At 66.4% G+C, this 49,434-nt stretch carries 44 protein-coding genes and 1 pseudogene; 21 read left to right on the top strand and 24 right to left on the bottom strand.

From position 1 onward, the window contains the following. The first annotated feature begins 210 nt into the window (after positions 1 to 210). Positions 211 to 438 (top strand): hypothetical protein, encoded by a 228-nt coding sequence (locus tag ARC23_RS05820; RefSeq protein ID WP_160321652.1) that lies wholly within the window; start codon positions 211 to 213, stop codon positions 436 to 438. A gap of 414 nt (positions 439 to 852) precedes the next feature. Further along, on the top strand, positions 853 to 1,641 hold the full coding sequence (locus ARC23_RS05815) for a DUF5694 domain-containing protein (RefSeq protein WP_152985210.1): 789 nt from the start codon (positions 853 to 855) through the stop codon (positions 1,639 to 1,641). Between the two features lie 1,047 nt (positions 1,642 to 2,688). On the opposite strand, the gene ARC23_RS05810 is transcribed toward ARC23_RS05815, so the two are convergent. Together ARC23_RS05810 and ARC23_RS05805 are read right to left on the bottom strand one after the other, a co-directional pair. After that, the gene (locus tag ARC23_RS05810) at positions 2,689 to 3,168 is read right to left on the bottom strand and encodes a GNAT family N-acetyltransferase (protein ID WP_057496367.1); all 480 of its coding nucleotides are present in this window, start codon (positions 3,166 to 3,168) and stop codon (positions 2,689 to 2,691) included. Between the two features lie 82 nt (positions 3,169 to 3,250). Next, positions 3,251 to 4,297 (bottom strand): hypothetical protein, encoded by a 1,047-nt coding sequence (locus tag ARC23_RS05805; RefSeq protein WP_057496363.1) that lies wholly within the window; start codon positions 4,295 to 4,297, stop codon positions 3,251 to 3,253. A gap of 285 nt (positions 4,298 to 4,582) precedes the next feature. Here ARC23_RS05805 and ARC23_RS05800 point away from each other — a divergent pair, with 285 nt between their 5' ends. Then, positions 4,583 to 5,212: a response regulator gene (locus ARC23_RS05800; protein ID WP_057496362.1), complete on the top strand. Its 630-nt coding sequence runs from the start codon at positions 4,583 to 4,585 to the stop codon at positions 5,210 to 5,212. After that, positions 5,209 to 7,533, top strand: a complete 2,325-nt coding sequence (locus ARC23_RS05795) for an ATP-binding protein (protein WP_080393029.1) — start codon at positions 5,209 to 5,211, stop codon at positions 7,531 to 7,533. The genes ARC23_RS05800 and ARC23_RS05795 overlap by 4 nt, the downstream gene beginning before the upstream one ends. On the opposite strand, the gene ARC23_RS05790 is transcribed toward ARC23_RS05795, so the two are convergent. The 9 genes from ARC23_RS05790 to ARC23_RS05750 form a co-directional block, all read right to left on the bottom strand. Then, a complete protein-coding gene (locus ARC23_RS05790) occupies positions 7,534 to 8,289 on the bottom strand; it encodes a SapC family protein (protein ID WP_057496361.1) in 756 nt (251 codons plus the stop codon). It lies immediately after the preceding gene. A gap of 110 nt (positions 8,290 to 8,399) precedes the next feature. Beyond that, positions 8,400 to 8,672 carry a hypothetical protein gene (locus tag ARC23_RS05785; protein WP_005409616.1) on the bottom strand — a complete coding sequence of 91 codons (273 nt, stop codon included), beginning with the start codon at positions 8,670 to 8,672 and terminating at the stop codon, positions 8,400 to 8,402. A gap of 176 nt (positions 8,673 to 8,848) precedes the next feature. Beyond that, on the bottom strand, positions 8,849 to 10,885 hold the full coding sequence (gene fusA / locus ARC23_RS05780; RefSeq protein WP_057496360.1) for an elongation factor G: 2,037 nt from the start codon (positions 10,883 to 10,885) through the stop codon (positions 8,849 to 8,851). Between the two features lie 435 nt (positions 10,886 to 11,320). Next, positions 11,321 to 12,070, bottom strand: coding sequence for a hypothetical protein (locus ARC23_RS05775; RefSeq protein ID WP_057496359.1), 750 nt, complete (start codon positions 12,068 to 12,070; stop codon positions 11,321 to 11,323). Positions 12,071 to 12,132: 62 nt separating this feature from the next. Beyond that, positions 12,133 to 12,894, bottom strand: coding sequence for a heme ABC transporter ATP-binding protein (locus tag ARC23_RS05770; protein ID WP_057496358.1), 762 nt, complete (start codon positions 12,892 to 12,894; stop codon positions 12,133 to 12,135). Further along, entirely contained in the window at positions 12,891 to 13,934 is a 1,044-nt protein-coding gene (locus tag ARC23_RS05765) for a FecCD family ABC transporter permease (RefSeq protein ID WP_057496357.1), read from the bottom strand. Before ARC23_RS05765 ends, ARC23_RS05770 begins: the two co-directional genes overlap by 4 nt. Continuing rightward, the gene (locus tag ARC23_RS05760; RefSeq protein WP_057496356.1) at positions 13,931 to 14,977 is read right to left on the bottom strand and encodes a heme/hemin ABC transporter substrate-binding protein; all 1,047 of its coding nucleotides are present in this window, start codon (positions 14,975 to 14,977) and stop codon (positions 13,931 to 13,933) included. Before ARC23_RS05760 ends, ARC23_RS05765 begins: the two co-directional genes overlap by 4 nt. A gap of 51 nt (positions 14,978 to 15,028) precedes the next feature. Continuing rightward, entirely contained in the window at positions 15,029 to 16,405 is a 1,377-nt protein-coding gene (locus tag ARC23_RS05755; protein WP_057496355.1) for a YncE family protein, read from the bottom strand. 122 nt (positions 16,406 to 16,527) lie between these two features. Continuing rightward, positions 16,528 to 17,556: an alpha/beta hydrolase gene (locus ARC23_RS05750; RefSeq protein ID WP_057496354.1), complete on the bottom strand. Its 1,029-nt coding sequence runs from the start codon at positions 17,554 to 17,556 to the stop codon at positions 16,528 to 16,530. Positions 17,557 to 17,836: 280 nt separating this feature from the next. Here ARC23_RS05750 and ARC23_RS05745 point away from each other — a divergent pair, with 280 nt between their 5' ends. Next, positions 17,837 to 18,211, top strand: a complete 375-nt coding sequence (locus ARC23_RS05745) for a hypothetical protein (RefSeq protein WP_057496353.1) — start codon at positions 17,837 to 17,839, stop codon at positions 18,209 to 18,211. Between the two features lie 74 nt (positions 18,212 to 18,285). On the opposite strand, the gene ARC23_RS05740 is transcribed toward ARC23_RS05745, so the two are convergent. The 5 genes from ARC23_RS05740 to ARC23_RS05720 form a co-directional block, all read right to left on the bottom strand. Further along, complete coding sequence (locus ARC23_RS05740) at positions 18,286 to 18,657, bottom strand: DUF805 domain-containing protein (RefSeq protein WP_057496352.1); 372 nt, start codon at positions 18,655 to 18,657, stop codon at positions 18,286 to 18,288. A 190-nt stretch (positions 18,658 to 18,847) separates the two neighbouring features. Further along, on the bottom strand, positions 18,848 to 20,125 hold the full coding sequence (locus tag ARC23_RS05735; RefSeq protein WP_238985200.1) for a replication-associated recombination protein A: 1,278 nt from the start codon (positions 20,123 to 20,125) through the stop codon (positions 18,848 to 18,850). A 354-nt stretch (positions 20,126 to 20,479) separates the two neighbouring features. Continuing rightward, positions 20,480 to 21,118 (bottom strand): outer membrane lipoprotein chaperone LolA, encoded by a 639-nt coding sequence (gene lolA, locus ARC23_RS05730; RefSeq protein WP_057496350.1) that lies wholly within the window; start codon positions 21,116 to 21,118, stop codon positions 20,480 to 20,482. Positions 21,119 to 21,229: 111 nt separating this feature from the next. After that, complete coding sequence (locus ARC23_RS05725; protein ID WP_057496349.1) at positions 21,230 to 23,173, bottom strand: DUF3857 domain-containing protein; 1,944 nt, start codon at positions 23,171 to 23,173, stop codon at positions 21,230 to 21,232. 38 nt (positions 23,174 to 23,211) lie between these two features. Next, positions 23,212 to 25,572 (bottom strand): DNA translocase FtsK, encoded by a 2,361-nt coding sequence (locus tag ARC23_RS05720; protein WP_057496348.1) that lies wholly within the window; start codon positions 25,570 to 25,572, stop codon positions 23,212 to 23,214. A 233-nt stretch (positions 25,573 to 25,805) separates the two neighbouring features. Between ARC23_RS05720 and trxB the strand changes: the two genes are divergently transcribed. From trxB to ARC23_RS05695, 5 genes are all read left to right on the top strand, one after another. Further along, the gene (trxB, locus tag ARC23_RS05715) at positions 25,806 to 26,777 is read left to right on the top strand and encodes a thioredoxin-disulfide reductase (RefSeq protein ID WP_057496347.1); all 972 of its coding nucleotides are present in this window, start codon (positions 25,806 to 25,808) and stop codon (positions 26,775 to 26,777) included. Positions 26,778 to 26,878: 101 nt separating this feature from the next. Then, a complete protein-coding gene (locus tag ARC23_RS05710) occupies positions 26,879 to 28,000 on the top strand; it encodes a GNAT family N-acetyltransferase (protein ID WP_057496346.1) in 1,122 nt (373 codons plus the stop codon). A gap of 63 nt (positions 28,001 to 28,063) precedes the next feature. Then, the gene (aat, locus tag ARC23_RS05705) at positions 28,064 to 28,804 is read left to right on the top strand and encodes a leucyl/phenylalanyl-tRNA--protein transferase (protein ID WP_057496345.1); all 741 of its coding nucleotides are present in this window, start codon (positions 28,064 to 28,066) and stop codon (positions 28,802 to 28,804) included. 86 nt (positions 28,805 to 28,890) lie between these two features. Then, positions 28,891 to 29,109 (top strand): translation initiation factor IF-1, encoded by a 219-nt coding sequence (infA, locus tag ARC23_RS05700; protein ID WP_005409596.1) that lies wholly within the window; start codon positions 28,891 to 28,893, stop codon positions 29,107 to 29,109. A 171-nt stretch (positions 29,110 to 29,280) separates the two neighbouring features. Next, positions 29,281 to 29,553 (top strand): hypothetical protein, encoded by a 273-nt coding sequence (locus ARC23_RS05695; protein ID WP_057496344.1) that lies wholly within the window; start codon positions 29,281 to 29,283, stop codon positions 29,551 to 29,553. Between the two features lie 152 nt (positions 29,554 to 29,705). On the opposite strand, the gene clpA is transcribed toward ARC23_RS05695, so the two are convergent. After that, positions 29,706 to 31,991 (bottom strand): ATP-dependent Clp protease ATP-binding subunit ClpA, encoded by a 2,286-nt coding sequence (gene clpA / locus ARC23_RS05690; RefSeq protein WP_057496343.1) that lies wholly within the window; start codon positions 31,989 to 31,991, stop codon positions 29,706 to 29,708. Positions 31,992 to 32,129: 138 nt separating this feature from the next. Here clpA and ARC23_RS05685 point away from each other — a divergent pair, with 138 nt between their 5' ends. Next, entirely contained in the window at positions 32,130 to 32,942 is an 813-nt protein-coding gene (locus ARC23_RS05685; protein WP_057496342.1) for an APH(6) family putative aminoglycoside O-phosphotransferase, read from the top strand. A gap of 99 nt (positions 32,943 to 33,041) precedes the next feature. Here the strand turns inward: ARC23_RS05685 and clpS are convergent, their stop codons facing one another. Further along, entirely contained in the window at positions 33,042 to 33,368 is a 327-nt protein-coding gene (gene clpS / locus ARC23_RS05680) for an ATP-dependent Clp protease adapter ClpS (RefSeq protein WP_057496341.1), read from the bottom strand. A 112-nt stretch (positions 33,369 to 33,480) separates the two neighbouring features. Between clpS and ARC23_RS05675 the strand changes: the two genes are divergently transcribed. The 7 genes from ARC23_RS05675 (at position 33,481) to ARC23_RS05645 (ending at position 38,407) form a co-directional block, all read left to right on the top strand. Further along, positions 33,481 to 33,954 (top strand): hypothetical protein, encoded by a 474-nt coding sequence (locus ARC23_RS05675; protein WP_057496340.1) that lies wholly within the window; start codon positions 33,481 to 33,483, stop codon positions 33,952 to 33,954. Position 33,955: 1 nt separating this feature from the next. Continuing rightward, positions 33,956 to 34,417 (top strand): NUDIX hydrolase, encoded by a 462-nt coding sequence (locus ARC23_RS05670; RefSeq protein ID WP_057496339.1) that lies wholly within the window; start codon positions 33,956 to 33,958, stop codon positions 34,415 to 34,417. Then, entirely contained in the window at positions 34,414 to 35,556 is a 1,143-nt protein-coding gene (gene mnmA / locus ARC23_RS05665; RefSeq protein ID WP_057496338.1) for a tRNA 2-thiouridine(34) synthase MnmA, read from the top strand. The genes ARC23_RS05670 and mnmA overlap by 4 nt, the downstream gene beginning before the upstream one ends. After that, a complete protein-coding gene (gene hflD / locus ARC23_RS05660; protein ID WP_057496337.1) occupies positions 35,553 to 36,167 on the top strand; it encodes a high frequency lysogenization protein HflD in 615 nt (204 codons plus the stop codon). Before mnmA ends, hflD begins: the two co-directional genes overlap by 4 nt. Positions 36,168 to 36,328: 161 nt before the next feature. Beyond that, on the top strand, positions 36,329 to 37,519 hold the full coding sequence (locus tag ARC23_RS05655; protein ID WP_057496336.1) for a methyl-accepting chemotaxis protein: 1,191 nt from the start codon (positions 36,329 to 36,331) through the stop codon (positions 37,517 to 37,519). A 98-nt stretch (positions 37,520 to 37,617) separates the two neighbouring features. Continuing rightward, positions 37,618 to 37,833, top strand: coding sequence for a hypothetical protein (locus ARC23_RS05650; protein ID WP_057496335.1), 216 nt, complete (start codon positions 37,618 to 37,620; stop codon positions 37,831 to 37,833). Positions 37,834 to 37,900: 67 nt separating this feature from the next. Next, positions 37,901 to 38,407, top strand: a complete 507-nt coding sequence (locus ARC23_RS05645) for a hypothetical protein (protein WP_057496334.1) — start codon at positions 37,901 to 37,903, stop codon at positions 38,405 to 38,407. Between the two features lie 76 nt (positions 38,408 to 38,483). Here the strand turns inward: ARC23_RS05645 and ARC23_RS05640 are convergent, their stop codons facing one another. Next, entirely contained in the window at positions 38,484 to 40,535 is a 2,052-nt protein-coding gene (locus tag ARC23_RS05640) for a putative bifunctional diguanylate cyclase/phosphodiesterase (RefSeq protein ID WP_411847890.1), read from the bottom strand. Next, a pseudogene (locus ARC23_RS21375) lies at positions 40,514 to 41,243 on the bottom strand (PAS domain-containing protein); the annotation flags it as partial. The pseudogene ARC23_RS21375 and the gene ARC23_RS05640, both read right to left, overlap by 22 nt. Positions 41,244 to 41,373: 130 nt before the next feature. Between ARC23_RS21375 and ARC23_RS05635 the strand changes: the two are divergent. Both ARC23_RS05635 and ARC23_RS05630 read left to right on the top strand, forming a co-directional pair. Then, positions 41,374 to 43,476 (top strand): sensor histidine kinase, encoded by a 2,103-nt coding sequence (locus tag ARC23_RS05635; RefSeq protein ID WP_057496332.1) that lies wholly within the window; start codon positions 41,374 to 41,376, stop codon positions 43,474 to 43,476. A 4-nt stretch (positions 43,477 to 43,480) separates the two neighbouring features. Next, complete coding sequence (locus tag ARC23_RS05630) at positions 43,481 to 45,253, top strand: EAL domain-containing protein (RefSeq protein WP_057496331.1); 1,773 nt, start codon at positions 43,481 to 43,483, stop codon at positions 45,251 to 45,253. A 74-nt stretch (positions 45,254 to 45,327) separates the two neighbouring features. Here the strand turns inward: ARC23_RS05630 and ARC23_RS05625 are convergent, their stop codons facing one another. The 4 genes from ARC23_RS05625 to flgA all read right to left on the bottom strand — a co-directional run bounded on the left by ARC23_RS05625 (position 45,328) and on the right by flgA (position 48,005). After that, positions 45,328 to 46,548 carry an ATP-binding protein gene (locus ARC23_RS05625; protein ID WP_057496330.1) on the bottom strand — a complete coding sequence of 407 codons (1,221 nt, stop codon included), beginning with the start codon at positions 46,546 to 46,548 and terminating at the stop codon, positions 45,328 to 45,330. 84 nt (positions 46,549 to 46,632) lie between these two features. Further along, positions 46,633 to 46,971 carry a flagella protein gene (locus ARC23_RS05620; RefSeq protein ID WP_057496329.1) on the bottom strand — a complete coding sequence of 113 codons (339 nt, stop codon included), beginning with the start codon at positions 46,969 to 46,971 and terminating at the stop codon, positions 46,633 to 46,635. Then, on the bottom strand, positions 46,968 to 47,273 hold the full coding sequence (flgM, locus tag ARC23_RS05615; protein ID WP_057496328.1) for a flagellar biosynthesis anti-sigma factor FlgM: 306 nt from the start codon (positions 47,271 to 47,273) through the stop codon (positions 46,968 to 46,970). The genes ARC23_RS05620 and flgM overlap by 4 nt, the downstream gene beginning before the upstream one ends. Positions 47,274 to 47,348: 75 nt before the next feature. Next, positions 47,349 to 48,005: a flagellar basal body P-ring formation chaperone FlgA gene (flgA, locus tag ARC23_RS05610; protein ID WP_057496327.1), complete on the bottom strand. Its 657-nt coding sequence runs from the start codon at positions 48,003 to 48,005 to the stop codon at positions 47,349 to 47,351. 233 nt (positions 48,006 to 48,238) lie between these two features. Here flgA and ARC23_RS05605 point away from each other — a divergent pair, with 233 nt between their 5' ends. Next, complete coding sequence (locus ARC23_RS05605; RefSeq protein WP_057496326.1) at positions 48,239 to 49,183, top strand: chemotaxis protein; 945 nt, start codon at positions 48,239 to 48,241, stop codon at positions 49,181 to 49,183. Positions 49,184 to 49,434: the final 251 nt, after the last annotated feature.

Here is a 49,434-nt window from a genome sequence, read left to right as displayed (position 1 = left end):
GTGCCAATGGGTGGGCGGCGATTCGGCGTGACGCGTCACGTTAATGGGGCGAGTCCTACAGAGTGCGTCGCAGAGCGGCGCATCCAGACTGCCCACCAATTCCCTCGACTTGATTGACCATTATTCGGACATGATCAGATGAGGTCTTACAACATCGCTCGTTCTGCGGTTGAGGCCTTCTACTCAATTGAGACCGGTGACTGGCCTGGAATGATCGAATTGTTCGAAGAGCGGCTCGAACAGATACCGGCCTACAGGGAGGGAGTTAGGCGCGAGCTCCACGAGAGCTTGAGCGATTCCGAATTTTCGTGGAAATCGGCACTCTGGAATGACGATACCCATGTGGAAGAGTTTGATACGGAGGAAGATGCGCGATCTTTTATCAAGAACGTTGTAGCGCCTCTGGTCGATCGCGTCTTCACGAAGATGCAGACCTAGCCGAATGTCTGTGGCTTGAAGGCGCCAGCGCTCGCTTGCCCTGGCTTGGGCTGTCTCAAGGGCGGCCGTCAAGCATGGCGAATGTCTGGTCGCTGGGCACGAGAGGAAGGGGAAAACCCTATTTGCGATCTACCTGATTCCACGTGTAGGCATGGGATTGACGCTTCTCTGGAAGCTGTACATCCCATTTGCGCTAATGGAGGGCCTTTGGCTTTTCGAGGGGGCGGTGGCGCGGTCGCGGGTATTGCGACGACGCGACACGTGGAGACGCAGAGGCGGCAGGGCCGGCGGGCCCGTAATGATGGGCCAAGGCTCCCCCTGGGTCTTAACCATTTCGGGCTTGGAGGCTTCATGATAGGGGGGGCTTTATTCTGAAGGGGGTGTGTGATGGGCGTTGCTCGGTGGTGGTGTGCGTTGGCGTTGCTGTGCGCGGCGTTGGTGCCGGAGGCCGGGTGGGCGGCAAAGCCTGAGCCGGCGAAGGTGATGATGCTGGGCGTGTTCCACTTCGAAAATCCCGGCCTGGACGTGGTCAAGTCGAAGGTCGTCGATGTTTCCACTGCCGACAATCAGGCGTATTTGACGGGCCTCGCGAAACGAATTGCCGGGTTTGCCCCGACCGACGTCCTGGTGGAATGCGAGCCTGCCGCACAGGCGAAGCAGGATGCCGCTTACGCCGCGTGGCGCGACGGAAAGGCAGCGCTCGACGTCGACGAGACGCAGCAGATCGGGTTCCGTGTGGCCCGGGCATCGGGTCTCGCTGGCGTGACCTGTTTCGACGAAGGCAACGTGCAATGGAACGGCGAGTCGCTGTTCGCGTACGTCAGCGCGCACGCGCCCGCTCAGAAAGCGGAGATTGAGGCAGTATTCGCATCGCTTTCCGAGCGCACGGCCCGGGAGCAGGCCACGCTGCCGCTGCACGAACTGCTGCGGCTGACCAACGACCCGGCGCGTGATCGCGAGAACAAGAACCTCTACATCTTTACCAATGCGGTCGATGCGGGAGACAGCTTCGTCGGCGCCGATGCGTCGGCGAGCTGGTGGCATCGCAACTTCCGCATGTATGCAAACGTGCAGACCGCCGCCGCACCGGGGCGCCGTGTCCTTGTGATCGCCGGCGCCGGGCACACCGCGATCCTCAAGGACCTGCTGGCGATCGATAGCCGGCGGGTGGCGGAGGATGTGGTTCCTTATCTGATTCCGTGACAATGGATTGCCGTGGCTACGGAGGCATGCGTGATGCGACGGGTCAGTTCGGCAATCGAGTACCATCCTCTACAGACAGGGGGGATATGGATATTCGACTTGGGGCGATGTGCGTACTGTTGGCCATTGCGACCTCAGCTTCAGCGCAGCAGATACATTCGGCGAGAGGTCCCGCGCCAAAGCCAATCCCAGCAGCCCCGAGGGCCGCGCACAATTCGATGGCAAAGACCACGACGCCATTCAACTGCGAGCAGTACCGTTGGCCGAATCATCCTCACCCAGGCATGAAGCTGTACTGCGACGGTCTTGAGGCGAGCACTCTCCAGGGCGAGGCACGTCGTGCCGGCCGACCCGGGCCATCCGGTAGCGTCGTGTCGCTGCCGTCACTCGGGAGCGATGCGGCTAAGCGCTCGGGATTCGCCTGCATTGGCGGCCAAGCGTTCCGGAGGCTCCAGAATGGCTGGGAACAGGTCTCCGCGCCTTCCGGTGGCTGGCAACGTTGCCGCGAGCAGTGAGGTTCCGGCGTGTAGGGGCGGCGCCCCTACGGAAGCGCCTCACACGCGCCGGCGGGGCCTTGGCCCACGGCTCAGATGGACCACAGTTGAGGGCTCGGCGTCGGAAACCGGCCCGCACCCGGCTAGCCGCCGTGCTCGGCGAATTCTGAGGACTTCGGCAAGGTAGATCACGCCGGATTTCGCCGTAGCGGATCCCGTGGAGGCCAGAACCGATCGCGCAGCCAAGTCTGCGCGAGCCTCGGCCATCATCAGCCGTCATTCTCGCGCAATGTCGCGGGCCAGAGACCACTAGGCCGTGTCTGAAAGCCGAAACCGGCCCAAGGATCGGTTAGGTCGGCTCGGTCATGCGGATCGATCTCGATCATGCTGCAAGCTCATCCTTGTCGTGGGAGCCCGCAGGGAGGCAAAAGCCGCGCCAGAGCTTCAGCCATTGCCATGCGGAGCCAACAAAGGCCCAGATTCGACGGGTACGCCATTTCGCATAATGTATATTATGTTCCAAGCAATGCAGGCGCCCCAGCCCAACTCCGCCCTACAGGAACCTATGCATCACATACACATCCACCAAGCCCAGCATCCGATGACGGAACGCTTGTGGCAGCGTCCCCACCACCTCAAACCCGAGCTTCCGGTACAGAGTGACCGCCGGCACATTGGTACTCACCACGTAATTGAACTGCATGGCGAGAAATCCGTCTGACCTGGCCCGGTCCAGACTGTGTTCAACCAATGCCCGGCCAACCCCGCGCCCCTGTGCCAACGGGTCCACCACATAGGTCGCACTGGCCACGTGGGCGCCCAGATCGGGAAAATTGGGCCCGATCTTGTACAGTCCCATGATCCGGCCGTCCTGCACAGCCACGTACGGGGTCTGAGCCTGGAACCAGTGGCTGCGGAACGTCTCGGCCTCGAAGGTCTCCGCAAATGGCAGCGCATCCCCGGTGGCTATCGCGGCCCTGAAGATTCGCCACATGGCCTCGAAGTCGCTCTGCCTGGCAACACGAATCTCCATGCCACTCCCGCTGAAATCTGGCGTGATCGTCGGCACGGACACTACCAGAATGCAGCCTGGCGCCCATTCAGCGCACCTGCCACTAAACGAGATCAGCGTTCTCGTACAAGGGCTCAAGGTCAGCCAGCGTGATCTTTGCCTGGCAAAGAAGAATCAACGAAAAATACAGATAACAGAACAGGAACGTCCAGGTAGCAGCCGTGACCGAGTTGGCAGAGGCCGAAAGGCTGTTCAGTCGAGAAGCGACGTTCCCGTGTGCCGCATTGTTGCGGCTGGCGTAGAGAAGCGGCCGAACCACGAACGACAACCAATGCTGGTCGCTGCTGAAGGTTCCTGCCACACCGCCATTCGTCATGCTGGGATTCAACGCCTCCTGCCGGAGCAGAAGGCTGGCCTGGTGGACAATCCCCCTTGCCTTCTTGCTGTCCTGGATTCCGAAGTTGATTTCCGTGCCACAGGCCGACTCCGTGATCGTGCACAGAGTGGCGTACTTTCCACCCAGTGAGGCCTTGATCTTGGCGTGGATGCTGCCGAACTCCTTCTTGAACGACAGGTACGACGCGGGAACAAGGATGTCCCTGATAGCCGCCTTGGGCGGCACCTTGTTCGCGTTGTGCTCCTCAACCGCAATGCCGCGAAGGATGTACTGCGCAACGAAATGAAAATTTCTGTCGTGCGCATTCTTCAGGTACATCTTGATCAGATCCCGGATCGAGATGCCCTGCGCAGGCGCCATCGCAGGCGATGAGGTCGGCACCATCAGATTCAGCCGCGCCGCTATTTCCTTCAGGGAGAAGTCGATGGACATCTTGTCCGTCAGTTTGGCTGAAGCAGCGTTTTGCGGGCTCGCCAGGAACAGGTCGTTGTACGAACTGTTGGTGGCTGACCAGAGCGAATTGAAGGCAAGATCCGGCCTTCGCGGCAGTTGCCAATAGGCATCCAGAAGACTGGTGGCGGCAACGTACGGAATATCCTCCGGGATCGCCCATGACGACGGGCTCAGCCTCCGGAAGCGTGCATGCCATGCAAATCGCGGATGACCAATCGGCAGCATCTGCTTTTCATGCCGGGCAGACGAATAGCCCGTGACCATCTCTGCGAGGATTTCCAGCCTTGTTTTCTGCGGCATGCGCGCTCTGACATCCGGTGTCTGAAGGAACCTGTATCGGCCTCCGCGATCCAATCTTGAGCGCTCGGGGCCGCAACCAGCGAGATGCGCGCTCCCTGCGCAGTGGCTGCACAGCGTCTTGAGCCGAGGGACGCAATTGATGCGACAGATCGGAACCGCGACGCGCAATACCCACGAGCAATCGATTTATAGGAATAGTCGCAAAAACCCAGGGTTTTTGATGTTCGACGCGTCAGCAGCGCCAGAATAATCGCCACGCCTGCGGGCGCCGATCACCTCCTGCGCATGAATGGATTTCCTGCACCGCGCCCCTTGCAACTGGCGCTCCTGGATGACCACGAAATCGTCCGCCGCGGCACTGCGCTTCATCTTGCCGGCGATCGCCGCTTCGCCATCGTCGCCAGCCACGCTCACAGCGACGATCTCATCGACACCCTCCGTTGCGCCCGGGTCGATGTCGCCATCATCGACCTGACCCTGGCCCCGGGCGACCGCGACGGTACCAGCCTGGTGGCGCTACTGCGCGATGGGTTCCCTCGCCTGCCGCTGCTGGCATTTGCCACGCACCTGCCCACCACCAATATCAATCACCTGATCGGCACCGGGCTGAGTGGCTTCGTCAGCAAGGCCGAGCCACTGCACGCCCTTTCCGACGCGATCATGCGCGTTGCACAGGGTTTGACCCGCGTTCCGCCGGATTTCACCTTGGCCATGGGGCATGACGAACTCAGCCGGAGCGAGCGGGAAGTCCTGGACATGCTGCTGGAGGGATTCACCCTGTCCGAGATCGCATTGCGCCGCCATCGCAGCATCAAGACCGTCAGTACGCAGAAGATCGCCGCGCTGCGCAAGCTTGGGCTGCGCAGCGACATCGAAGTCTATGCCATGCGTGATCGACTGCTGGAACCGCGGTGAGACGCGGCGGCGCACCACGCCAGCTTGCGCTGATTCCGCTTCTGCTGGCATTGCTTCTGTTGCCCGGCGCGGCCGCCGACGATGCCACGCTGCAGCACTGGCATCCGAACGGCCATGTCCGGGTGGCCGTACCGCCGTCCCTGCACCCAATGCCGGCCACCCTGGCTGACTGGAGGTCTCCGGCAACCCTCGCCCACGGCTATGCGGAGCTTGTGTCCCGACGTACCCACCTGGTGTTTGAAGAGATTCCCTACCCCAGTATCGAGGCCTCGATCCGTGCCGTCTGCCGGAACGAGGCTGAACTGGTGATGGTGTTCGGCGGTGTTCGGCACCGCGCGCTCCCCTGCCCTGACCTGATCGCGTCCGGCGCATTCCCCGGCGGCGCCACTCTGCTGGCCGCACGTGCGGGTACGCGGCTGCCACGCGACGTGCGCGAACTGCACGGGCGGACGATCGCGGTGGTCCAGGGCGGGCCCTTTGCCGGCTGGCTGGCAGCACATCATCCACAGATTCACCTGCACCATTTCCCGGATCGGCACGCCACCCTGGCCGCCGTTGTAGCGGGCCTCGCCGACGTCGCCATCGGCCTGGAAAGCACGCTGCGGCCGATGGCCCGACGTTACTTCAAGGGCAGACTGCAACTGCAGGCGCTTCAGAGTGACTTTTCCTCCGACCTGCATCTGCTCGTCCGTCACCAGAACGAAGCCCTGCTGCGACGGATCGACAAGGCGGTGCGTGAGATCACGCTGGACGAGCACGCCAGCCTGCTGCACCTGTGGGCAGAGCAGGCGTTGCCCGCCCCTTTTGGCGAAGCGTTGCGCTGGGCGCGGCAACCGCCAGCGCTTGCCTGGGTAGCGCTGGTCCCTCTACTGGCCGCCGCACTATTGTTATGGCGCCTGCGCTCAGGCCGCGACCGGCTCGTCGCGCGTGCGGCGGGCATGTTCAACCACGAAATGCGCAATGCAGCCCAGGCCATGCTCAGCGCGATCGAGCTGCTGGCACAGTCACCGTTGCGCCGGGGACAAGGTGAGTTGTTGGGTGTTGCCAAGGCCGCCGGCCAGTCCCTTAGCGGGCTGCTGAATAGGGCACTGGACTTCTCGCGGCTGGCTGCCGGCGCGTTCACGCCCCGCCCCCGGCCCTGCGATGTGACACAGCTGTGCCAGCAGGTGCTGGATGCCGTTGACCCACAGGCTCGCCGCAAGGGGCTGCGGCTGGACTTCGCTGCACCAGCACCCCCCTCCCCCAACGTGCTGGTCGACCCGGATGCGCTGCGCCAGATCACCAGCAACCTGCTGATCAATGCCGTGAAGTTCAGTGACGCTGGCAGCGTCGAGCTTCGCCTGGATCTGGTGCCGCCCGCGCGACCGCGCGAACTGCTACTGGAAGTGATCGACAGCGGGATCGGCATCGCGCCTGAGACGCTGGAAGCGCTGTTCCAGCCCTTCCAGCAGGGCGCAGGCGGCAAGCAGCGTGGCGGCAGCGGGCTGGGGCTGGCCATCTGCCGCGAGCTGGCCCGCGCGATGGGAGGCGAACTGACCGTGCACAGCGTGCTTGGCAGAGGCAGTCGATTCATCCTGCGCCTGCCGGTACGCGCAACCCGGGCGGCCACTGACCCTGCACCGGCTCGCGCCCTGGCAGCTCCGCTGGCGGGGATGGCCCTGTTGCTGGCCGAAGATCATGCACTGAACCGGCGCGTCGTTGCCGAACAACTGCGACAGCTGGGGGCTGATGTGTGCGCGGTGGCTGACGCTGCCGCAGCACTGGCCGAACAGGCGCGAAACCCTCGCACGGTGATGCTGCTTGATATCGGGCTTCGCGGCATGGATGGCCATGCACTGGCGCGTGAACTGCGACGGCAATCGGGCACGCCCTTGCGACTGATCGCCTTGTCTGCGCGCACCGGACGCAGGCACCTTGAACGCTGCAGGGCGTCAGGATTCGATGCAGTACTGACCAAGCCGCTGCGGCCCGCGCAGCTGTTGCAGGCACTGCAGCTGCACGCACCGGCGGGGGCTGCACCCGCCGAAGCAACCATCGCAACCGACAGCCTGCTGGCCGCCTATCTGAGCGACATCGGCAACGAACTGGCGAACATCGAGGGTTGCCTGCGAGACCGCAACGCAGACACTCTGCGCCACCATGCACATCGACTTCAGGGGACCTTGCAGATGCTGGGCGCCCACGAGCAGGCCGCACTGGCGGCCGCACTGTGGGATCTGGGGCAGCGTGCCGCGCCGGACTGGGAGGCAGCCCTGCACCTGCTTGAGCACCTGCGGGGCTGGCACGGCGCCCGCACTGCGGACGCCCTGCCATCGCCCTGATCAGGCTGCCAGGCGCTCGATCTGGCGGCGGGTCAGGTCGTTGAAGCGACCCAGCGACATCAGGTGCTGGTGGATCAGCGCCAGCCAGCCGCTGCGGTGCCACTCGACCACGGTCGCTTCCGGCAGCGCGACCAACTTCTCGACGTCCACCACCAGGAAGCCATTGAGGTTGAACTCACGGCCATCTGGAGTGCGCACGGTGGCGTTACGCTCGACCAGCAGGCCGTTGTCGACCAGGGCCTTGGAGAAGGCCAGGGTCTGCTCGTGTTCACGGGTGAACTGGCCGCAGAATTCCAGCGCCTGCTGCACCATTTCGGTGGCCTTGCCGTCGGCGAACAGCGGCTGGCCTTCCTCGCCACCCTTCACCACGCGCGGGCTGTCTTCGTCGATGCCCAGCAGGAAGTCATTGTCCGCGCCGGTATCGATGAAGATGAAGGGATGGCGGCGCAGGTAGGCCGGGATGTAGGTCTCGTCTTCCCACAGGCCATCCTTGATGAACAGGTTCTGGTCGGACACGCCCACGGCGGCCATCGGAACCGCGCCCGGGCCGGCGAACAGGATCGGGAAGTGATGCAGGGCCAGCGCGAACTCGCCCAGCACCAGCGGAATGGCGTTGTTGCCGGCGGCGAACTCGAGACGGCCCGGCAGGATGCGCAGGTCGGCATGGAGATCGGCCTGCAGCGGCACCGGACGGGAATAGAACAGGGGTGCGCCGCTCGGCGCCGCTTCGGTGGTGGTGTCGCTGGTGGTGGTCATCTTGGGAACCGTTCGATCATGCGCGCCTGCCATCCCGGGCACGCCAGCGGGAACAACCTGAATCCCGCATTATCAACAAGCACGATGACAACGGCCACCCCACCGGCGCACTATTTCAGCTGCAGGGGATAGCGCTGCCACAGCACATGGACCAGGAAACCGGCCAGCTCGGTGTCACGGGCACTGACGGCCGCACGAATCTTGTCCAGCAACACCATGTCGCTGCACGACCGCACGTCGGCGTGATTGGCCTGCCCGGCCCTGCGCGCACGGTAGCGCGCGGCCCGCTGCGCATCACTCATCGCGTACCCGAACTTGGGCGGACGACCGCGCTTGCGCGGCAGGGTCAGCTCAAGGGTTCCGGGGTCTTTGTCATCACGCATGGGCAGGGTGCGGGCGGCGGCGAGCAACGGGGGGTGCGCAATTTATCGTGAGGCATCACTTTAATCCAGCTTTTTCTGCAGTTTTGTTGCGACGCAATGCAAAAACTCCAGGCCACAGGCCGCATCCCCCGGACCCACAAGAAAGGGAGCCCGCGAACGGGCTCCCCTCACCTTCCTCACGCCGCGCGTACCGGCTCGTAGCCGTGCAGGTGCGCCTCACTGCTCGCCCGCCCCTGGCTGAGCGAACGCAGCGACGTGGTGTAACCCACCAGCTGCGCCAATGGTGCAAAACCACTGACCTCAGCGCGACCGTCCTGGTCATCGATACGAGCGACACGGCCGTGCCGGCGGTTGAGGTCGCCGACCACATCCCCCACCGACGCCGACGGCGAATGCACCGTCACCGCCATCACCGGCTCCAGCAGTTGCGTACCACCCTCGGCCAGCGCCGCCTTGATCGCCTCGGCACCTGCGCGATGGAACGCCATCTCCGAGGAGTCCTTGGCATGGGTCTGGCCATCGACAAGACTGACCTCGATGCCGACCACCGGATGCCCTTGCGGGCCTTCCGACAGCGCAGCACGCACGCCCTTCTCCACCGCCGCGATGAAGCTGCGCGGCACCACGCCACCGACGATGCGGTCGTTGAACACCACCTGGTCGTCCCCACGCGGCGATACATCCAGCACCACGTGCGCGAACTGGCCCTGTCCGCCGGTCTGCTTGACCAGCCGCCCGACGACACCGGTCATCGCACGCATCGGCGTCTCCTGGTAAGCCACGCGCGGCGCACCCACGCCCACGTCCACCTTCCATTCACTGCGCAGGCGTTCGACCATCACCTCAAGGTGCAGCTCGCCCATTCCCCAGACCAGGGTCTCCGCCGTGTCGCGATCGGTTTCGACGCGGAACGAGGGATCTTCCTGGGCCAGGCTGGCCAAGCCCTGCGCCATCCGGATCAGGTCGGCCGCACGCGCCGGTTCCAGCCGCCACGCCAGCACCGGCGCCTGTGCCTGGATGTTCTCCAGGCGCAGCGGCTGCGCACGGCCGCTCAGCGTTTCACCGCTGACCGCATCCTTCCAGCCCAGCACCGCGACGATGTCACCAGCCACGGCCTGTTCGATGTCGTGGGTCTGGTCAGCCTGCACCCGCACCAGCCGGCTGACACGCCGTCCCTGCGGATGCTGCGAACTGGCCACGGCGTCGCCCACCTTCAAGGTGCCCGAGTACAGCCGCACGAAGCTCAGTGCGCCATGCTGCTGATGGGTGATCTTGAACAGCAGGCCGGCCAGCGGACCGTCCGGATCCGGCGGCAGCACGACCTCGCCCTCATCGCTTTCGGCGCTGACGGCAGGGCGATCCAGCGGCGACGGCAGGTAATCGACCACGGCGTCCAGCAGCGTCTCGATGCCCTTGTCCTTGAACGCAGCACCGGCCAGCACAGGCACGCCCGCACCTGCCAGCGTCGCCCGGCGGATCGCCGCGCGCAGCTGCCCGGCATCGATCACGCGACCTTCCAGCCAGGCATCGGCCAGTTGTTCGTCGTGATCGGCCACGGCCTCGACCAGCGCATCGCGCTGGGCTTGCCACTGGGCCCGCGCCGCTTCGTCCCACGGGGTTGCCGTGGTTGCGGCACCATCCTGCCACTGCAGCACGCGCTCATCGACCAGATCGACCCAACCGTTGAAGCCGCTTTCGCTGCCCAGCGGCACGCCCAGCGCCCACGGCCGCGCCTGCAGTTTGTCCTGCAGCTGCTCCAGCACGCGCTCGAACGACGCGCCGACGCGGTCCATCTTGTTGACGAAGGCGATCAGCGGCACGCGATGGCGACGCGCCTGGCGCCACACGGATTCGGACTGCGGTTGCACGCCATCCACGGCCGAGAACACGGCCACGGCGCCGTCGAGCACGCGCAGCGAACGCTCGACCTCGATGGCGAAGTCGATGTGGCCCGGGGTATCGATCAGGGTCAGCCGATGCGGCGGCAGGTCGCGCGGCGCCCATTGCGCCTGCACGGCGGCCGCGCCGATGGTGATGCCACGCTCACGCTCGATCGCCGAGAAGTCGGTGGTCGCATTGCCGTCGTGCACTTCGCCGACACGATGGATCTCGCCGCTTTTCCACAGCAGGCGTTCGGTCAGCGTGGTTTTGCCGGCGTCGATGTGGGCAATGATGCCGAGGTTGCGACGGCGGGAAAGGGTCTGGGTGTTCATAAAGAGGTTCCTGCAAAGCCAACTCCAGGGGCCGCGCACCCCGGTTGGCGACAGGGCGCGCGGCTAGCGTTCGGTCTCGGCGATCTGGTGCATGGCACGTTCTCCTTCGCAGTGCTGGGTAGAGTCGACTGGGTAGAGTCGACCAACAAAAAAAAAGCAGAAACGAAAAGAGCGCCCCGGAGGGCGCTCTGTCGAAGGTCCAGCGATGGCCGCTTCAGCGGCCTCGTGGGGCTCCAGGCAGACACGCCCGTTCCGCGCTTGCGCGGGTCAGGGTGAAAAACTTCAGGAGCGGCATCCGGTTCATGGGGCGCATTCTAGACCTGCCAATCTGGCGCGCAAGTGAATATTGCACACATGGATGGAACGATGAGGCCGACAATGATCGGGGTCAGATCCCTTTGCCCCTGGGCAAAGGGATCTGACCCCTCTCAGCCTTTACTGGCAGCCGTGCAGCGTGCGCGCCTCGGCCACGGTCGCCGCCTGGTCATCCCCCATCGAGATCCACCCCTTCAGCGACGTCGCCGGGTCCATGTGCGGCTGCCGTGCGCCACCGTGGACCACCACTTCGGTCCAGCTGCCCACCGGCGCCAGCTCGGACAAGCGTGCCGCCTGGTCGTCCTCGGTGCTGAACATGTCGTCCGGGTCTGCCGGCGGCGTGGTACTCACGGTTTCCGTCTTGCGGGCTCGAACGCGAAGTGCACCGTCCGGCAGCCGCTGGGTGATCACGTCGTATCGCTCAACCCCATACGCCCAGCTGTTTTCGCCAACGCTGCGGGTCTCGCTGCCATCATCAGCCACGGTCACCACCTCCCCTGCCGGCCCGATGACGCCCGCGACAGCCCCCAGGCCGGACATCAGCGCCTGGTAGACGATCATCTGCCGCTGCTCGGAGGTCAACGCTCCGGCCTTGAGCTTGGTCGCAGGAATCTTCAGGTACGCCGCCTCCCTGCACAGCACCAGCACCTGCTGGTCATCCCAGCTCACCGACATTTCCTCGTTGCCGAAGTACTGCGTCCTGATCGAGGTGACAGCGGCGCCCTCGCCAGTGGACTGCCGCGTCTCGATCAGCGAGGCGTTCTCGGCTGCGTGGGTCAGTGAAACGGCAGGCGTGGACGCCGCATGGGAGGCGCTCGCCGAGGCGAGCATCGCAGCGAACAACACGCTGCGCGAAGCGGTACGGATCATTGCATCAGTCCATTGAAACAGAACAAACGCCAATGATACTCCGCGCTTGCCGCTCGCCCTCGTCAGGTCACCACCACCAACGGCACCCCGCGCCGCGGATGCTCCAGCACCACCACATCCTGCTGATATACCCGCTGCAGGTTGTCTTCGGTCAGCACCTGCAGCGGCGTGCCATCGGCCGCCACCCTGCCCTGTTCCAGCAGCACGATGCGATCGGCGTAGCCAGCGGCCAGATTGAGATCGTGCAGCACCACGATCACGCACGCACCGGCTTCGGCACAGGCACGCACACTGCGCAGCGTGCGCTCCTGGTGGCGCAGATCCAGCGCTGCGGTCGGTTCATCGAGCAGCAACAGCGGCGTATCCTGCGCCAGCACGCGCGCGAACGTGGTGCGGGCGGATTCGCCACCGGACAGCTGCTGCACCTCGCGCAGGCGCAGCGCCTGCAGTTCGGCGGCATCGATGGCCGCTTCCACCCGGGCATCATCCACGAGCGGGTCCGGCGGATGCGGCAAGCGCCCCATCGCCACCACTTCTTCCACGCTGAAGGCGAAACGAACGCCGTGCTCCTGCGGCATTACCGCGCGCTCGCGCGCCAGCGGCCCGGCCTTGTAGCTGGCCAGCGGCCTGCCCAACAGGCTCACTTCGCCCACGTCGGCACACAGATCGCCGGCCGCCACGGCCAGCAACGTGGATTTGCCTGCGCCGTTCGGGCCAACCAGCGCCGTCACCGTGCCGGGCTCGAACGCCAGCGAGATGCCATGCAGGATCTCGCGCTGCTGGCGGCGCACCACTACCTCGTGCAGCTTCAACAGCACGCTCATGGCGCCGCCTTGCGGCGCTGCTGCAGCACCAGCCAGAGGAAGAACGGCGCGCCGAGCGCAGCGGAGAACAGGCCCAGCGGAATCTCCGCCGGCGGATCCAGCGTGCGCGCTGCGGTGTCGGCCACCACGATCAGCAGCGCGCCAAGCAGGCCGGACAACGGCAGCAACCAGCGATGACCCGGGCCGACCAGCAGGCGCGCCACGTGCGGCACCACCAAGCCAACGAAGCTGATCGAACCGGCAAACGCCACCGCTGCGCCCACCAGCAGCGCACTGAACGCGACCAGGCGGCGTCGTGTGCGGGTCACATCCAGCCCGAGGTGCTGGGCCTGGCGCTCACCCAGCGCCAGCATGTCCAGCGGCGTGGCCAACCGCTGCAACGCGAACACGCCAATCGCAAACAGTGGCACCACCGCGGCCACGTCGGCCCAGTTGGCGCGCGCCAGCGAGCCCATCTGCCAGAACACCAGCGACTGCAACTCGCTTTCGCTGGCGATGTAAGTAAGGAAACCGATCAGTGCCGAGCAGAACGCCGCCATGGCGATGCCGACCAGCAGCAGCGTAGCATTCCCACTGCCTTTGCCGGGCCGTGCCAGCGCATAGGTCAGGCCGATGGCCAGTGCACCGCCAGCGAATGCCGCCACCGGCACCAGCCAACCGGCTGCGCCCGCAGCGCCGAGAACAATGGCAGCCACCGCACCCAGCGCAGCACCCTGGCTGACACCGACGATACCGGGGTCGGCCAGCGGGTTACCGAACAGGCCCTGCAGGCTGGCACCGGCCATCGCCAGCGACGCGCCGACCATCGCGCCCAACAGGGCGCGCGGAATGCGCAGCTGCCAGACCACCGCCAGATCACGGCTGCTGACTGCCTCTGGGTCAAGCAGGCCCAGCTTCACCGCCAGCGCCTGCACCACCTCCAGCGGCGGCAGCCGCAGCGGGCCCACGGCGAACGACGCCAACACCGCACCCAGCAGTGCCAGCAACGCCACCAACAACATCGTCCGCCCGCGACGGCGGCGCCGATCCGCCGGACTCATGCCTTCGGCAACGCCGCCAGCGCCTTGGCCAGCGCCAACGCGCCCGCACCGGAACCGACACTGGTGTACTTCAGCTGCACATCCGGCATCACCCAGACCCGGTTGGCCTGCCCGGCCGGGGTCTGCTTCAGCGTCGGGTACGCCTTCCACAGGCCGTCGGCACCGCCGAACAGCTGCAGGTCATGCTCGGTCACCAGGATCACCTCCGGCGCCGCGGCGACCACGCCTTCATTGCTCAGCTGCGAGTAGTTCTTCACCCCCGCCTCGGTGCCGATGTTGACGCCGCCCGCCAGCGCGATCAGCTGCGCCGAGGCGCTGTCGGCACCAGCAACCGTCGGTGAGCCGCCGGCGCCGGTGGCCGACACGTGGATCAGTCGTGGCGCATGGCCCAGGCCCTTGCCAATCGCTGCAGCCTCGTCGAGCTGGCGCTGCACCTGCGTGGCAAGTACCTCCCCTGCCTCGGCCAGCCCTAGTGCGGCAGCGACCTTGCGCACCTTGTCCGGCGCCGGCTGCAGGTCATCGATGACCACCGCCGGCTCGCCCACTTCGCGCAGTTTCCTGGCCAGCTCGGTGTGGCGGCGCAGGCTGTTGCCCAGGAACAGCGAGCCCTGCAGGCTCAGCACGCCCTCCACGCCCGTGGTGCGGTTGAACAGGAACTGGTGCGGCGCGGCCATGCCGGCCTGGGTGGTGGTGTTGGTCGGCGCGGCAAAGACCTGCGTGCCCATGCCCAGCGCCTCGATCACCGCGATGACGTCGTCGCCCCCGGCGATGATCCGACTGGTGTCGGTCACCTCGATATCGGCACCGTCATCGGAATGCACCTTGGCCGGCAGCACGGCCTTCTGGTCACGCACCGCCGGCATCCCGGTACCGGCCACGCGCTGCCAGCCTGCCGACAATGCGGCTTCCGCAGCGGCCGTTGCGGCGGGCGGCTCGGCGGCCTTCTGGCCATCAGGCGGTGTCGACGAACCACTGCAGGCAGACATTGCCAGCGAAACAGCCAACGGAAGCGCACACAGGCGCAGACGGGACGTGATGTTCATGCTCGTTCTCCTTGCTGGCAGGGCGACGCGCAGGCCGCCCTGCCCGGTGACTTACTGCTTCGGGGTGATGCGGGTGATGCGGTCACCCTTCGGGTCCTCAGCGCCGCGCGACTTGTTCACCGCGAATACGTTGCCCTTGCCGTCGGCGCGGACGTGGTTAGGCAGCGTGCCGCCATCAAGATTGGCGACCACCTTGCCGTCACCGTTCACCACGGTGACCGTGCCAGCTCCACGGTTGCTGACGTAGGCCAGGCCGGAAACATCATCGAAGGCGACGTTCAGTGCGCCGGCGCCGACCGGCACATCGTGCAGCACCTTGCCGGCGGCCACGTCGACGATCAGCAGGTTGTCGGTGCCCTGCGAGGCCACGTACAGGCGGTTGCGCGCCGCGTCAAAGGCCACGCCCGACGCACTGATCGAGTTGCCCAGGTCGATGACCTTCTCGACCTTGCCACTGGCCACATCGATCACCGCCGCTTCCGGGGTGCCGATGCTGACGGTGAACAACTTGCCGCCCTTCTCGTCCAGCACCAGGCTCATCGGGGTGAACTTGCCCTCATCGACACCGGACTCCAGGGTGATCTGCGGCAGTTCCTTGAGCGTTCTGGCGTCGAACACCGACAGGTGGTCCTCACCCGTGGCCGAGGCGAACACCTTGCCGCGGGTGCCATCGACCACCACGTCGCGCGCGTGCGGCACGGCATCGACCGGGAACTGGTGGACCAGCGACAGGTCCTTCTGGCGATAGACCGCGATCGAGTTCTGGCGGGTGTTGGTGACCCAGACATTGCCGTGGGTGTCATCCACGCCCACGCCGTAGACCGCATAGACCGCACCGTTGGTGCTGCCCGGCACCTGCGCCGGGGTGATCGCCTTGATCACCTTCAGCGACGTCGGGTCCAGCTTCAGCAGCTGCGACTGGGTCACCGGCGGGCGGCCCACGGCCGAGGTCACGAACACTGCGTTGCTGGCGGCGCTGTAGGCGGACTGGTACAGGCCCGGCACCAGCTTGTTGGACTGGGTGGCGAACTGGGCCTGGCCGGACAGCGGCAGCTGCGGCGAGACGCGCAGCTTCAGCACGGTGGCTGCAGCCGGCTGGCTGGCGCGCACCACCACCGGGTGGGTACCCGGCACTGCATCGGCCGGAATGCTCAGCTGGGTCTTGAAGCTGCCATCGGCATCGACCACCAGCGGCTGCGCATTGAGCACGCTGTCGCCACGCAGCAGGCTGACCTTCTGGCCCGGCACGAAGCCACGGCCGATCACGTCGGCCGTGCTGCCGGGAACCACGTTCTCACCACGTGAGACGACCTCACCCTTGAAGGTGGCAGTGGCCGGCTGGTCGAACACCGGCTGCGCGGTGGCGGTGACGGCCAGCAGCAGACCGGCAGCGAGAGAGGTGAGACGGAGAGACGGACGGAACGACATGGCAGGCTCCTTGCACACGTAGGCCGCGCCACATGGCGCGGGATTCATCGGTTGCCTGGGCCGCTGCACGCCGGCAGCCTCGCCTGGGTAGTGGGGTCGCACGGCATCGCGTGCGAAGGGATTCACTCGGCGGCGTTGTCACCGCCATTGGGCGCGCCATCGCCGGCGCTGCGGTCGGTCACGCCGTACAGCTCATGCAGCGCGGCGTGGAACGACGCCGGCAGCATCGGGCCGTGACCGAGGCCATCGAACTCGCGGTACTGCACGCTCAGGCCCGGCACCTTGCCCAGCCGTTCGGACAACTGCATCGCCGCATCCGGGGTGGCGCCACCGATCCGGCGCAGGTGCGCGACCACGCGCGGATTGTTCATGTCGCGCTTGCCGCGATCGCCGACACGCTCGGCGCCGCCCAGCATCAGCCAGAGCTTTGCCGGCTGGCCATGCACGTTCTGCACGAACTGCTGCTCCGGATCGCCCAGTGCCGCGCCCTGGCTCCACCACAGCGACGGGCTGGCCGCCAGATAGGACTGGAACGCAGCCGGACGCGTGTACAGCGCATTGAGTACGAACAACCCGCCGAGCGAATGCCCCCACAGCGCTTGCTGCTGCGTATCGATGCGTGCGCGACGCTCGACTTCCGGCTTGATGCGGCGCTCGATCACGTCAAGGAAAGCCGCAGCGCCGCCGCCGACTGCCTGGGTCGTGCCGCTCTCGTCGTCGGCACGGTCGATCCACGCGGTGTAGTCGCGGGTACGGGCCTTCGAATCGATGCGCAGGTCGTTGTCGTAGCCGACCAGCACCAGCACCGGCGGTGCCTTGCGCGCGGCCAGTTCGGCCAGGATCGGCTGGTCCAGCACCATCGCCACGGCGTTGCCATCCAGCGCGTACAGCACCGGCAGCGGGGCCTTGCCGGCCTTGGCGGGGATGGCCACGTTTACCCGCCAGCGACGCTGCTGGTCCGGGCTGTCCACCACGAAATGCTCGAAGCGATAGCTCGCCGCAGGCTCGTCGAGCACGGTGTGGCCGATCTTCTGCAGCGGGTTGCGCTGCTGCGCATGGGCATAGGGGGTGGCCAGGAGCAGACTCATCATCAAGGCGGCCAGGCCGCGGGCCAGCGGCCCCCGGCGCGAAGGCAGGACGAAATGCTTCATCAGCGGCGGCGGAGGCGGCACAGGGACGCCGGTTCACAGGGGACCGCAGTCTACCTCAAACGCGAATGATTATCACATCGATCAAACGTCACGCTGTGTATCACGCGCGCGACAGGCCGGTTGCACAGGAGGCGGCACTCCCCTATTTTTCCGCCCACTGGGGCATTGGACCGCCCCACTTCCAGCGCAGCCATGGACGGCGGGCATTTGGCCATCGTCCGGGTCGCGTTCATCTGCTCCACGACTGCCATGGGATTGGATCCCATGATTGTGAGAACCCTTGAAGCACAACGCACTGATCGTCCTTACCCTCGGCCTGCTCGCCCCGCTGGCCGCGCACGCCGCACAGGATCTGCCGTCGCTCTACCAGGCCTTTGAGGAGGCCGGCAATTCGTCACTGGGCATGGACCAACTCAACCAGACGGTGACATTCACTGCCGTAGCACTGGGTGTTTCCAGCAACCTGGCGGGCGAACCGCTGATCGAGGCCGGCGACGACCAGGGCAATGTCCTGGCCCGGCTGACCACTGACGACGAACAGCAGGCGGCCAAGCTGGGCGCACTGGAAGAAGGCGCGACCTTCACCGCCAGCTGCACGCTGCAGTTCAGCTCGGGAACGGATTACCTGTCCTTCGGCGACTGCACCATCAAGTAAAGACGAAGCCGGCAAAATGCCGGCTTCACTTCTTTGCCGCTTGTAGAGTCGAGCCGTGCCCGACTCAGGAAATGTCACGGTCCCGAAGGCACCGGGCCGTACGCGTTCTCCTGCGGCGTACCCGGCAGCAGCGCAAAGACCAGGATCACGATTCCACCGCCCGGCACCAGCGCCAGCAGGTAGAACCACCCTGACTGGTTGCAGTCATGCAGGCGGCGCACAGTGACGGCCATGACCGGCAGCAGCGTGGCCAGCCAGAACACGACGAACAGGATGATCGACGCCATACCCAGAGCGTCGGACTGCATCACCAGAGCGGTGACCAGCGGCACCATCAGCACTGCTGAGATGATCAGCAGGAACAGCTGGAACATCCAGTACTCGCGGCGGTTGGCACGACCCTCGAACTGGGCGTAGCGCTTCAACGGCAGAATCATTTCCTGCACGGCATCGTTCCTTGATAAGAGAAGCCGCGCAGTGTGCCAAAGACCGGCGACGGGGACAACGTGGAGCCGAGCCCTGCTCGACTGCCATGTCACCCTGTAGAGTCGAGCCATGCTCGACTGCTGTTCCAGCGGACGCCTGCAGCCCATGCAAGAGCGACGTCGAGCATGGCTCGACGCTACATAAACCGGGTCAACGGCCCTTCGCGGCGCGAGCGGCCTCGCGTTCGGCGCGCAGGCGGTCCAGCTTTTCCTTCAGCTTGATCTCCAGGCCGCGTGGCACCGGGTTGTAGTACACCCGCTCGCCCATCGCATCCGGGAAACCGGTCTGGTCCAGCGCGATGCCGCCTTCGGCGTCATGGTCGTACTGGTACTCGGCGCCGTAGCCGAGCTCTTTCATCAGCTTGGTCGGCGCATTTCGCAGGTGCAGCGGCACTTCTTCGGTACCGCTCTGGCGCACGTCAGCCTTGGCCAGGTTGAAGGCCGCGTAGCCGGCATTCGACTTCGCCGTGCTGGCCAGATAGAGCACCAGCTGCGCGAACGCAAGCTCTCCCTCTGGGCTACCCAGCCGCTCGTAGATGTCCCACGCTTCCAGCGCCATGCTCTGCGCACGCGGATCGGCCAGGCCGATGTCCTCGATGGCCATGCGGGTCAGCCGGCGCGCCAGGTAGGATGGATCGCAGCCACCATCGAGCATGCGGGTCAGCCAGTACAGCGCGGCATCCGGGTTGGAACTGCGTACCGACTTGTGCAGCGCCGAGATCTGGTCGTAGAACTGCTCGCCGCCTTTGTCGAAGCGACGGGTACGGTCGGCAAGCACCTGGGTCAGGGTCTGCGGGGTGATGCGACCGCCCTCCCCGCCCGCCAGCTCGGCGGCGATTTCCAACAGGGTCAACGCACGGCGCACGTCGCCATCGGCGGCGGTGGCGATTTCCAGCAGCAGTTCGGGAGCGACCTCGATGCCCTCCTCGCCCAGGCCGCGTTCGCGGTCGCCCAGCGCACGTTCCAGCGCCTCGACGATGTCGGTCGGCGAAACGCCTTCCAGCACATGCACGCGGCAACGCGACAGCAGCGCCGAGTTCAGCTCGAACGATGGATTCTCGGTGGTGGCGCCGACGAACAGGATCGTGCCGCGCTCGATGTGAGGCAGGAACGCATCCTGCTGCGCCTTGTTGAAGCGATGCACCTCATCCACGAACAACACGGTACGCCGGCCTTCAGCGAAGCGCTGCGCGGCCTCGGCCAGCACCTGGCGCACCTCCGGCAGGCCGGATAGAACCGCGGAGATGGCGCGGAACTCCGCATCGGCGTACTCGGCCAGCAGCAGCGCCAGCGTGGTCTTGCCGCAGCCTGGCGGCCCCCACAGGATCATCGAATGCACACGACCGGATTCGACCGCGCGGCGCAGCGCACTGTCCGGCGCCAGCAGGCGCTTCTGCCCGACCATTTCGTCGAGGGTGCGCGGGCGCATGCGCTCGGCCAGCGGGCGCAGATGTTCCCGATCAACGCTCAGCAGATCGGGACCGGGGAATGAAGTGGAGCGATGTCTTGGCACCCTCCCATTGTACCGCGAGAGGGTGACGACGATTCCGGTAGTGCCGGCCGCTGGCCGGTAGATCAAATGCGTGTCAACCAAGGTTGACACCTACCAAGGCGGTGCCGGTTGGCACCCCAGCAGAGCAGTCAGCGCCGGGCCAACCGGTTCGGTAGTGCCGGCCGCTGGCCGGCAGATCAAAAGCGTGTCAACCAAGGTTGACACCCACCTAGGCGGTGCCGGTTGACACCCACCAGAGCAGGTAGCGCCGAGCCATGCCCCGCGCCCCGATCAATTACCGATGACGTCGGTGCCCTTCGGCGGCGTAAAGCTGAAGGTGCCAGCCGCGAAGCCGGGGTTGCGCTTCCAGCCACTGAAGGTGATCACGGTACGCTGGCCAACCGCATCGGTGATTTCCATCTTGGCCAGGCCCTGGGCGTTGAAGCCCAGCGCGGCGTACTGGAAGCTGGCTTCGGTCTCGCGCTTGGGCGACAGCGACAGCCACTGCAGGCCATCGCGCTGCGCGGCCTCTTCGCTGACGTCGTACTGCTGCTCCAGCAGCGCCGGGTTGATCAGCGCGGTCAGCGGGCTGTTCTGCTCTTCCTTGCCCTGCTCGCGCACGGTGGCCTGCTCCAGGTCCGGCTCGTACATCCAGACCTTCCTGCCATCAGCCACGATCAGCTGCTCGTGCGGGCGCACGTATTCCCATCGGAACAGGCGCGGCGCCGACAGCGCCACGCGGCCGCTGGTCGATTCCTTGACCTTGCCCCGGCTGTCGAACACCTGCTGGCTGAACTGGCCATCCAGGCCCTTCAGGCCGCTGGTGAACGTCTTGAGGTCATCGCGGGCGCCAGCCCAGGCACTGCCGGCGGCGGCACAGGCCACGGCCAGGGTGGTGGTGGCGAGGAAACGGCGGAAGCGGAAAGTCATGCGGAAATCCTGTAGGCGCAAACGCCAGGAAAGGTGGTTGCCAGTGTGCCCGTAGAAACATGAATGGGCGATCAGGGCGACATTATGCCGCCCCGAACGTCCATCGGCGATTCAGCCACCAGATGCCGGCAGCTTGCCGTACAGCACCTGGCCGCGGAAGCCGCGGCGCACCTCGCGGTACAGCGCGCGGAATGCGGCGTAATCCTGCGGCTGGCACAACGCTTCCGGGCCACGCACCGCGTTCTGCTGCAGGCGATGGTGCACGGTCACTACCTGGCCCTCCCGGCTCCAATCCACCCGGTAATCTCCCGCCGCATTGCTGAAACGCTGGCTGGCCGGGATCGCGATGATCGGTGCATTGGTCGGGAACTGCAGGCGATAGGTTTCTTCGCGCAGGCTGGCGTTGCAGTAGAACGGCGTTTCGTTGGCCGGCGCCGAGGCGGTGGCGTAGAGGCCGCGCACCGACTCGCCACCCGGCGGGTCCGGCACAGCCATGCCACCAGCCACGCTGAAGTCAGCGTAATCCTCAGCCTGGAAGGCCATGCGGTAGCCGAACGGCCGGGTCAGGTCGACCGGCACGCCCTGGATCTGCAGCTGCCCTCGCCCGTCGAAACCGGACGCAGCCATGATCTGCTCTTCAGCGCGCGCACGGTTCTGCGCGTTGAGCTGGGAGAACTGGGCGCGCATGCCGATCTCGGCGTTCTCGCCCAGCTTCGGAATGGTCTCACCACGCAGGTTGCCGTTGGCGTCGAAGGTGAAACGCACTTCCATCGAGGTCGCGTTACGCTCCGGCGTGTTGGCCGGGGTACGCGCCAGCGTGGCGTCGCGCGTACGCATCACCGGTGCACCCAGGTCACCCTCTGGCAGCTGACCGAAGCGCGCCCACGCGGTGGTCGAATCCAGGTACAGATCGAATTCCGGGATGTAGGTGATGGCGTGGTTGAAGCGGCCCAGCACCGGAATCTTCGGCAGCGTCGGGCCGCCGCCGGCACCGATCAGCACCGGCGAGCTGGCGATGCCCTTGGCCGCCAGCAGCGCCTCCAGGATCGTCACATGGTCCTTGCAGTCGCCGTAGTGGTTGTCGAGGATGCTCTGCGCGCTGTTCGGCTCCAGGCCACCATTGCCCAGGTACACCGCCACGTAGCGGATGTTCTGCGCCACCCAGCGGTACAGCGCATCAGCCTGTTCGCGGCGGTCGCTGATGCCGGCGGTGACCTGGTCGGCCAGTGCCTGCAGTTCCGGGGTGACCTGCGCGGCTGGGCCGGCCTTGAGCTGGTAGGCGCGGCCCATCTGCGACCAGTCACGATAGGTGCTGGCCATGATGTTCGGACCGAACTCCCAGCCCGCCGCCGACCAGTTCTGCGCAGGCATCGCCTCGCGACGCTGGTAGCGCCAGCGCCACTGCGCCTGGCCGTTCTTCACCGTGGGCCGGTCGCTGCCCTGCACGCCGCGGCTGTCGATGAACATCGGCAGGCTGGCCGGCGCACTCAGGGTGACTTCGGCATCCTCATACTCGGTGAACACATTGAACGTCTCCCACAGGCCGAAGTAGCCCGGGAAGTACGGTGTGACCTGGGTACGGCGCACCTGGTAGTACAGGCGCGTGCCCGGGGCCAGGTTCGGGAACACGATCACCCGCACCTTGCGGTCGGCATACATCGCCGCCGAGGCGCTGGAATAGCTTTCCTGAGTGTAGATGCGGTCGGCCGGCACGTCGCGGCGCTGGCCGTCGGCGGTGATGGTGTAGGCGCCAAGCACCTCCAGGGTTTCCATCTTCTCGCTGTAGCTCAGCCGAACCTGGCTGAACTGCTCGACCGAGGCCTTGGTCTTGAGCAGCACTTCGTAGGTTTCGGTCTGCACATTGCCGGCATCCGGCCGCACCTGGTAGTCGGCGCGGTAACGGACAATGCTGAAATTATTGCTGGCTTCGGTATCGCCGCTGGTGGAAGGCGGCGCCGTGGCGGGCGCGGAGGTGGCGGTGTCTGCCAGTGCCGGGCCGGCAGCCAGGAAGGCTGCCAGCGCCAGTGCCAGCGCGCTTGGTACGGGGTGAAGCATGCGTCGGTTCCTTGGACGTCGTGGGAATGCGCCGGGCCTTACTTCGGCGGCGGTGGTGCCAGCACCGTGCGGTCGCCGTTGTGTTCGGGCGCACTGACCACACCGGCCGCTTCCATGGCCTCGATCAGTCGTGCTGCACGGTTGTAGCCGATCTTCAGCCGGCGCTGCACGCCGGAAATCGACGCGCGACGGGTCTCGGTGACCACCCGCAGCGCCTCGTCATACAACGGGTCGGACTCATCGCCGGCCGAGCTGTTCTCGGGCAGGCCGGTGGCGCCAACCACGACGCCGTCGCCCATCGTCTGCACCTCGTCCAGCACGCCGTCAACGTAGTCCGCCGGCCCCATCGCCTTGAGGTGTTCGACCACGCGGTGCACTTCGTCATCGGACACGAAGGCGCCATGCACGCGCTCGGGCAGCGCGGTACCCGGCGGCAGGTACAGCATGTCGCCGTGGCCGAGCAGGGTTTCCGCGCCGGACTGGTCGAGGATGGTGCGCGAGTCGATCTTCGAGCTGACCTGGAAGGCGATGCGGGTGGGGATGTTGGCCTTGATCAGGCCGGTGATCACATCCACCGACGGGCGCTGCGTGGCCAGGATCAGGTGGATGCCGGCCGCACGCGCCTTCTGTGCCAGGCGCGCGATCAGCTCTTCCACCTTCTTGCCGACGATCATCATCATGTCGGCGAATTCGTCGATGAAGATGACGATGAACGGCAGCGTCTCCAGCGGGCGCGGCGCCTCGCCCAGTTCCGGGTTCGGCTTGAACAGCGGGTCCATCAGCGGCTGGCCGGCGTCCTGGGCTTCCTTCACCTTCTTGTTGAAGCCGGCCAGGTTGCGCACGCCCACTGCGCTCATCAGCTTGTAGCGGCGCTCCATCTCGGCCACGCACCAGCGCAGGCCGTTGGCGGCCTCCTTCATGTCGGTGACCACCGGCGCCAGCAGGTGCGGGATGCCCTGGTAGACACTCAGTTCGAGCATCTTCGGGTCGATCATCAGCATCCGCAGGTCTTTCGGCGAGGCCTTGAACAACAGGCTCAGCACCATCGCATTGACCGCCACCGACTTGCCCGAACCGGTGGTACCGGCCACCAGCAGGTGCGGCATGCGCGCCAGGTCGGCCACGGTCGGGCGGCCGGCGATGTCCTTGCCCAGCGCCAGGGTCAGCACGCTGGCCGACTTGTCGTATTCCTTCGAGCGCAACAGCTCGGACAGGAAGATCATCTCGCGCGTAACGTTGGGGATTTCCAGGCCGATCACCGACTTGCCCGGAATGACGTCGACCACGCGCACTGACTTCACCGACAGGCCACGCGCGATGTCCTTGTCCAGCGAACTGATCTGGCTGACCTTGATACCCGGCGCCGGCTCGATCTCGAAGCGGGTGATGACCGGGCCGGGATTGGCGCCGACCACCTGCGCATCGATGCGGAAGTCCTTCAGCTTGAACTCGATCTGCCGCGACAGGGTCTCCAGCGTCTCCTCGTCGTAGCCCTTGGGCTGCGGCTTGGGATCATCCAGCAACGCCAGCGGCGGCAGGTCCGAACCGTCACCGTTGACGCCGCGGAACATCGGGATCTGGTTGTCACGCTTGGCGCGGTCGCTCTTCTCGATCACCGGTTCCGGGCGCGGCTCGATCTTCACCGGCTCGCGCTTGGCGCGCACTTCGGCATCGGCCTTGCGCACTTCCTGGCGCTCCTCGCGCATCACCCGGGTCTGCTTCCACTCGGTGACTTCTTCCTTCTTGCGCTCCAGCAACGGCGCCAGCGACATCACGCCGCGGCCGATCTTCTCCATCACGCTGAACCAGGACAGCCCGGTTGCCAGCGTGATCGAGGCCAGCAGCAGCACCAGCACGAACAGGTTCGCGCCCAGTGCGCCAAAGCCCACGGTGAGCGAATTGCCGACCAGCTTGCCGAGGATGCCGCCGGCACTGGAGACATCACCGCTGAACAGGCGCACGTGCAGGAAGCCAGTGCCAGCGATCAGGAAGCCGACCAGGCCGACCAGCCGCAGCGCCGGGTCCAGGTCGTTCTCGCCCTTGCTCTCGCGCTTGAGGCCGAACATGGCGATCCACGCCAGCGCGCCCAGCACCACCGGCAGCAGGAAGGCGACGTAGCCGAACAGCTGCAGCAGCACGTCGGCGATCCAGGCCCCTGCACGCCCCCCCATGTTGTGCACCGGCGCGACCACGCTGCCGGTATGCGACCAGCCCGGGTCGGTGGCGGAGTAAGTGAACAGACTGGCCGCCAGGTACAACAGGGCTGGCGCGATGGCGATCAGGCCGAGATCGCGCCAGAGCCGCTGGCGGCGTGGATTGTCGGTCGTCGCCGCCGCGGCCGTGCGACGTGAGGCCTTGCTGTCGTCGGACTTGGAGCGTTCGGGGACCTGCTTCGCCACCTTAGACCATACCTTTGGAATGCGCTGTTAGTGATTGATAATAAATGAGACGGCGTCAGTTTTCAGTTATGCGACGCCTTGCGGTGTCTGTGGGGCGCCCGAACCACCGCTGGATGACGGCGTTCTGTTCATCGGCTTGAATCACCCCGCCCCAGCCGCCACTCTATGACCTGCCATGGATGCTGCGCAAACATCGCCAGCGCCTTGTCCCATCTACCTTTTCGCGAGTTTACATGAGCACCAGCCTGCCCTCCCGCCACCAGCGCCTCGTCATCCTCGGTTCCGGCCCGGCCGGTTGGACCGCCGCCGTCTACGCCGCCCGCGCCAACCTGAAGCCGGTCGTCATCACCGGCCTGCAGCAGGGCGGCCAGCTGATGACCACCACCGAGGTGGACAACTGGCCGGGTGACGCCCACGGCCTGATGGGACCGGACCTGATGGCGCGCATGCAGGCCCACGCCGAGCGTTTCGAGACCGAGGTCATCTTCGACCACATCCACACGGCTGACGTCTCCCAGCGCCCGTTCAAGCTGATCGGCGACAGCCACGAGTACACCTGTGATGCCCTGATCATCGCCACCGGCGCCACCGCCAAGTACCTGGGCATCCCGACCGAAGAGGCCTTCAAGGGCCGCGGCGTGTCCGCCTGCGCCACCTGCGACGGCTTCTTCTACCGCGACCAGGACGTGGTCGTGGTCGGTGGCGGCAACACCGCCGTGGAAGAGGCCCTGTACCTGTCCAACATCGCCCGCAAGGTCTACCTGGTCCACCGCCGCGACACCCTGAAGGCGGAAAAGATCATGCAGGACAAGCTGTTTGCCAAGGTTGCCGCCGGCAAGATCGAAACGGTCTGGCACCACCAGGTGGAAGAAGTGCTGGGCAACGAGGCGGGCGTGACCGGCGTGCGCGTGAAGTCGACCCTGGACGGCAGCACCCGTGACATCGACGCCCACGGCTTCTTCGTTGCGATCGGCCACCATCCGAACACCCAGCTGTTCGACGGCCAGCTGGCGATGAACAACGGCTACCTGGAGATCCGCTCCGGCCTGGGCGGCAACGCCACCCAGACCTCGGTGGAAGGCGTGTTCGCCGCCGGCGACGTGGCCGACCAGCACTACCGCCAAGCGATCACCTCGGCCGGTTTCGGCTGCATGGCCGCACTGGACGCCGAGCGCTACCTGGACGCACAGGGCAAGGCCAGCTGAGAGGCGAACCCGTTCCTGTAGCGTCGAGCCATGCTCGACCCAGGCAAAAGGCCGACGCCAATGCGTCGGCCTTTCTGTTTCATCTGCCCTATCCTCTCCCCATGCCCTCCCCCCGCTTCCTCGACGCCCTGCAGTCCATTGCCGCCACTGACTGGGATGCCCTGCACGACGGGCAGAACCCCTTCGTCAGCCACGCCTTCCTCTCAGGCCTTGAACAGCACGGCTGCCTGCGCGAGGACTGGGGCTGGCAGCCCCGGCACTTCACGCTTTGGGAAGGCGACACCCTGGTCGGCGCCATTCCGGGCTACCTGAAGACCAATTCGCACGGCGAATTCGTGTTCGACCATGCCTGGGCCAACGCGTATGCCCGTCATGGCCGCGACTACTACCCGAAATGGCTGGGCGCGGTGCCGTACTCGCCGGTCACCGGCCCGAGGTTGCTGGCACGTCACGATTCAGATCGCGCCACCTTGCTGTCGGCATTGCGCGAGGCGCTGCCTGCACTGGACGTGTCCTCGGCCCATATCAACTTCCACACCGCAGCGGACGAAGCGCTGTTCGGCGATGACTGGCTGCTGCGCGAAGACGTGCAGTTCCAGTGGCAGAACCCGGGTGACTGGGCGACATTCGATCAGTTCCTCGGTGCGATGAACCACAAGCATCGCAAGAACATCCGCCAGGAACGGGCCAAGGTCACCCGCCAGGGCATCACCTTCCGCGTGGTGCACGGCGATGAAGCCAGTCGTGCCGACCTGCAGGCGATGTATCGCTTCTATCTGCAGACGTTCCTCGAGTACGGCAACGCCCCGGCGCTCACCGACGCCTTCCTGCGCCACCTGGCCATTTCATTGGGCCGCGGGCTGGTGCTGTTCCTGGCCGAACAGGACGGCGAGCCGATTGCCGGCGCGCTGTGCCTGCGCGGTGGCGACACGCTGTACGGGCGCTACTGGGGCGGCGCCACCCTGCCCGGCCTGCATTTCGAGGCCTGCTATTACCAGGGCATCGAGTACTGCCTTCGCGAAGGGCTGACGCGCTTCGAGCCCGGCGCACAGGGCGAACACAAGCTGGCGCGGGGTTTCCTGCCGACGCGGGTGCGCAGCCGGCACCGGGTGGCCGATGCGGAGTTCGCAGAAGCCCTTCAGGACTGGTGCCAGCAGGAACGGCGCGAGGTGCGTCGTTACCAGCAGGCGCTGCTGGGGCATAGCCCATTCCGCGCGGAGTAGCGTCCGGCTCGCTTGACCGACATGCCAACCAGGGTTGGCATCGACCCCCGTTACACTGCGGGCATGACCCGCCCGCTGCCCTGGCGCCTGGCCGATGCGCCGGACGCGCCCTTTCCTCCGGCCGAGACCGCGCTGCGCCAACCTGATGGGTTGCTCGCCGTCGGTGGCGACCTGCACCCGTTGCGCCTGCTCAACGCCTATGCCGGCGGCATCTTCCCGTGGTTCAGCGAGGGTGAGCCGATCCTGTGGTGGTCGCCCGATCCGCGCATGGTGTTCCGCACCGAGGGCGTGCACCTGTCCAGCCGGTTCCGTCGCCAGCTGCGCGCCAGCCAATGGGAGGTCACTGCCGATGTGGCCTTCCGCGAGGTGATGCGCGCCTGTGCCGCCGCCCCTCGCCCCGGCCAGGACGGCACCTGGATCAGCCCGGCCATGGTCGACGCCTATAGCCAGCTGCACGACCTGGGCTTCGCCCACTCCTTTGAAGTCTGGGACCGGCAGACGTTGGTCGGCGGCATCTACGGCGTGGCGATCGGCGCGATGTTCTTCGGCGAAAGCATGTTCAGTGGCGCCAGTGGCGGCTCCAAGATCGCCCTGGCCGCATTGGCATCCACCCTGCATGACTGGGGCTGGGAACTGATCGATGCACAGGTGGAGAATCCGCACCTGCTGCGGATGGGGGCCGAGCACCTGCCGCGCGCCGAGTTCCTGGACCACCTGCGCCGGGCGGTGCGCCGCGAGGGCCGTGAAGGGCCCTGGACCCGGGCCGTCGGACGCCTGCCGGCGAAGCGTTTGGCCGAGGGTTAACGCAAACTTTGCAAGCTGGCCGCATCACGCGTAAAATACCGCGCCTTAGGCCCAGCGTGGCCGTTTTCTGAACCGCACAGGACTACATGTCGAAAGACGATTCCATCGAGTTCGAGGGCACCGTCAGCGAGACGCTGCCGAACACCACTTTCCGCGTTCGCCTGGAAAATGGGCACGAAATCATCGCCCACATCTCCGGCCGCATGCGCAAGAACTACATCCGCATCCTCACCGGTGACCGGGTCAAGGTTGAAATGACCCCGTACGACCTGACCAAGGGTCGTATCACCTACCGCATGAAGTAAGCGGTCGGCGCATTGCGCCACTCTGACAGGGCCGGCCTTGCTGCTGGCCCTTTGTCGTGCGCGGAAGAACGTGCCCGGCTTCGAAACGGTTCGATTTTCGTCTTTGTCTGAAGTCCAGCATCGCGCCAGGACTCTAGACTCAACGCGTTCTTCACAGAGGGCGTTGCGCGCATGACCTACCTGATCGTCCTGGACCCGCAGTCTGTCACCAGCCGCTGTTATGCCAGCAAGGGACCGGACGGCACCTGGTTCGGCCAGCCCTGCCTGGTCTGTACCAGCATGGACGCCTCCCACCCCCTGTACCTGGCTGTGCAGCGCGAGATCCCGCACATGGGCAACACGCTCAAGCAACGACTGCACATTCCGCACGAGGCGGTCGCATTCGTCATCGAGGCTGGCGGCGACCAGGGCCGCCAGCAGGGGTTCCGTTCGATCGCGGCCTGATGCCGCCAAAGGCCATCGTGCCGGTGAACAGCATTGGCACCCCCATTCCGCTCCAGCAAGGCCGCGGACGACAGGCCCACTGGAAACAACAAGGGCAGCCGAAGCCGCCCTTGTCATGTCAGGTCTTTCAACGCCAAGCCTAAGGCGTCAGCTCACTCCACCGTGATCGGCAGCAGCCGTTCCGGCTCGGCCTGGGTCTCCACCACCAGCTCGTCGTCGCGCACATCGATGCTGACCTTGCCGCCGTTGACCAGCTTGCCGAACAACAGCTCGTCGGCCAACGGACGCTTGATCCTGTCCTGGATCACGCGGGCCATCGGGCGCGCACCCATCAGCGGGTCGAAGCCGTGGTGGGCCAGCCAATCACGTGCGGTCGGCGTGGCCGACAGGCTGACGTGCTTCTCCTGCAGCAGCATCTCCAGCTCGATCAGGAACTTGTCGACCACGCGCAGGATGTGCTCGAAGCCCAGCGGCTGGAACTGCACCACCGCGTCGAGGCGGTTGCGGAACTCAGGCGTGAACGCGCGCCGGATGGTCTCCATCGCATCGGTGGCATGGTCCTGCTTGGTGAAGCCGATCGAACGCCGCGAGGCCTGTGCCGCACCGGCATTGGTGGTCATCACCAGCACCACGTTCTTGAAGTTGGCTTCGCGACCATTGGTGTCGGTCAGCACACCGCGGTCCATCACCTGCAACAGGATGTTGAAGATGTCCGGGTGCGCCTTCTCGATCTCGTCCAGCAGCAGTACGCAGTGCGGGGTCTTGACGATCTTCTCGGTCAGCAGGCCGCCCTGGTCGAAGCCGACGTAGCCGGGGGGCGCACCGATCAGGCGGCTGATCGAATGCGGCTCCATGTACTCGGACATGTCGAAGCGGACCAGCTCGATGCCCAGCTGCAGCGCCAGCTGCTTGGTCACCTCGGTCTTGCCGACACCGGTCGGGCCGGCGAACAGGAAGTTGCCGATCGGCTTTTCCGGGTTGCCCAGGCCCGAACGGGCCAGCTTGATCGCCGACGCCAGGGTGCCGATGGCCGGGTCCTGGCCGAAGATCACCATCTTCAGGTTGCGCTCCAGGTGCTGCAGCACGTCCTTGTCGGTGGCACTGACCTGCTTGGCCGGGATCCGCGCCATCTTGGCCACGATCGCCTCCACTTCCTCGACGTCGATCAGCTCCTTGCGCTGGCCTTCCGGCAGCAGGCGCTGGCGCGCGCCAGCCTCATCGATCACATCGATGGCCTTGTCCGGCAGCAGGCGGTCGCCGATGTGCTTCACCGACAGGTCCACCGCCGCCTGCAGCGCCTCGTCGGAATAGGTCACGCCGTGGTGCAGCTCGTACTTGGACTTCAGCCCCTGCAGGATCTCGTAGGTCTCGCCCACCGTCGGTTCGACGATGTCGATCTTCTGGAAGCGGCGGGCCAGCGCGCGATCCTTCTCGAAGATGCCGCGGTATTCCTGGAAGGTGGTCGAACCGATGCAGCGCAGCTCGCCCGAGGCCAGCGCCGGCTTGATCAGGTTGGACGCGTCCATGGTGCCGCCCGACGCCGAACCGGCACCGATGATGGTGTGGATCTCGTCGATGAACAGCACCGCGTTGGGCACCTTCTTCAGCGCGGTCAGCACGCTCTTCAGGCGCTTCTCGAAGTCGCCGCGGTACTTGGTGCCGGCCACCAGCGCGCCCAGGTCGAGCGAGTAGATCACCGCGTCGGCCAGCACGTCGGGCACCGAGCCCTCGATGATGCGGCGGGCCAGGCCCTCGGCAATGGCGGTCTTGCCCACGCCGGCCTCACCCACGTACAGCGGGTTGTTCTTGCGGCGGCGGCACAGGACCTGGATGGTGCGTTCGATCTCGTCGGCACGCCCGACCAGCGGGTCGATGCGGCCGGCCCGGGCCTGCTCGTTGAGATTGCTGGCGAACTCGGTCAGGGCGTCGCCCTTGGGCTCGCCCTCGCCCCCTTCCATGCGGCCTTCGCCCTCGGAGGACGAAGACGGCTGCTCGCCCTCCTCGCCCAGCTTGGCGATGCCATGGGACAGGTAATTGACCACGTCCAGCCGGGTCACGTCCTGCTGGTTGAGGTAATAGACGGCGTGGGAGTCCTTTTCACCGAAGATGGCCACCAGCACGTTGGCGCCGGTGACTTCCTTCTTGCCCGAGGACTGCACGTGGTACACGGCCCGCTGCAGCACGCGCTGGAAGCCCAGGGTCGGCTGGGTATCGCGCCCGTCATCTTCGGCCAGGCGGGACACGGAGGCCTCGATGGCCTGTTCCAGCTCCTGGCGCAGGCGTTCGGCGTCGGCCCCGCAGGCCTTCAATACGGCCTGGGCAGACGGGTTGTCGAGCAGTGCCAACAGCAGGTGTTCGACCGTCATGAACTCATGCCGGGCCTCACGGGCGCGCTTGTAGCACTGGCCGATGGTGTGTTCGAGGTCTTTGCTGAACATGGATTACTCCGGCGGCAGATGGGGACAATATGCGGCCTGACTACGCGATTTCCATCACCCTAGCGGATTGCAGCGTTCAGATGGCGTTAGCAGTACAGATTGCTTGATCTTCATTCACCCCAGGACAGCCCACCCGGCATGAGCGAACCCTACCTGAGCCACTGGCGATTGCGGCGTGATGGGGCGGCCATCGAAACGCCCCACGCCCGGCTCTGGCCGGTACTGACCGCCGCCGGCGAACCGGCGATGCTCAAGGTCAGCGACGAAGCCGAAGAGCAGAACGCCCATCGGCTGCTGCGCTGGTGGGACGGTGACGGCGCCGCCCGCCTGCTGGCCCATGAGGGGCCGGCCATCCTGATCGAGCGCGCCGCCGGCGACTCGCTGCGGCAGCGCTCGATCAATGGCGAAGACGACACCTGCACCACCCTGCTGTGCCAGGTCCTGCAGCGGCTGCACCGGCCACGGAGCACCGCGCCCAGTGACCTGGTGCGCCTGCGTACATGGTTCGCCGACCTGCTGCAGCCAAGGGCCGCGTTGCCGCCACTGCTGGAACAGTGCAGATCGCTGGCGCTGACGCTGCTGCAGGACGAGCAGGAGATCCGGCCACTGCACGGCGATCTGCACCACGACAACGTGCTGGATTTCGGCGCGCGCGGCTGGCTGGCGATCGACCCCAAGCGCCTGCTGGGCGACCGTGCGTTCGATTACACGACGATGTTCAGCAACCCGGACCTGTGCGGCCCGGGCATCCACGTCGCCACGCGGCCTGAACGGTTTGCCGCACGGCTGCAACAGGTCAGTGCGCTGGCCGGCATCGAGCCCCGTCGCCTGCTGCGCTGGATCGCGGCCAGCGCCGGACTGTCAGCGGTCTGGTTCCGGGATGATGGCGACCCCGCCGATATCGACGAGGCAGTCGCCCGGATGGCCCTGGAGGCGCTGGCGGAGGGGTAATCCAACCGTAGAGCCGAGCCCACGCTCGGCTGCCCTGGCAGCGATCTGGATGCCCGTACGAACAGCAGTCGAGCATGGCTCGACTCTACAAAAGGCCGGTCAGGCCTTTTCCATCGTGCACAGCAGCGGATGCTGGTTCATGCGCGAATACTCGTTGACCTGGGCGACCTTGGTCTCGGCCACTTCGCGGGTGAACACCCCGCACACCCCGCGGCCACGGGTATGGACATGCAGCATCACCTGCGTGGCCTTGTCCAGGTCCATGCTGAAGAACTGCTGCAGCACATCCACCACGAAATCCATCGGGGTGTAGTCGTCATTGAGCAGCATCACCTGGTAGAACGGCGGCGGCGCCACTTCCGGGCGCGCGGGCTCCACGGCAATACCGTGCTCGTGATGGGAATCGGGGGAAGACTCGCGAGGCATCCGTCCATTATAAGGCCTGTGCCGAGCCTGCGTCGGCCCGCCGCAGATTGGACGGCACGGACGCCCCCCGTCACAATTGCACCTTCTTTCAAATTCGCTTCACAGGATCTTCATGAAAAGGACGCTTCTGCCCGCCCTGCTGCTTGGCCTGGCCGCCACCGGCTCCGCCGTTGCCGCACCGGAGGCTGACAAGTCCGTGGCCCGCCACCTGGACAAGCTGGGCTATACCTACGAAGTCGACGAGGACGGCGACTACCGCATGGTCTTCGACGTCGAAGGCGATCGCACCCAGATGGTCTACGTGCGCTCGGCGGTTGAGGATTTCGGCAGCCACAACATCCGCGAGATCTGGTCGCCGGCCTACAGCGCCAAGACCAAGCAGTTCCCGGTGGCCGTGGCCAACCGCCTGCTGGAAGATTCGCAGGATGCCAAGATGGGCGGCTGGGTGAAGCAGGACAGCACCGCCATGTTCGTGGTGAAGATCGATGCAGACGCAACCCCGGACCAGCTCAGCGACGCCATCGATGCGGCCATCCGCACCGCCGATGCGATGGAGCTGGAACTGACCAAGAAGGACGACTTCTGAGTTGAACACCACGCCGGACCCGCGCTGGGCACCGCACGCCACTGTCGCCACCGTGGTGGTCGACGGTGGCCGCGTGCTGCTGGTTGAAGAAACCATCGATGGCCGCCAGGTGCTGAACCAGCCGGCCGGCCACCTCGAGCCAGGCGAAAGCCTGGCCGAGGCGGCCCTGCGCGAGACCCGCGAGGAAACCGGCTGGACGGTCGCACTGACCCATTTCATCGGCTGCTACCAGTGGACCGCCGGCGACGGTACCGCCTTCCTGCGCTTCTGCTATGCCGCGCGCCCGGTCTCGCACGACCCGGCGCAACCGCTGGACACCGGCATCGACCGCGCGCTGTGGCTGACCCCGGCCGAGCTGCAGGCCGCAGGCGAGCGCCAGCGCAGTCCGCTGGTCTGGCAGGTGGTGGCCGATTACCTGGGTGGCCAGCGCCATCCGCTTTCCCTGGTCCGGGAGGTCGCATGAGCACTCCGCGCGTGATGGTGGGCGTCTCCGGTGGCGTCGACTCCTCGGTCGCCGCCTGGCGCCTGGTACAGCAGGGCGAGGCCGTGGCCGGCCTGTTCATGCAGAACTGGGCCGACGACGGCAGCGGCGACTGCCGGGCCGAGGATGACCGGCGCGATGCGGTGGCAGTGTGCGGCCTGCTCGGCATCCCGTTCCACTTCAGGGACTTCTCCAGCGAGTACTGGCAGGGCGTGTTCGAGCACTTCCTGGCCGAGTACGCGGCCGGGCGCACCCCCAACCCGGATGTGCTGTGCAACCGCGAAGTGAAGTTCAAGCACTTCCTGGATGCTGCCCGCGAACTGGGTGCCGAGCGCATCGCCACCGGGCACTACGCGCGGGTGACCCAGCGCGGCCAGCAGTGGCTGCTGCTGCGCGGCGCCGACCGTTCCAAGGACCAGAGCTACTTCCTGCATCAGCTGGGCCAGCAGCAGCTGGCGGCCACCCTGTTCCCGATCGGCGACCTGGAGAAGAGCGATCTGCGCCGCATTGCGCGCGATGTCAGCCTGCCCACCCACGCCAAGAAGGACTCCACCGGCATCTGCTTCATTGGTGAGCGTGACTTCCGCGAGTTTCTCGGCCGCTACCTGCCCGCCAAGCCCGGCCAGATCCTCGACCCGGCCGACGGCAGCGTGATCGCCGAACACCCCGGCGTGTTCTATTTCACCCTGGGCCAGCGCGAGGGCCTGAACATCGGCGGCGTGCGTGGCCGTCCGGCCGCGCCGTGGTATGTGGTCGGCAAGGATGTGGCCAGCAACGTGCTGTACGTGGACCAGGACCGTGACAGCCCATGGATGCTCTCCGAGCGCCTGCGCTCGGAGACCGCGCACTGGATTGCCGGTTCGCCGCCGGCGCGTCGCTTTGAATGCACCGCGCAGACCCGCTACCGCCAGCCCGACGAGCCGTGTACGGTCCAGGTGCTGGATGATGGCAGCGTACTGGTCACCTTCGCCCGCCCGCAGCGCGCCGTCACCCCCGGCCAGTCGCTGGTGCTGTATGACGGTGAGGTGTGCCTGGGCGGTGCGGTGATCGCCGCCACCGACGCGCCGCTGGAACAGCGCCTGCGCACCACCCCTTCTCCTTTTGAGGTAATTGCTGCATGAGTTTCACTGTCGACGACCGCGTCCTGGCTTTGGCCGGCATTGCCCAGGCCCTGCAGCAGGTCCGCCGCATCGCCGATACCGGGCATTCCGACGCCGCCGCCGTGCGTACTGCCGTGGACAGCGTGTTCCGCGTTGATGCGTCCTCGCCGCAGGCGGTGTTCGGTGACCGCCATGCGCTCAAGGCAGGCCTGCGCCTGCTGCACAACTATTTCCGCAGCCAGGGCCAGGACCCGATCCTGCCCAAGCTGGCCCTGTCGGTACTGCAGCTGGAGCGCCGCTTCGTGCAGGACGGTGCCACGGTGAACAAGGTTGCCACCGGCATCGAGCGCGCACAGCGCCAGGCCGCCGAACTGGGCGACAGCGGCCACCCCGACGTGCTGGCCAGCCTGGGGGGGCTGTACGCAGACACCATCAGCCACCTCAAGCCGCGGGTGATGGTGCAGGGCAACCCGCATTACCTGGGCCAGGCCGGCGTGGTGGCCGAGATCCGCGCCCTGCTGCTGGCTGCGGTGCGCTCGGCGGTACTGTGGCGGCAGCTGGGCGGCAGCTACTGGGACTTCCTGTTCGGCCGCAAGGCGATGATCGAGGCTGTGGACCGGCAGCTGGCCTGAGGGCGTGGGGGTCAGAGCCCTTTTCCATGAAAAGGGATCCGACCCCCGAGCCGCCAAGCGCCGGAAAACCGGCGCATTCAGAATGCACTTCGAGGCACATCGACGTTAAAGAGAAAGGGGGTACGGCCGATACATCCTCCGTGCACCTCCCGAGAACGTCCATGTACTCACGCATTTTCATCCGTCTGGCCGCCCCCCTGGCCCTGACCCTGCTGCTCCCCTTCGCCATCGGTTTCGAATGGCCGGCCGCCCTGCGCTGGGCGATCCTGACCACGATGACGCTGAGCTGGCTCGGCTTTGCGTGGTGGACCACCCGCGCCCAGGCGCATCGTTCCCCGGAACATGCCCGTGTGCTGCGTGAGCAGGACCAGCTGCTGACCGAACTGCGCAATTTCGTCGGCAACGAGATCGACGGCTCGCGCGGCGAAGTGGAACGCGCACGTGACCTGATCCGCCAGGCGGTCTCCAGCCTCGGCGGCAGCTTCGATGCCATGAACCGCAAGTCGCGCCAGCAGAGCCAGGCCCTGTCGCGCATCGTCGATCGCGCCGGTGATGAAGGCAATGCCGGCCTCGACGTTGCCCGTTTCGCCCAGCACGCCAGCCACCGCATGGAGCAGCTGGTGGAAGCGCTGGAACAGGTGAGCGGCCAGAGCAGCACCACCGTGCAGCACATCGACCAGATGGCGCAGCACCTGGATGGCATCTTCGCGCTGCTGGAAGACGTCAAGTCGATTGCCGACCAGACCAACCTGCTGGCGCTCAATGCCGCCATCGAAGCGGCGCGTGCCGGTGAAGCCGGTCGTGGCTTCGCGGTGGTCGCCGACGAAGTGCGCAACCTGTCCGAGCGCTCGACCACCTTCAACGAACAGATCCGCAAGCTGGCGCACAGCTCCAAGGACGCCATCGCCAAGGTGCGCGAGACGGTCTCGCACATGGCCTCGCGTGACATGGACCGCTCCCGCGAAGCGCGCCAGGAAGCGGCAGCGATGCTCGACAACGTCGCGCAGATCAACGCCTCGCTGGGCGACGGCATGCGCGAAGTGTCCGAATGCGCCCGAGCGATCGATGGCAGCGTGGCCGAAGCCGTGCGCGCCCTGCAGTTCGAGGACATCGCCACCCAGGCGCTGGGCGGCGTGCACACCCACCTGGACCGCCTGACCGCGATCAACCGCGAAGCGGTGGCCCTGCAGGAACTGCTGCACCGCAACGGCGGCGTGTTCGACGAAGAGATCGCCACCGCCCTGCAGCGCACCGGCAGCCGCCTGCGCGAGCTGCGCAGCGAATGGGAACGCCCGCCGCACAAGCCGGTTGCCCAGCAGAGCATGGGCGCCGGCACCGTCGAGCTGTTCTGATCCTGATGTCCGCTGCCCTCGCCGGCAGCCCGCAAGGCCCCGGCTCGTCCGGGGCCTTTGCCTGTGACCCGCCGTTGCATGCATCCTGTACACGCACCATGACCCTGATCCGCGCCCTGCCCTCCCTTACTGACGCCGAACGCCCGCGCAACGCGAGCGTGCGTGAGCAGCTGCAACAGCTGGAAGAGGTCGCCCGCGAAGAGATCCGCGAGCTGCAGCAATTGGCCGATGCGCGCCCTACCCCGTCGCGGGCGGACGGCGAACTGCTGGGCCTGGCCTGGGATCTCGGGCTGGATGGCGAAGCCCTGAAGTAGATCCACGCGACGCGTGGGATGGGTCATCCCCATGGCATGATGCACCGGTCCCGTTCATGGAAGACCGATGGCCATCGCCCTGATCGCACTCCTGCTGATCGAGACCGTCCTTCTGATGGCTTGGGTGGCCAGCTATTTCAGCTGGGGCATCACCCTGTTCAATGAGCGCATCGCGGCGTCACCGGCCATGCAGGCCCGGCTCTCGCTGGGCAACCTGGAACGTGACCTGCCGCAGGACAAGTGGCTGCGACTGGCTTTCCATGCGCTGCCCGATGGCAGCATGGCGTTCCGCGAGAGCTTCGCACCGAGCTTCGGCCTGCGCTACTTTCCGGTGATGCGCGGTCGTATCGCACTCAACGCGCGACGGCATGAGGTGCGGGTGATCGGCCTGTGCAGCTGGTTCGTGGCGATCCTGTCGCTGCTGCTGTTGCCGCTGGTAGCGATGCGCCCGGTGGTGGCGCCGATGTTGCTGGTGCTGCCGCTGTTCGTTGGCAGCTATCTGGTCCAGAAGCGGCGCTATGCGGCGATCGTCGAAGCGCTCCGCATGCAGTTGAAGGTGGAGTTTCCGAGGTAATCCACGCCATGTGTGGATGGTCGCGCGTGCAGGCACCCGTGCCGACCAACGGCCGGCACCCACCAGAGTCTGCCTGTCAGCGCACCAGCACCACTTCCCCACTGGCATCGGTGCGCAGCGAAGCCGGCTGTGGCTGGCGCAGCCACTGCGCCAGGTCGCGCGGGCTGAGCGGGCGCGAGTACAGGTAGCCCTGGATCTCGTCGCAGCCCTGGCGGCGCAGCATGTCTTCTTCCTGGTGCGTTTCCACGCCCTCGGCCACCACCTTCATGCCCAGCGCGTGGCCCAGGTGCACGATGGCCTGGGTCACTTCGGCCGTGCCTGAATCATGCAGCATGCCCTGCACGAAACTGCGATCGATCTTCAGGCGCCCGACCGGGAATCGGTTGAGGTAATTGAGGTTGGAGAAACCGGTACCAAAGTCATCCACCGCCAGCGGCACGCCGTGCCGTTCCAGCACATCGAAGCAGTGGCGCAGGATGTCGGTGTCACGGATCAGCGCCGACTCGGTCAGCTCCAGTTCCAGCCGCTGTGGCGGCCAGCCGTGGGCATGGCAGATCTCGATCACGCGTTCGGCGAACCCGCGGTCACGCAGCTGCACCGCCGACACATTGACCGCGATGCGGTCGAAATGCAGCCCGGCGCGGTCCCAGGCGGTGGCCTGGCGGCAGGCTTCGTTCAGCACCCAGTCGCCGATGCGCACGATCTCGCCGCATTTCTCGGCAATCGGAATGAACTCAGCCGGGCTGCAGTAGCCGATACCGGGCCGATGCCAGCGCAGCAGCGCCTCGATCGCCGGCGGCTCGCCATGGTGCGCATGCAGCAGCGGCTGGTAGGCCAGGCTGAACTCTTCGCGTTCGATCGCGCCATGCAGGCCATGCTCCAGCTCAAGCCGGCGCTGGATACGGGCCAGCGCATCCTGGCTGTAGTACTGGTAGGTATTGCGGCCCGCTTCCTTGGCCGCATACATGGCGGCGTCGGCGGCACGCAGCAGTGAATCGAAGTCGGTCTGCGCATCGCCCAGCATCGCGATGCCGACGCTAGCGCCGACCTTCAACGTGGTTTCGCCACGGCGCAGCGGCTCGGCCAACGAGGCGATCAGCTTGCGCGCCACGTGGCCGGCGTCTTCCGGCTCGGCCAGGTCGCGCAGCACCACGATGAATTCGTCACCACTGAAGCGGCCGAACAGGTCGTTGTTGCGCAGGTTCTGGTGCAGGCGTGTAGCAGCGGCCTTCAGCAGCGCATCGCCGGTGGCGTGACCAAAACTGTCATTGATGGTCTTGAAGCCATCCAGATCAATGAACAGCATCGCCAGCGAGGTGCCGCGATCGCGCGCTTCCTCGATGGCCTCGGCGGTCTGCTCGCCGAGCAGCACCCGGTTGGGCAGGCCGGTCAGCAGATCGTAATGGGCCAGCAGCTCGATGCGTTCGTTGGCTTCGCGTTCGCGGGTGATGTCACGGAACAGCACCACGAAGCGCGCTGGCAGGCCGTCGCGGCGGTCCAGCTCGATCAGCACCTGCACCCACACCCGCAGGCCTGACTGGCGGTAGAAGCACAGGTCCAGTTGTTCAGGCAGCCCGCCGCCGCCAATACGACCCAGTGCTGCTTCGAAAGCGTTGCGCGAATCCTCGGTGTACAGGGCCAGCGCCTGGTCGAGCGTGATCGGCTCCTTGCGCAGGCCGTGAATGCGGTAGCACTCTTCGGTCCACTGCATGTGCCGGGTCTGCACTTCGATCTCGCAGCCGCCGATGCGCCCCAACGCGGAAACGCGGTTGAGCAGCTCGGTGCGCCAACGGATCAGCGCATCGGTCTGGTGCTGCTCGGTGATGTTCTGCACCTGGCCGAGCAGGCGCTTGGGCTGGCCGTCCATGTCCAGCAGCGGCTGCATCCACAGGCGCAGATGCTGCGAGGGTTCGCTGCCCCGGGTCAGCTCCAGCTCCAGGTTGGCAGCACGGCCATCGCGCCACAGGCGCCGCCATGCCGCACGCAACGCGCCACGCGAGCGCGGATGCAGCTGCTTGAGCCAGCGCCGCCGGCCGGGCACGGCCCCGCGGTCCAGGGCGAGCAGCGAGCGCAGCTCCGGCGACCACCAGAAATGCCCTGTGTTGGGATCGAACGACCAGCTGCCCATGCTGGCAATGCGCTGGGCCTCGCTCAGATGCAGCTGCTGCTCCTGCAGCAGGGCTTCCAGCTGCTTCTGCTGCTCGATATCGGTATGGGTGCCGACCATCCGCAGTGGCTGCCCGTCGGCGGTACGCGCCACCACCCGGCCACGGTCCAGCACCCAGCGCCACTGGCCATCGGCCTGGCGGAAGCGGAACTGCGCGCTGTACTGCTCGCTCAGGCCGCGCAGGTGTTCGTCCAGCGCAGCGCGGACCTGCACGATGTCATCGCCGTGTACGCGCGAGAGCATCGCGGTGGCGCTTTCATCCGCCAGCGCCGGTGTCCGCGCCACCCGGTCACTGGGGATGTCCCAGTCCCACAGGCTGTGGCCGGCACTGTCCAGCGCCAGCTCCCAGCGCCCGCCCCCATCCACCGGAACCGGTTCGGGAATGCTCAGGGTGAAGGCCAGCAGATTGCCGGCACCGTCATGCACGGCGCGCAGGTGGCCATCGAAATGACCGCGCGGGCCACCCGGCAGCGTGCAGGCCACGATGCCACCATCGGCCGCCATCAGCCGAAGATCTTCCAGCATCGGGGCATACGCGGCCACGGTGGCCGGCAGCCCATGCTCGCGCGCGGCCGCATTGGCCGCCAGCGGGCGGCCGGTGCGGTCGACGATGACCAGTGCCGACGCAAGCGGGTGCTGCAGCAGGCTGGCGATGATCCCTTGGTCCACGCGATCTTGCTCCGGATGACACGCCCGTCAGCGGGGCACGCAGTGGTTAACGGCCCCTGCAGCGGATAATTGAGTGGCAGGGCACACCTGCGCGGTAAGATGGCCGGCGACCCCTTCTTCCGCCCTGTCCATGCCCGCAGAACCGACCGGCAACGCCCCTGCTCCCGACCCGCGGATGGCACAGGCGTTGAGCCGCGACCGGCGGCGGGTGGTGCTGAGCTACCTGGTGATGGCGCTGGCCTGGATGATCTCCACCGACAGCGCGGTGCAGGCCTTCATCCCCGATCCGCAGCAGGCGGCGTTGTGGCAGGGGCTGAAGGGCTCGTTCTTCGCACTGGCCAGTGCGGGGCTGCTCTACCTGCTGCTGCGCCCGCTGGCCGAACACGTGCTGCATACCCATGCCCGCCAGCAGGCCTCGGAGCTGCGCCTGCGGCAGATGTTCGAAGGCAACCCTGGCCCGATCCTGGTCTACGACCTGGACACGCTGGCCATCCTTGATGCCAACCCGGCCGCCTGCAGCGCTTTCGGCTGGGAGCGCGACGAACTGCTGGAGCAGACCATCGACGCGCTGTGGCCACCTGGCCAGGACCAGGCCCTGCAGACCAAGCTGGAAGCAATCCGCGAGGCCCCCGAGGAGCTGTGCATCCTGCGCACGCAGCTGCAGCTGCGTGACGGGTCGCTGCGGCAGATGGAGCTGCGCTCCAATGCCATCGGCTTCGACGGCCACAATGCACGACTGCTGATTGCCATCGACCGTACCGCCGAAGACCTGGCCCAGCTGCGCCGTGACCAGGCACTGGCGCGCGTGGAAGAAGCCCATGAGCTGGCCCGGATCGGCGCCTGGGAACTGGATCCGTCGACCGGCCTGGGGCGCTATTCCAACCAGGTCTACCGCCTGCTCGGCCGCCGCCCGCCCGAGGCCCGCCGCTGGCACCGGTTCGACGAGCTGCTGGTGCCGGCCGACCCGGCCACCGCCGCGCAGACCGAACAGCTGCTGTCCGAGCTGTGTTCGGGCGAGGCCGTGCAGGTGGACGTGCTGCTGCCCCTGCTGTCGATGGACGGGCGCGCGTTGATGGTGCACCTGCGTGCCGCCAGCGGATTCGACGAGGCCGGGCGCAGCCGCGTGCTGGGCACCCTGCAGGATGTGACCGAGCGCGAACAGTCGCGGCGCCTGCTGCGTGAGCGTGAGGAACAGTTCCGCGAACTGGTGCGGGTGCTGCCCGACGGCGTGGTGATCCTGTCCGAGGAGCATGTGCTGTACGCCAATGCCTGGGCCGCCAGCCTGTTTGGCTATGGCAGCCACACCCTGCTGGGCGAACCGCTGTCGGCACTGGTGGCCGCCGGCGATCTGGCGCGGGTGCGCAGCCAGCTGCGCGCCGGCCAGCTGCATCTGGGCCCGGGCCACAGCAGTGTGGTGGCCATGCAGCGTGCCGACGGGCGCAGCTTCCACGCGGGGCTGGCCGTGGGCGAAGTCCGGTACGGCGGTCGCGACTGCAAGCTGCTGATCGTGCGCGACCTGAGCGATTCGGAGCGCACGCGCAGCGCGCTGGAAACCAGCAACCGCGAGCTGCAGGCCATGGCCGGCCGCCTGTTCTCGTTGCAGGAGGATGAGCGCCGCGCGATCTCGCGTGACCTGCACGACGACATCGGCCAGGCGATCACCGCCATCAAGCTCTCTGCGCATGCCGCGCAGGAGGAAGAGGATCCGCACCGGCGCGCCGATGACCTGGCGCAGATCGTCAGCCTGGCCGACACCACGGTGGCCAAGCTACGCGACATCTCGACCCTGTTGCGCCCACCGCAGCTGGATGCGCTGGGGCTGGAGGCCGCATTGAGCTGGCAGGCCCGGGTGTTGTTCCGCTCTTCGCCAGTGGAGCTGCTGGCCGAAATCGAGTCACTGCCGCATCGGCCGGACACCAGCATTGAACAAGCCTGTTTCCGCATCGCCCAGGAAAGCCTGACCAACGTGCTGCGCCACGCACGTGCCAGCCAGGTGCAGCTGCAGCTGCGCGACGTCGGCCAGCGCGGGCTGCACCTGCAGATCCGCGACGACGGCGAAGGCTTCGACCCGGACGGTCCACGCGGCCTCGGCCTGATCGTGATGCGCGAGCGCGCGCAGAGCGTGGGCGGCCACGTGCGGATCGAATCGGCGCACGGCGAAGGTACCCTGGTCGATGTCCATCTCCCCTACCAGGCGGCCGGCATGGCCGCTGCCGAGTCACCGGAATACTGAGCCTATGTGGAATCCCAACCTGCCCCCGGTCAGCATCGATGATGCGCCCGATCGTCTTGGCGCCGGCAACCCCGAGCTGCAGGCGATGGTCGCCGAAGCCGCCTCCGGGGGCACGGCACTGATGCTGATGCACGTGGACATCGACCACTTCGCCTCGGTCAACGAGAACATGAGTGCCGAAGTGGGCGACCAGGCGCTGGTACTGGTGGCACAGCGCCTGCAATCCTACCTGCGCGGGCGCGGCAAGCTGTGGCGGCATGGCAGCGACGAGTTCCTGCTGGCCGTACCGCGCACCGACGATGTGCCGCTGCCGGAGGATTTCGCCGAGGAAATCCGCCAGCAGATGGAATTGCCGCTGTCGGTGCTGCCTTACACCCTGTTCATGACCGGCAAGCTCGGCGTGAGCCTGTGCCCGGAACACGCCAGCAGTGCCTCGCGCCTGCTCGATCATGCCGAAGACGCGCTGTACCAGGCCGCCCGCGAAGGCGGCAATGCAGTGCGCATCCACGCGGTGGATACCCCGCCCAGCGCGCACAGCGAGAGCATCATCGCGCGCCAGATCGTCGATGCCATTCCCAATGGCGAGCTGAAGCTGCGCTACCAGCCGCTGGTCAGCGCCCGCGACGGCCACGTGGTGGGCATGGAAGCGCTGCTGCGCTGGCAGTCGCCCACGCTGGGCATGCTGGTGCCGGAACGCTTCATGCGCACCGCCGAGCGGCTGGGCATCATCGTGCAGATCGGCACCTGGGTGCTGGAGGGTGCGTTGAAGCAGGCACGGCTGTGGCGCGACCAGGGCTTTGACGATTTCACCATCGCGGTCAATGTGTCCACCCTGCAGCTGCTGCGCCCCAACTTCTTTGCCGAGGTGATGGGCCTGATGCAGGCCGCCGGCGTGCCGGCCCAGATGCTGACGCTGGAGATCAATGAAAGTGCGCTGACCAACAACGTCAATTTCGTGCACGAGACGCTGGCCAACCTGCGCAACGAGGGCATCAGCCTGAGCCTGGACAACTTCGGCACTGGCGACTCCAGCCTCAGCGCACTGGTGCGCTACCCGGTGGACAAGCTGAAGATCGACCGCAGCTTCATCAAGAGCGCGCCGGCCGGCAACCGCGAGGCGGCCATCGCCCGCGCGATCATCGCCATGGGCCACCAGCTGGGCATGACGGTCATTGCCAATGGCGTGGAATCGCAGGCGCAGCTGGGCTTCCTGCGCCGCAACGACTGTGATGTGTTCCAGGGCTATCTGTTCGGCGAGCCGATGTCGGCCGATGCCGCCGGCATGACCCTGCGCCGCCGCTACCTGCGCCCGGAGGCTTTCGCTGAAACCCGGCCGGACCGCACGCTGCTGTTGCTGGACGACGAAGAAAACGTGCTGCGTTCGCTGGTGCGCCTGTTCCGTCGCGATGGCTACCGCATTCTGGCCGCCGGCAACGTGCGTGATGCCTTCGACCTGCTGGCGATCAACGACGTGCAGGTGATCCTGTCCGACCAGCGCATGAGCGACATGAGCGGCACCGAGTTCCTGGGGCGGGTGAAGATGCTCTACCCGGACACGATCCGCCTGGTACTGTCCGGCTACACCGATCTGAACACGGTGACCGATGCGATCAACCGCGGTGCGATCTATCGCTTCCTGACCAAGCCCTGGAATGACGACGAGCTGCGCAAGCACATCCACCAGGCGTTCCGCACCTACGAGGAACAGCGCCGCAGCAATGCCGGGCCGGCGCCGGTGGAGAGCGGGGACGGCGGCGAGGATCGACCGCTGCGGTGACCACATGCAGAGTCGAGCCATGCTCGACTACGACCAAAAGCAGTCGAGCATGGCTCGACTCTACAGAACCATGGTCAGCGCGGCTGCTTCACCGGCAGCACCACGCGGAAGCGCGAGCCCACGCCCGGGGTGCTGTCCAGGTCGATGCGGCCATGATGCTTGTTGATGATGCTGTAGGAGATCGACAGGCCCAGGCCGGTGCCACTGCCAACGGGCTTGGTGGTGAAGAACGGATCGAAGATGCGCTGGCGCAGTTCCGGCGAGATGCCACCGCCGGTGTCTTCGAACTCGACCCACACGTGATCGCCATCAACACCGGTGCGCACCGTGATGGTGCCCCGCTCGGCGATGGCGTGGCCGGCGTTGAGCAGCAGGTTCATGTAGACCTGGTTCAACTCCGACGGCAGGCATTCCACCAGCGGCAGCTGGCCGAACTCCCGCACCAGGGTGACCTTGTACTTGAGCTCGTTCCAGATGATGTTGATGGTCGATTCCAGGCCCGCATGCAGGTCGACCAGCTTCCAGGACTCGTCGCGGCCGGAATACGAGAAGTCCTTCAGGTCGCGCACGATGCGGGTCACCCGTTCGATGCCTTCGCGCGACTCGGCCATCAGCTGCGGCAGGTCGCGGCTGATGAAGTCGATGTCCAGGCGGTCACGGATATCGTCGATTTCCGGAATCAGCGCTTTCGGATCGGGCGCGCGCAACGCGCGCTCGTAGGCCTCGATCACGGTGAACAGGCTGCGCAGGTACTCCTGCAGGCTACCCAGATTGGAGTGCACGTAGCCGATCGGATTGTTGATCTCGTGCGCGACGCCGGCGGCGAGCTGGCCGATGGACGCCATCTTTTCCGACTGCAGCAGCTTTTCCTGCGTGCCGTTCAGGCGCAGGTAGGCTTGGCGCAGCTCGGCATGGCGCTGCTGCAGTTCGCGTTCGTAATCTTCCTGGCCTTCGATATGGCGGAACAGCGCCAGGAAATGCCCCTGGCCCACCGGGCCATGATGGTAGAGATGCGCGATGACCACGCCCTCGCCGAGCGGCAGGCTGCCATTCCACTGCCCCTGCTGGCGCGCGTGTTCCAGTGCGTCCGGCGGCAGCAGTTCACGCAGGCGCTGCGGCGGTGGCAATGCGGCTTCTTCGGCGCTGCCGAGCAGGGCTTGCGCGGCCGGGTTGGCCAGGGCCACCTGCCCGTCCTCGGTGAACAGCAGCAGGCCTTCGCGCAGGCGCTCGAGCAGGGCCTGCAGCACCGGCTGCGGCGGAAGGGGGGCAGTAACGAGGGCGTTGGCAGCGGACACGGCAACTCGGAGCGTTCGAACAGGCGCCCAATATACGCGGTCGTGCAGCGGGCTTCAGCCCGGCGAAGGAGATCGGCCGCCGCCTCAGGCGACGGCGAGCGGGCGGCCTGCGGTAATGGCGTGCGACTGGCCCTTGGCATCGTAGGACGAGGTGTCCTCGGTACGGCCGAGCTGGCGCAGCGCCCAGTTGACTTCACGCCGGCGCCGCGAGAGCAGCACGCCGTTGGCGCGATTGCGCTCGGCCAGTTCCTGCAGCTGCTCGCCCTGCCCGACCGGCGGCGCGCCTTCCAGCGCCCGCAGCGCTTCCAGCTTGGCCCCGGTGGCCCGGATCAGGGCATGCACGTCGTGCTCGACCAGGGCCTGGCGTTCAACGTCCAGGGCCTGGGCAAGGCGCTGCAGCGGCTCGCTCATCGCCGCCGTCATCCCTGCAGCTGCTGGTCCAGCTCGAGCATGCGCGATGCGATCGCGTCCGGATTGATCTTGTAGGTGCCGTTCTGCAGCGATTCGCGCACGGCCGCCACGCGCTGGGCGTCGATGGCCGGAGCGGTGCTCAGCTCGCGCTCGATGGCCTGCAGATTGGTGGCCTCGCCGGTCAGGCGCAGGCTGTCGGCCGCCTCGACCGGGCGTGCCGGCGAATCGCTGCTGACGCCGGGCTTGCTGGCCGGGGTCGTCACGCTGCGCAGTGCCTGGGGGACCTGCAGGTTGCCGTCGATTTTCTGGCTCATGGGGTGTCCTGGAGTTGCCGTTCACAAGGGATAACGGCCGCAGGGCCGTGATCTTTAGGGATTTCTTGCACTAAATCAACGCGCCACGATTACGTCACCTGCGGCATCGACCGTGCCTTGCACGATCCGCCGCGAGGACAGGTTCTCGACCGAGACCCGTTCGTTCTCACCGGCATCGCCCATCGCGCGACCGGCAATGCGGACCTCGACCGAGCCGCGACGCGAAACCAGTGCGACGTTGTCTCCTCGCTTGATGAGACGCTGCACCACCAGATCGTTGTTCGACAGCAGCGCTCCGGCCTGCAATGGACGGCGGGCGATGCGGCCGATCGCCGCATTCGGATCGGCCAGCACCGCGCCGGCAATCCGGGCGGCGTCACGCTGGGCAGTGGTGATATCGGCGGCGGTCAGGGTTTCTCCAGTACCGATTCCACGGTTGAGCACCAGTACGGTCTGGTTGCGGCGCACCTTTACCGGCACGAACAGGCGCCAGCCGCCCGCATCCGGACAGCTGACTTCCACCGTGGTGTTGGCGGTGGGCTGCACCTGCAACGCCCCCCCGCACTTCGGCAGGCGCAGCGCATCGGCCACCTGCGCCTCGCCTTCGCTGCCGGCCGGCAGGGTCGACAATGCGGCCGCGCGGATGCTGGCTACGGGCTGCCAGTCGGAGGCTTTCGCCCACGGCGAGGCCAGGGCAAGTGCGATGGCCAATAGAGATGTGACCCGGCGCATGGCGCCTCCTGTCAATGGGACCTGGCCCAGCAGCGTGCAAGGGACGTGCCAGAGCGTTGCCTTTGTAGGGTCGAGCCATGCTCGACTGCTTTTTCTCCGAACAGCCAGTCGAGCATGGCTCGACTCTACAAGAGCCTCGGTCGAGCATGGCTCGGCTCCATAAAAAGCGGTGCGGAGCGCGCGGGCGGCAAGGCGCCCTCAAGTTTGGCGCCCACCACGCCGATACAGCAGCCATGTCCCATGACCTGCTCAACCGGATCGACCAGCGGACCCGACTGGCCGGCCACAATCGCCTGGCGCTGCTGCTGTTCCGCCTCGGCGGCCGTCAGCTTTTTGGCGTCAACGTCTTCAAGGTACAGGAAGTCCTGCGTCGCCCGGAGCTGTTCCAGGTGCCCGGGCTGCCGAGCCAGTTCGCCGGCGTGGCCGATGTCCGCGGGCGCTCGGTGCCGGTGCTGGACCTGGGCCTGGCGATCGGCCACCCCGAACGTGAACCCGATGCGGATACGTCGCCGGGCTACCTGGTGGTGACCGAGTTCAACCGCTCGATCCAGGGCTTCCTGGTCAGTGGCGTCGAGCGCATCGTCAACATCGCGGTGGAAGACATCCACCCGCCGCCGGAGCTGGGTGCCGAATCGAGCTACCTGACCGCCGTGACCCGCTTCCAGGGTGAACTGATCCAGGTGATCGACGTGGAAAGCGTGCTGGCCGACATTGCCCAGGTCCGCGGCGAAGCCGTACTGGATCCGGCCTTGGCGATGCCGGCCGATGGCCCGCAGCTGCAGGTGCTGGTGGTGGACGACTCGCGCGTGGCCCGCCAGCAGATCCGCAGCGTGCTGGACCAGCTGGGCGTGGGCGCCACCCTGCTCTCCGACGGCAAGCAGGCGCTGGACCACCTGCTGCAGATCCATGCCTCCGGTGAAAACCCGGCCGAGCGCTACGCCATGGTCATTTCGGACATCGAGATGCCGGCCATGGACGGCTACACGCTGACGACGGAAATCCGGCGCCATCCGGGCCTGGCCGGCCTGTACGTGCTGCTGCACACCTCGCTTTCGGGCGTATTCAACAATGCGATGGTCGAGCGCGTCGGCGCCAACGCCTTCGTCGCCAAGTACTCGCCGCACGAACTGGCCGACTTCGTGCTGGACCGCCTGCGCAAGGTCGCGATGGCGGCGTAAGGCCGGCCGCGGGGTCGGATCCCGGAACGGGCTCCGACCCTGTATCGCAACGCGTCGACCACGGGGTCAGAGCCCCTGCGGGGATCTGACCCCGTACTCGCCAGGGGTCAAATCCCTGAAAGGGGTCTGGCCCCCTACCGCAGGACATCCTTTGTCCTGCGTGGACGTGGAAGCGTTTACATCCTGTCCTCCACGGCGAGGCAACGGCGCGCAGGAATATACTTAGGTTGTGTCCGCAACCGCCACAGTAA

The sequence above is a fragment of the Stenotrophomonas beteli genome, from assembly GCF_001431665.1.
Taxonomy (GTDB): Bacteria; Pseudomonadota; Gammaproteobacteria; order Xanthomonadales; family Xanthomonadaceae; genus Stenotrophomonas; species Stenotrophomonas beteli.
The sequence above is the reverse complement of the archived record's forward strand: the minus strand, read 5'-3'. Positions and strand labels throughout refer to the sequence as shown.

What these genes read in the sequence shown, in the direction of transcription:
- ARC23_RS05820 (WP_160321652.1), top strand. Translation starts at nt 211, where the DNA reads ATGATCGAATTGTTCGAAGAGCGGCTCGAACAGATACCGGCCTACAGG.
- ARC23_RS05810 (WP_057496367.1), bottom strand. Translation starts at nt 3,168, where the DNA reads ATGGAGATTCGTGTTGCCAGGCAGAGCGACTTCGAGGCCATGTGGCGA.
- ARC23_RS05805 (WP_057496363.1), bottom strand. Translation starts at nt 4,297, where the DNA reads ATGCCGCAGAAAACAAGGCTGGAAATCCTCGCAGAGATGGTCACGGGC.
- ARC23_RS05800 (WP_057496362.1), top strand. Translation starts at nt 4,583, where the DNA reads ATGAATGGATTTCCTGCACCGCGCCCCTTGCAACTGGCGCTCCTGGAT.
- ARC23_RS05790 (WP_057496361.1), bottom strand. Translation starts at nt 8,289, where the DNA reads ATGACCACCACCAGCGACACCACCACCGAAGCGGCGCCGAGCGGCGCA.
- ARC23_RS05785 (WP_005409616.1), bottom strand. Translation starts at nt 8,672, where the DNA reads ATGCGTGATGACAAAGACCCCGGAACCCTTGAGCTGACCCTGCCGCGC.
- fusA (WP_057496360.1), bottom strand. Translation starts at nt 10,885, where the DNA reads ATGAACACCCAGACCCTTTCCCGCCGTCGCAACCTCGGCATCATTGCC.
- ARC23_RS05775 (WP_057496359.1), bottom strand. Translation starts at nt 12,070, where the DNA reads ATGATCCGTACCGCTTCGCGCAGCGTGTTGTTCGCTGCGATGCTCGCC.
- ARC23_RS05770 (WP_057496358.1), bottom strand. Translation starts at nt 12,894, where the DNA reads ATGAGCGTGCTGTTGAAGCTGCACGAGGTAGTGGTGCGCCGCCAGCAG.
- ARC23_RS05765 (WP_057496357.1), bottom strand. Translation starts at nt 13,934, where the DNA reads ATGAGTCCGGCGGATCGGCGCCGCCGTCGCGGGCGGACGATGTTGTTG.
- ARC23_RS05760 (WP_057496356.1), bottom strand. Translation starts at nt 14,977, where the DNA reads ATGAACATCACGTCCCGTCTGCGCCTGTGTGCGCTTCCGTTGGCTGTT.
- ARC23_RS05755 (WP_057496355.1), bottom strand. Translation starts at nt 16,405, where the DNA reads ATGTCGTTCCGTCCGTCTCTCCGTCTCACCTCTCTCGCTGCCGGTCTG.
- ARC23_RS05750 (WP_057496354.1), bottom strand. Translation starts at nt 17,556, where the DNA reads ATGAAGCATTTCGTCCTGCCTTCGCGCCGGGGGCCGCTGGCCCGCGGC.
- ARC23_RS05735 (WP_238985200.1), bottom strand. Translation starts at nt 20,125, where the DNA reads ATGCGCCCGCGCACCCTCGACGAAATGGTCGGGCAGAAGCGCCTGCTG.
- lolA (WP_057496350.1), bottom strand. Translation starts at nt 21,118, where the DNA reads ATGACTTTCCGCTTCCGCCGTTTCCTCGCCACCACCACCCTGGCCGTG.
- ARC23_RS05725 (WP_057496349.1), bottom strand. Translation starts at nt 23,173, where the DNA reads ATGCTTCACCCCGTACCAAGCGCGCTGGCACTGGCGCTGGCAGCCTTC.
- trxB (WP_057496347.1), top strand. Translation starts at nt 25,806, where the DNA reads ATGAGCACCAGCCTGCCCTCCCGCCACCAGCGCCTCGTCATCCTCGGT.
- ARC23_RS05710 (WP_057496346.1), top strand. Translation starts at nt 26,879, where the DNA reads ATGCCCTCCCCCCGCTTCCTCGACGCCCTGCAGTCCATTGCCGCCACT.
- aat (WP_057496345.1), top strand. Translation starts at nt 28,064, where the DNA reads ATGACCCGCCCGCTGCCCTGGCGCCTGGCCGATGCGCCGGACGCGCCC.
- infA (WP_005409596.1), top strand. Translation starts at nt 28,891, where the DNA reads ATGTCGAAAGACGATTCCATCGAGTTCGAGGGCACCGTCAGCGAGACG.
- ARC23_RS05695 (WP_057496344.1), top strand. Translation starts at nt 29,281, where the DNA reads ATGACCTACCTGATCGTCCTGGACCCGCAGTCTGTCACCAGCCGCTGT.
- clpA (WP_057496343.1), bottom strand. Translation starts at nt 31,991, where the DNA reads ATGTTCAGCAAAGACCTCGAACACACCATCGGCCAGTGCTACAAGCGC.
- ARC23_RS05685 (WP_057496342.1), top strand. Translation starts at nt 32,130, where the DNA reads ATGAGCGAACCCTACCTGAGCCACTGGCGATTGCGGCGTGATGGGGCG.
- clpS (WP_057496341.1), bottom strand. Translation starts at nt 33,368, where the DNA reads ATGCCTCGCGAGTCTTCCCCCGATTCCCATCACGAGCACGGTATTGCC.
- ARC23_RS05675 (WP_057496340.1), top strand. Translation starts at nt 33,481, where the DNA reads ATGAAAAGGACGCTTCTGCCCGCCCTGCTGCTTGGCCTGGCCGCCACC.
- mnmA (WP_057496338.1), top strand. Translation starts at nt 34,414, where the DNA reads ATGAGCACTCCGCGCGTGATGGTGGGCGTCTCCGGTGGCGTCGACTCC.
- hflD (WP_057496337.1), top strand. Translation starts at nt 35,553, where the DNA reads ATGAGTTTCACTGTCGACGACCGCGTCCTGGCTTTGGCCGGCATTGCC.
- ARC23_RS05655 (WP_057496336.1), top strand. Translation starts at nt 36,329, where the DNA reads ATGTACTCACGCATTTTCATCCGTCTGGCCGCCCCCCTGGCCCTGACC.
- ARC23_RS05650 (WP_057496335.1), top strand. Translation starts at nt 37,618, where the DNA reads ATGACCCTGATCCGCGCCCTGCCCTCCCTTACTGACGCCGAACGCCCG.
- ARC23_RS05645 (WP_057496334.1), top strand. Translation starts at nt 37,901, where the DNA reads ATGGCCATCGCCCTGATCGCACTCCTGCTGATCGAGACCGTCCTTCTG.
- ARC23_RS05640 (WP_411847890.1), bottom strand. Translation starts at nt 40,535, where the DNA reads ATGGGCAGCTGGTCGTTCGATCCCAACACAGGGCATTTCTGGTGGTCG.
- ARC23_RS05635 (WP_057496332.1), top strand. Translation starts at nt 41,374, where the DNA reads ATGCCCGCAGAACCGACCGGCAACGCCCCTGCTCCCGACCCGCGGATG.
- ARC23_RS05630 (WP_057496331.1), top strand. Translation starts at nt 43,481, where the DNA reads ATGTGGAATCCCAACCTGCCCCCGGTCAGCATCGATGATGCGCCCGAT.
- ARC23_RS05620 (WP_057496329.1), bottom strand. Translation starts at nt 46,971, where the DNA reads ATGACGGCGGCGATGAGCGAGCCGCTGCAGCGCCTTGCCCAGGCCCTG.
- flgM (WP_057496328.1), bottom strand. Translation starts at nt 47,273, where the DNA reads ATGAGCCAGAAAATCGACGGCAACCTGCAGGTCCCCCAGGCACTGCGC.
- flgA (WP_057496327.1), bottom strand. Translation starts at nt 48,005, where the DNA reads ATGCGCCGGGTCACATCTCTATTGGCCATCGCACTTGCCCTGGCCTCG.
- ARC23_RS05605 (WP_057496326.1), top strand. Translation starts at nt 48,239, where the DNA reads ATGTCCCATGACCTGCTCAACCGGATCGACCAGCGGACCCGACTGGCC.